The organism is Coriobacteriia bacterium, assembly GCA_013336165.1.
Taxonomy (GTDB): Bacteria; Actinomycetota; Coriobacteriia; order Anaerosomatales; family JAAXUF01; genus JAAXUF01.
The window spans coordinates 1-57,671 of sequence record JAAXUF010000005.1; the positions used below are offsets into that span (position 1 = coordinate 1).

General features: G+C 62.3%; 57 protein-coding genes and 1 tRNA gene (1 of these 58 running past the window's edge). 2 read left to right on the forward strand and 56 right to left on the reverse strand.

Annotated features, from left to right (window positions below; genetic code table 11):
- From HGA39_04965 to HGA39_05030, 14 genes are all read right to left on the reverse strand, one after another.
- Nucleotides 1-836: hypothetical protein (locus HGA39_04965; GenBank protein ID NTW28697.1), on the reverse strand; the 836-nt coding region annotated here is incomplete at its 3' end.
- Nucleotides 824-1,948: a DNA polymerase III subunit delta' gene (gene holB / locus HGA39_04970; GenBank protein NTW28698.1), complete on the reverse strand. Its 1,125-nt coding sequence runs from the start codon at nucleotides 1,946-1,948 to the stop codon at nucleotides 824-826. The genes holB and HGA39_04965, both read right to left, overlap by 13 nt.
- The gene (locus tag HGA39_04975; protein NTW28699.1) at nucleotides 1,948-2,604 is read right to left on the reverse strand and encodes a dTMP kinase; all 657 of its coding nucleotides are present in this window, start codon (nucleotides 2,602-2,604) and stop codon (nucleotides 1,948-1,950) included. The genes holB and HGA39_04975 overlap by 1 nt, the downstream gene beginning before the upstream one ends.
- Complete coding sequence (locus HGA39_04980; GenBank protein NTW28700.1) at nucleotides 2,601-3,173, reverse strand: TRZ/ATZ family protein; 573 nt, start codon at nucleotides 3,171-3,173, stop codon at nucleotides 2,601-2,603. The genes HGA39_04975 and HGA39_04980 overlap by 4 nt, the downstream gene beginning before the upstream one ends.
- Complete coding sequence (locus HGA39_04985) at nucleotides 3,166-4,656, reverse strand: MFS transporter (protein NTW28701.1); 1,491 nt, start codon at nucleotides 4,654-4,656, stop codon at nucleotides 3,166-3,168. The genes HGA39_04980 and HGA39_04985 overlap by 8 nt, the downstream gene beginning before the upstream one ends.
- Nucleotides 4,653-5,615 (reverse strand): fumarate hydratase, encoded by a 963-nt coding sequence (locus HGA39_04990; GenBank protein ID NTW28702.1) that lies wholly within the window; start codon nucleotides 5,613-5,615, stop codon nucleotides 4,653-4,655. The genes HGA39_04985 and HGA39_04990 overlap by 4 nt, the downstream gene beginning before the upstream one ends.
- Nucleotides 5,503-6,438, reverse strand: coding sequence for a malate dehydrogenase (gene mdh / locus HGA39_04995; GenBank protein NTW28703.1), 936 nt, complete (start codon nucleotides 6,436-6,438; stop codon nucleotides 5,503-5,505). The genes HGA39_04990 and mdh overlap by 113 nt, the downstream gene beginning before the upstream one ends.
- A 62-nt stretch (nucleotides 6,439-6,500) precedes the next feature.
- Complete coding sequence (locus tag HGA39_05000; protein NTW28704.1) at nucleotides 6,501-8,987, reverse strand: DNA topoisomerase I; 2,487 nt, start codon at nucleotides 8,985-8,987, stop codon at nucleotides 6,501-6,503.
- Between the two features lie 91 nt (nucleotides 8,988-9,078).
- Nucleotides 9,079-9,636 (reverse strand): HDIG domain-containing protein, encoded by a 558-nt coding sequence (locus HGA39_05005; GenBank protein NTW28705.1) that lies wholly within the window; start codon nucleotides 9,634-9,636, stop codon nucleotides 9,079-9,081.
- Nucleotides 9,636-10,298 (reverse strand): hydrogenase nickel incorporation protein HypB, encoded by a 663-nt coding sequence (gene hypB, locus HGA39_05010; protein NTW28706.1) that lies wholly within the window; start codon nucleotides 10,296-10,298, stop codon nucleotides 9,636-9,638. Before hypB ends, HGA39_05005 begins: the two co-directional genes overlap by 1 nt.
- 2 nt (nucleotides 10,299-10,300) lie before the next feature.
- Complete coding sequence (gene hypA, locus HGA39_05015) at nucleotides 10,301-10,663, reverse strand: hydrogenase maturation nickel metallochaperone HypA (GenBank protein NTW28707.1); 363 nt, start codon at nucleotides 10,661-10,663, stop codon at nucleotides 10,301-10,303.
- 5 nt (nucleotides 10,664-10,668) lie between these two features.
- Complete coding sequence (locus tag HGA39_05020; protein NTW28708.1) at nucleotides 10,669-11,475, reverse strand: preprotein translocase subunit TatC; 807 nt, start codon at nucleotides 11,473-11,475, stop codon at nucleotides 10,669-10,671.
- Nucleotides 11,476-11,535: 60 nt separating this feature from the next.
- Nucleotides 11,536-11,961, reverse strand: coding sequence for a twin-arginine translocase TatA/TatE family subunit (locus tag HGA39_05025; protein ID NTW28709.1), 426 nt, complete (start codon nucleotides 11,959-11,961; stop codon nucleotides 11,536-11,538).
- Between the two features lie 79 nt (nucleotides 11,962-12,040).
- Complete coding sequence (locus HGA39_05030) at nucleotides 12,041-12,376, reverse strand: STAS domain-containing protein (protein NTW28710.1); 336 nt, start codon at nucleotides 12,374-12,376, stop codon at nucleotides 12,041-12,043.
- A gap of 127 nt (nucleotides 12,377-12,503) precedes the next feature.
- Between HGA39_05030 and HGA39_05035 the strand changes: the two genes are divergently transcribed.
- On the forward strand, nucleotides 12,504-12,854 hold the full coding sequence (locus HGA39_05035) for an STAS domain-containing protein (protein NTW28711.1): 351 nt from the start codon (nucleotides 12,504-12,506) through the stop codon (nucleotides 12,852-12,854).
- A gap of 14 nt (nucleotides 12,855-12,868) precedes the next feature.
- Here HGA39_05035 and HGA39_05040 read toward each other — a convergent pair whose 3' ends face one another.
- The 20 genes from HGA39_05040 to gmd all read right to left on the reverse strand — a co-directional run bounded on the left by HGA39_05040 (nucleotide 12,869) and on the right by gmd (nucleotide 35,014).
- Complete coding sequence (locus HGA39_05040; protein NTW28712.1) at nucleotides 12,869-13,534, reverse strand: hypothetical protein; 666 nt, start codon at nucleotides 13,532-13,534, stop codon at nucleotides 12,869-12,871.
- 11 nt (nucleotides 13,535-13,545) lie between these two features.
- Entirely contained in the window at nucleotides 13,546-13,857 is a 312-nt protein-coding gene (locus HGA39_05045) for a hypothetical protein (GenBank protein NTW28713.1), read from the reverse strand.
- Nucleotides 13,858-13,958: 101 nt separating this feature from the next.
- The gene (locus HGA39_05050; protein ID NTW28714.1) at nucleotides 13,959-15,305 is read right to left on the reverse strand and encodes an amidohydrolase family protein; all 1,347 of its coding nucleotides are present in this window, start codon (nucleotides 15,303-15,305) and stop codon (nucleotides 13,959-13,961) included.
- Nucleotides 15,306-15,378: 73 nt separating this feature from the next.
- Nucleotides 15,379-16,101, reverse strand: coding sequence for a bifunctional demethylmenaquinone methyltransferase/2-methoxy-6-polyprenyl-1,4-benzoquinol methylase UbiE (gene ubiE / locus HGA39_05055; GenBank protein NTW28715.1), 723 nt, complete (start codon nucleotides 16,099-16,101; stop codon nucleotides 15,379-15,381).
- A gap of 24 nt (nucleotides 16,102-16,125) precedes the next feature.
- A complete protein-coding gene (locus HGA39_05060) occupies nucleotides 16,126-18,318 on the reverse strand; it encodes a tetratricopeptide repeat protein (protein NTW28716.1) in 2,193 nt (730 codons plus the stop codon).
- Nucleotides 18,319-18,332: 14 nt separating this feature from the next.
- Complete coding sequence (locus tag HGA39_05065) at nucleotides 18,333-19,706, reverse strand: sugar transferase (protein ID NTW28717.1); 1,374 nt, start codon at nucleotides 19,704-19,706, stop codon at nucleotides 18,333-18,335.
- Nucleotides 19,707-20,891 carry a glycosyltransferase gene (locus HGA39_05070; protein ID NTW28718.1) on the reverse strand — a complete coding sequence of 395 codons (1,185 nt, stop codon included), beginning with the start codon at nucleotides 20,889-20,891 and terminating at the stop codon, nucleotides 19,707-19,709.
- Between the two features lie 18 nt (nucleotides 20,892-20,909).
- A complete protein-coding gene (locus HGA39_05075) occupies nucleotides 20,910-22,298 on the reverse strand; it encodes a phosphoglucosamine mutase (protein NTW28719.1) in 1,389 nt (462 codons plus the stop codon).
- An 81-nt stretch (nucleotides 22,299-22,379) separates the two neighbouring features.
- Nucleotides 22,380-23,477, reverse strand: coding sequence for a glycosyltransferase family 4 protein (locus HGA39_05080; protein ID NTW28720.1), 1,098 nt, complete (start codon nucleotides 23,475-23,477; stop codon nucleotides 22,380-22,382).
- A gap of 2 nt (nucleotides 23,478-23,479) precedes the next feature.
- Nucleotides 23,480-24,646 (reverse strand): glycosyltransferase family 4 protein, encoded by a 1,167-nt coding sequence (locus tag HGA39_05085; GenBank protein ID NTW28721.1) that lies wholly within the window; start codon nucleotides 24,644-24,646, stop codon nucleotides 23,480-23,482.
- Between the two features lie 10 nt (nucleotides 24,647-24,656).
- Nucleotides 24,657-25,559, reverse strand: a complete 903-nt coding sequence (gene rfbD / locus HGA39_05090) for a dTDP-4-dehydrorhamnose reductase (protein NTW28722.1) — start codon at nucleotides 25,557-25,559, stop codon at nucleotides 24,657-24,659.
- Nucleotides 25,543-26,559, reverse strand: coding sequence for a dTDP-glucose 4,6-dehydratase (gene rfbB, locus HGA39_05095; GenBank protein NTW28723.1), 1,017 nt, complete (start codon nucleotides 26,557-26,559; stop codon nucleotides 25,543-25,545). The genes rfbD and rfbB overlap by 17 nt, the downstream gene beginning before the upstream one ends.
- A complete protein-coding gene (locus HGA39_05100) occupies nucleotides 26,556-27,011 on the reverse strand; it encodes a dTDP-4-dehydrorhamnose 3,5-epimerase (GenBank protein NTW28724.1) in 456 nt (151 codons plus the stop codon). The genes rfbB and HGA39_05100 overlap by 4 nt, the downstream gene beginning before the upstream one ends.
- A 14-nt stretch (nucleotides 27,012-27,025) precedes the next feature.
- The gene (locus HGA39_05105) at nucleotides 27,026-28,093 is read right to left on the reverse strand and encodes a glucose-1-phosphate thymidylyltransferase (GenBank protein ID NTW28725.1); all 1,068 of its coding nucleotides are present in this window, start codon (nucleotides 28,091-28,093) and stop codon (nucleotides 27,026-27,028) included.
- Nucleotides 28,094-28,168: 75 nt separating this feature from the next.
- Nucleotides 28,169-29,140: a glycosyltransferase gene (locus tag HGA39_05110; protein NTW28726.1), complete on the reverse strand. Its 972-nt coding sequence runs from the start codon at nucleotides 29,138-29,140 to the stop codon at nucleotides 28,169-28,171.
- Between the two features lies 1 nt (nucleotide 29,141).
- Nucleotides 29,142-30,080 carry a glycosyltransferase family 2 protein gene (locus HGA39_05115; protein NTW28727.1) on the reverse strand — a complete coding sequence of 313 codons (939 nt, stop codon included), beginning with the start codon at nucleotides 30,078-30,080 and terminating at the stop codon, nucleotides 29,142-29,144.
- A 12-nt stretch (nucleotides 30,081-30,092) separates the two neighbouring features.
- Nucleotides 30,093-31,070, reverse strand: coding sequence for a glycosyltransferase family 2 protein (locus tag HGA39_05120; protein NTW28728.1), 978 nt, complete (start codon nucleotides 31,068-31,070; stop codon nucleotides 30,093-30,095).
- A gap of 19 nt (nucleotides 31,071-31,089) precedes the next feature.
- Entirely contained in the window at nucleotides 31,090-32,943 is a 1,854-nt protein-coding gene (locus HGA39_05125) for an ABC transporter ATP-binding protein (GenBank protein NTW28729.1), read from the reverse strand.
- Between the two features lie 91 nt (nucleotides 32,944-33,034).
- Nucleotides 33,035-34,021 (reverse strand): GDP-mannose 4,6-dehydratase, encoded by a 987-nt coding sequence (locus tag HGA39_05130; GenBank protein NTW28730.1) that lies wholly within the window; start codon nucleotides 34,019-34,021, stop codon nucleotides 33,035-33,037.
- A 6-nt stretch (nucleotides 34,022-34,027) separates the two neighbouring features.
- Complete coding sequence (gene gmd, locus HGA39_05135) at nucleotides 34,028-35,014, reverse strand: GDP-mannose 4,6-dehydratase (protein NTW28731.1); 987 nt, start codon at nucleotides 35,012-35,014, stop codon at nucleotides 34,028-34,030.
- Between the two features lie 188 nt (nucleotides 35,015-35,202).
- On the opposite strand from gmd, the gene HGA39_05140 reads away from it, so the two are divergent.
- Nucleotides 35,203-36,600, forward strand: coding sequence for a glycosyltransferase family 4 protein (locus tag HGA39_05140; GenBank protein ID NTW28732.1), 1,398 nt, complete (start codon nucleotides 35,203-35,205; stop codon nucleotides 36,598-36,600).
- Between the two features lie 19 nt (nucleotides 36,601-36,619).
- Here HGA39_05140 and HGA39_05145 read toward each other — a convergent pair whose 3' ends face one another.
- The 22 genes from HGA39_05145 to HGA39_05250 all read right to left on the reverse strand — a co-directional run.
- A complete protein-coding gene (locus HGA39_05145; GenBank protein NTW28733.1) occupies nucleotides 36,620-37,429 on the reverse strand; it encodes a class I SAM-dependent methyltransferase in 810 nt (269 codons plus the stop codon).
- A 41-nt stretch (nucleotides 37,430-37,470) separates the two neighbouring features.
- Nucleotides 37,471-39,120, reverse strand: coding sequence for a hypothetical protein (locus HGA39_05150; protein ID NTW28734.1), 1,650 nt, complete (start codon nucleotides 39,118-39,120; stop codon nucleotides 37,471-37,473).
- Nucleotides 39,121-39,251: 131 nt separating this feature from the next.
- Nucleotides 39,252-40,238, reverse strand: a complete 987-nt coding sequence (locus HGA39_05155) for a glycosyltransferase family 2 protein (GenBank protein NTW28735.1) — start codon at nucleotides 40,236-40,238, stop codon at nucleotides 39,252-39,254.
- On the reverse strand, nucleotides 40,207-41,181 hold the full coding sequence (locus HGA39_05160) for an NAD(P)-dependent oxidoreductase (protein ID NTW28736.1): 975 nt from the start codon (nucleotides 41,179-41,181) through the stop codon (nucleotides 40,207-40,209). Before HGA39_05160 ends, HGA39_05155 begins: the two co-directional genes overlap by 32 nt.
- Nucleotides 41,154-42,215, reverse strand: coding sequence for an NAD-dependent epimerase/dehydratase family protein (locus HGA39_05165; protein ID NTW28737.1), 1,062 nt, complete (start codon nucleotides 42,213-42,215; stop codon nucleotides 41,154-41,156). Before HGA39_05165 ends, HGA39_05160 begins: the two co-directional genes overlap by 28 nt.
- Nucleotides 42,208-43,230, reverse strand: a complete 1,023-nt coding sequence (dmpG, locus tag HGA39_05170; GenBank protein NTW28738.1) for a 4-hydroxy-2-oxovalerate aldolase — start codon at nucleotides 43,228-43,230, stop codon at nucleotides 42,208-42,210. The genes HGA39_05165 and dmpG overlap by 8 nt, the downstream gene beginning before the upstream one ends.
- Nucleotides 43,227-44,156 carry an acetaldehyde dehydrogenase (acetylating) gene (locus tag HGA39_05175; protein NTW28739.1) on the reverse strand — a complete coding sequence of 310 codons (930 nt, stop codon included), beginning with the start codon at nucleotides 44,154-44,156 and terminating at the stop codon, nucleotides 43,227-43,229. The genes dmpG and HGA39_05175 overlap by 4 nt, the downstream gene beginning before the upstream one ends.
- Nucleotides 44,149-45,930, reverse strand: a complete 1,782-nt coding sequence (locus HGA39_05180) for a thiamine pyrophosphate-binding protein (protein NTW28740.1) — start codon at nucleotides 45,928-45,930, stop codon at nucleotides 44,149-44,151. Before HGA39_05180 ends, HGA39_05175 begins: the two co-directional genes overlap by 8 nt.
- On the reverse strand, nucleotides 45,927-47,252 hold the full coding sequence (rfbH, locus tag HGA39_05185) for a lipopolysaccharide biosynthesis protein RfbH (GenBank protein ID NTW28741.1): 1,326 nt from the start codon (nucleotides 47,250-47,252) through the stop codon (nucleotides 45,927-45,929). The genes HGA39_05180 and rfbH overlap by 4 nt, the downstream gene beginning before the upstream one ends.
- 8 nt (nucleotides 47,253-47,260) lie before the next feature.
- A complete protein-coding gene (gene rfbG, locus HGA39_05190; protein ID NTW28742.1) occupies nucleotides 47,261-48,415 on the reverse strand; it encodes a CDP-glucose 4,6-dehydratase in 1,155 nt (384 codons plus the stop codon).
- Nucleotides 48,400-49,167, reverse strand: coding sequence for a glucose-1-phosphate cytidylyltransferase (gene rfbF, locus HGA39_05195; protein ID NTW28743.1), 768 nt, complete (start codon nucleotides 49,165-49,167; stop codon nucleotides 48,400-48,402). Before rfbF ends, rfbG begins: the two co-directional genes overlap by 16 nt.
- A gap of 15 nt (nucleotides 49,168-49,182) precedes the next feature.
- Nucleotides 49,183-50,667, reverse strand: a complete 1,485-nt coding sequence (locus HGA39_05200) for a mannose-1-phosphate guanylyltransferase/mannose-6-phosphate isomerase (protein ID NTW28744.1) — start codon at nucleotides 50,665-50,667, stop codon at nucleotides 49,183-49,185.
- Nucleotides 50,668-50,761: 94 nt separating this feature from the next.
- Nucleotides 50,762-51,238: a GtrA family protein gene (locus HGA39_05205; GenBank protein ID NTW28745.1), complete on the reverse strand. Its 477-nt coding sequence runs from the start codon at nucleotides 51,236-51,238 to the stop codon at nucleotides 50,762-50,764.
- Between the two features lie 11 nt (nucleotides 51,239-51,249).
- Complete coding sequence (gene galU, locus HGA39_05210; GenBank protein ID NTW28746.1) at nucleotides 51,250-52,113, reverse strand: UTP--glucose-1-phosphate uridylyltransferase GalU; 864 nt, start codon at nucleotides 52,111-52,113, stop codon at nucleotides 51,250-51,252.
- A gap of 15 nt (nucleotides 52,114-52,128) precedes the next feature.
- The gene (gene hemL, locus HGA39_05215; protein NTW28747.1) at nucleotides 52,129-53,412 is read right to left on the reverse strand and encodes a glutamate-1-semialdehyde 2,1-aminomutase; all 1,284 of its coding nucleotides are present in this window, start codon (nucleotides 53,410-53,412) and stop codon (nucleotides 52,129-52,131) included.
- Nucleotides 53,413-53,465: 53 nt separating this feature from the next.
- Nucleotides 53,466-54,641 (reverse strand): radical SAM protein, encoded by a 1,176-nt coding sequence (locus tag HGA39_05220; GenBank protein ID NTW28748.1) that lies wholly within the window; start codon nucleotides 54,639-54,641, stop codon nucleotides 53,466-53,468.
- A 104-nt stretch (nucleotides 54,642-54,745) separates the two neighbouring features.
- Nucleotides 54,746-55,045 (reverse strand): hypothetical protein, encoded by a 300-nt coding sequence (locus HGA39_05225; protein NTW28749.1) that lies wholly within the window; start codon nucleotides 55,043-55,045, stop codon nucleotides 54,746-54,748.
- A 292-nt stretch (nucleotides 55,046-55,337) separates the two neighbouring features.
- Nucleotides 55,338-55,667 (reverse strand): YbjQ family protein, encoded by a 330-nt coding sequence (locus HGA39_05230; protein NTW28750.1) that lies wholly within the window; start codon nucleotides 55,665-55,667, stop codon nucleotides 55,338-55,340.
- Nucleotides 55,668-55,704: 37 nt separating this feature from the next.
- Nucleotides 55,705-56,685, reverse strand: a complete 981-nt coding sequence (gene hemB, locus HGA39_05235; protein ID NTW28751.1) for a porphobilinogen synthase — start codon at nucleotides 56,683-56,685, stop codon at nucleotides 55,705-55,707.
- 10 nt (nucleotides 56,686-56,695) lie between these two features.
- On the reverse strand, nucleotides 56,696-56,905 hold the full coding sequence (locus HGA39_05240) for a hypothetical protein (protein NTW28752.1): 210 nt from the start codon (nucleotides 56,903-56,905) through the stop codon (nucleotides 56,696-56,698).
- Between the two features lie 119 nt (nucleotides 56,906-57,024).
- A tRNA-Ala gene (locus HGA39_05245) sits at nucleotides 57,025-57,100 on the reverse strand.
- Between the two features lie 80 nt (nucleotides 57,101-57,180).
- A protein-coding gene (locus HGA39_05250; protein ID NTW28753.1) for a uroporphyrinogen-III synthase crosses the window boundary here: on the reverse strand, nucleotides 57,181-57,671 show its 3' portion. 343 nt of this gene lie beyond the right edge of the window; 491 of the gene's 834 nt are visible here — the last part of the coding sequence; the start codon falls outside the window, past its right edge; its stop codon occupies nucleotides 57,181-57,183.

The window sequence follows — 57,671 nt, forward strand, 5'->3', positions numbered from 1 at the left end:
AGAGCTTCTCGGCTCACGGAGCAGGGGCAGGTGCCTCCCTTGCAGCAATTCATGTCGGCGAGCGCCACCGTGAGGCGCTTGCCGTCTTCGAGGCGCATGTCCACGGTCTCCCGGGGAGTGTCGTAGTCCGCGACTTTCGCGAGCCCGAGCGGCGTCTCGATGATTGCGCCTCGCCTGGGCGCACGGGACTTGAAGTCCTTGTACGCCTCGAACTCATAGCGCAAACAGCACATGAGTCTGCCGCAGAGTCCGCTGATTTTCAAGGGGTTTAGCGGCAGATCCTGTTCTTTTGCCATACGAATCGACACCGGCTGGAAATCGCCGCCAAATCGCGAGCAGCACAGTTGCTGTCCGCAGTGGCCGATTCCGCCCACCATACGTGCCTCGTCGCGCACGCCGACCTGGCGCATGTCGATGCGCGCGTGGAACCGGCTGGCGAGTTCCTTGACCAGGTCACGGAAGTCGACGCGCTCCTCGGCGACAAAGTAGATGACGACCTTGTCCCCGCCAAAGAGATACTCGACGTCGACCGGCTTCATGTCGAGCGCATGATCGGCGATCATGCGGCGGATGACCGGCATCGCTTCGTGCTCAAGACCCTCGAGCTCGTCGGCACGGGCGTTGTCGGCCGCATCGGCGATCCTTAAGATCGGCTTCAAGGGAGCGGGCAACTCGGCCTCTTCCACCTCATGGGCGGTCTGGACGACGATGCCCAGCTCAGTCCCACGCTCGGTGGTGACGATGACGGTCTCGCCCTCGGCAGGATCGCTGCCAAACGCGTCGAACCACAGTGCTTTGGGGGAATATCGGAGCTTGACTCCCACTACCGTGGGCATCGCAACACCTCTCGAATATCGAAGAGCATGGCCTCGATGGCCAGCTGAAGGTTCACATTATACGAAATACGGCGCCGTGCCACGTTGACGGCACCGAGCGCTGCCGTCAAGGCTCCCGATGTGGTGTCGGCGCAAACCTCGCGAATCGCGTCGATCGCATCGGTGTTCACCACCAGTTCCTCGGCACCTTCCACCACCACCAAGCAATCCCGAAGCCAGCTCTCGGCGATATTGAGGATCTCTCCCACGCCTTCGCGCTCCCGCGCCGTCAACTCGCGCTTGTTCTTGTCCTCAGACGCCTTGGTCGCACCCTTGCCGAGGAAATCGGCACGCTCGGCCAAAGCCGCCGCCTGCGAGGTCTTCACGTCCTCGAGCGGGGCGCGCACGGCCGTCAACAGATCGCGCGCCGCACCCAGCACATCGAGCCCGTCGGCGACACACAGGTTGCCGAGGATGCGCAGGATTGAGGCGCGGGCTTCTCGGCGAAGCGGGCTTGCGAGGAAATCGCGGGCGCGGGCGACCACTCCCCCGGCTGCAGCCAGGGCCGAGGCAGCCTCATCGGCATCGGCACCGGTGCGCGCCACGAGGATCGCGGCCGCTTCCCGCGGCGGAATGCGGCGGAACCGCACCACCTGGCAGCGCGAGACGATAGTGGGCATCACAGCGTCGAAGCTGTGCGCCATCAGGATGATCACGACGTCGTCGGGCGGCTCCTCCAGCGTCTTCAAGAACGCATTGGCCGAGGAGTCGTTGAAGAGGTCCGCCGAGGAGACGATGTAGACCTTGCGCGGCCCGTCGATCGGCGAGAGGTTCACGTCGCGGATGATGTCGCGGACCTGCTCGGCGAGGTAGCCTGCCGCACCTTCGGGCGCGACCTCGTGCACGTCGGGGTGCACGCCGCGCCGCACGCGAGCGCACGCCTCGCACGCACCGCAGCCGTCGTCGGCGCACAGAAGCGCGCACGCGAGCGAACGGGCGGCCGTGGCCTTGCCCGAGCCCGCAGGGCCGACGAACAGGTACGCGTGGCTGACATGGTCGCCTTCGACGGCGGTGCGCAAGAACTGCGCGACCCGCTCCTGGCCCACGAGGTCGTCGAACACGCAGCGTGCCATCAGGCCGCGCCGCCAAGCGCGGCGGCGAGCGCCGGAAGATCCGCAAGCGCCTCGGCAACGCGCACGGCGACGGTCGAGGGGTCACCGGAAGCGTCAACGACGCGCACGCGGTCCGGCTCCGCGACAGCAACGCGCAGGAAGCCCTCGCGGACTCGGCGGTGGAACGCGAGGTCCTCGCCTTCGAGCCTGTCCGCGCCCAGGGCAGTCGCGCGCGCCAGGCCGATCTCGGGGTCGATGTCGAGCAGCACGGTGCGGTCGGGAACCAGGCCGTCGGTTGCGATGGCGTTGAGCGACGCGATGTGATCGAGAGAAAGACCTCGGCCGAAGCCCTGATAGGCAGTGGTCGAGTCGCAGAAGCGGTCGCACAGCACGATCTCGCCGGCCGCCAGCGCCGTCTCGATGACTTCACAGACAAGCTGGGCGCGGCTGGCTTCGTAGAGCATGAGCTCGGCGAGTCCGTCGAGGCCGGAAGAGTCCGGGTCAAGCAGGATGCCGCGCACCGCTTCGCCCACTGCGGTTCCGCCGGGTTCGCGCACCACACGCACGGCGAGGCCGGCGTTCACGAGCCGAGATGCGATCCGGCGCAGTTGCGTGGACTTGCCGCTGCCTTCGCCGCCCTCAAACGTGATGAACGCTCCACGCACCTGTTCGTTCATCGGCTCTCCCCTGCCTGTGCGCGCCAAGCGCCCAGCGCGCTCTCGTAGAGATCGCTTCCCAGCACGTCGATAGCGACGAAGGCCGGGAAGTCCGAAAGCTCCATGCGGACGAGCGCTTCCGTGCCCAGATCATCCCAAGCGACAGGCTCGGCGGCGACCACATGCCGGGCGAGCAGTGCCGCAGCTCCACCCACGGCCGCGAAGTAGACGCTGCCGGTCTCGACGCACGCCTCGCGCACATCCGCCGAGCGCGTCCCTTTGCCGATGGTGGCGACGATCCCGGCGCGCAGCAGCGCAGGCGTGGCGCCGTCCATGCGCTTGGCGGTCGTCGGCCCGACGGCGCCGGTCACGCGCCCGGCAGCGGACGGCGTAGGACCCGCGTAGAAGAGCGTCTGCCCCGCAAGACCGCAGGGCAGTTCGCCGGCGCTCGCGAGGGCCTCCAGGATCCGCTCATGCGTCGCATCGCGCGCGGTGTACACCGGTCCGGTGAGCCGGACCTCATCTCCCGCGCGCAGGCGCGAAAGCTCCTCGCGAGAAGCAGGAAGTGCGATGCGGATAGGTTCAGACATGGGGGTCGACCTTCTCGGCATGCCGCCATTGGAGTGAGACGAACGCGTAGACCGCAGCGGCCAGCACGATGATTGAAGCGAACTGCAGCGTGATGCGAGAGCCGGTCATCGTGGTACTCTGCGAGACAAGCCCGATCTGCAGCAGAAGATCATGCGCCGATGCGCCGATCAGGTCAGCCAGCGGGGCCATCACAACCATCGACAGCAGCAGGGCGACGCGGATAACGGATTCCATTGCGGTAAACACCCTGCCGCGCAGTTCGTCGGCGGTGGTCCGAACGATATAGGAGTTCCCGGCGACGGTGACAATCGCAATGCACGCGCCGGCAAGGGCGGCGAAGACGCCGGCAAGCCAATACTGATTCACGCTTGCGAAGCCCATGAGCGACAGCCCGAAAGCTGCAACGCTCCCTGCGAACAACGGCTGGAGACGTATCCGGTGCTCCAGGCGCGGTACGACAAGCGCCCCGGCGACCATGCCGAGTGCCATGAACACGAGCATGAACGTCTGCGGGCTTGCCGTCAGCTGCTGCAGCACTTGGATCTTGTCGGCGAAGGGAAGACCTCCCACCAGGTTCTTGGTGACGTAGGTCGAGCCGACCGGCACGATCGCGCCGCCCCCGAGGATCGCGAGGAAGATGGTGATGAGCAGCCCGCGCAGTTCCTTGTGACTCCCCAGGAATTTGAAGGAATCGATGACGTCCTTGCCCAACAGCCTCAAGGCATGCCCGGGGCCGGTCGACGCCACAGCGTCCATGCGGGCCGTCTGTGAAGCACGAGCCACTACGTGGATGCTGGTGATCATCGCCGCCGAGAACAGGAACGTGAAGATGTCGAGAATGACGCCGGCGCGAGGGCCGAGAAGGGCCGGCGCGAGTCCGCTGAAGATCTGGGACACAATCGGCAGATTCGAGGCCATAGCCGCGCGCACAAGGGCCTCAAGACCCGCGAGGATACCGGCTGCGGCGGTGAGTCCGATCAGCATGCTCGCCTGCTGCGTCGTATAGGCAAGCCCGTTGGCCGATACGATGTCGTCTTCTTCAACCAGATATGGGATCAGTGAGTTCCGCGCCGGCCAGAAGAAGAGCGACGCTGTCTCCATGAGCAGCACCACGAGGTAGATGAGCCAGACTGAGTTGGTGAACACGAGCACGATGGTGAGGGCCGCGCGCACGATATCGGCCGTGATCATGACCTTGCGACGGTCGAACCTGTCAACCAGCACGCCCGTGAGCGATGACAGGACCAGCGCCGGGATGATCTTGGCTATCAGGATACCGGCGACAGCAAATGACGAGCCGCCGGATAGCGTCGTGACGAGCGGCATGAGGAAGCCCAGCACAAGCCAGTCCCCGATCCCACTCACAAACTGCGCGTACCACATGCGCCGGAACTGGCGGTTCTTGAGCAGGCGCCGGTATGCCCCCTTGTTTGCGACGACTTCCTCGACTGCACCCACTTTCGGACCGCAAGAGTCGTTCACCCGCGCACCTCGATACTCGCCGAGCGAACGGCCGAGCACCCCATGTTAACGGCCACCGGCAGCGCCGCGATGTGGCACGGCGCCGTGGCGACGTGCACTGCGAGTGCGGTGGTGTCGCCGCCCAGCCCCGCAGGGCCGATGCCGGTCGCGTTGATCGCCGAGAGCAACTCCGCTTCCAGCGCGGCGGCGCGCGGGTCGGCGTTCACGCTCCCGATCTCGCGCAGCATCGCCTTCTTGGCGAGCGTGCCAACCTTGTCGAAGGTCGCGCCCACGCCCACGCCGATGAAGAGCGGCGGGCAGGCGCCGGTCGCCTTGGCCTCGACGGTCTCGAGCACGACGCGCTTCACGCCCTCGATCCCCGCCCCCGGCGGCAGCATCTCAACGCGGCTCGCGTTGTCGCTTCCGCCGCCTTTGAGCATCACGTGCACCATCGCGCCTGTGCCCGGGCGTGCGCCCGGCACGACCTCGACAAACGCGGGAGTGTTATCGGCGGTGTTGGTGCGATCGAAGAGCGCATCGCGCACGAGGCTCATGCGCAGCCGCGCGTCGCGATAGGCGGTCGCAACGGCGGCGTCGATGTCGCGCTGCAGGTCGCCGCACACGCACTCCTCGGCGCCGAGCTCGACGCGCACCCACACGGTGCCGGTGTCCTGACACAGCGGGACGCTGTCGGCGGCGGCGATGTCGGCGTTGGCGATGAGCTGCTCAAGGACCGCCTGCCCTCTCGGCGAGCGTTCGCACTGCGCGGCTGCGCGCAGCGCCGCAAGCGCGTCGGGGCGAAGCGACGTGGCGGCAACAGGTATGGCGACAGCGACGGCTTGAGCGATTTGGGAGGAGGAAAGCACCCTATCCCCGGAGTCCGAGGGAGTCGACCGCCTCGGCGACGGTCGCAGCCGACGCCTGCAGGTCGGCCATCTCGGCTTGGTCGAGCGGCAACTCCACGACCTCGGCGACGCCATCGCGGGTCAGGCGCGCCGGCACGCTCATGTAGACGTCGTTGATGCCGTACTCGCCCGACAGGTACGCGCACGTCGGCAGAACCTCGCCCGTGTCGCCCAGAATCGCGCGCACCATAGCGGCCACGCTGGCGGCGGGCGCGTAGAACGCCGAGCCGGTCTTGAGGAGCGCCACGACTTCCGCCCCGCCGAACGTCGTACGCTTCACGAGCGCTGCGACGTCCTCAGGCGAAAGCGTGTCGGTGATCGGTACGCCGGAGATGGTGGAGAAGCGCGGCATCGGCACCATGGCGTCGCCGTGGGCGCCCATCGCGAGCGCCGAGATGTCGGAGATCGAGGCGCCGGTCTTCTCAGCGATGGCGAAGGCGAATCGGGCCGAGTCGAGCACGCCGCCCATGCCGAAGATGCGGTTGGCGGGCAGGCCCGAGACCTTGCGGGCGAGGTAGGTCATGACGTCGAGCGGGTTGGTGACGCAGATCACGATGGCGTCGGGCGAGGTAGCGACCGCCTGGCCGATGACGCTCTCGACGATCCCGCGGTTGATCGCGAGCAGGTCGTCGCGCGTCATTCCCGGCTTGCGCGGCACGCCGGCGGTCACGACGACGATGTCGGACCCGGCGGTATCGGCGTAATCGTTGGTGCCGCTCACGGTGGGGCCGAACTTCTCGACGGAGCGCATGTGCATCATGTCGAGCGCCTTGCCCTGCGGGAGTCCTTCCGCGACATCGATTAGGACGACGTCAGCGGTCTCGTGCATAAGAAGCAGATGTGCCGTGGTCGCTCCGACCTGTCCGGCGCCGACAACGGTGACTTTGGGGTAGGTCATGGATCTCCCTTTACACTCGCTAACGTTTCTTAACGCCGATTCTAGCATCCGCGACTGCCGGATCAGCTCACCGTCGGCTTCGCGGCCTTGCGCGCACCGGCTTTCGCCTTCGCCGGCTTCTTCTCGGCGGCCTCGGCCTTTGCGGGACAGTTGGGGTCGATGCAGATGCGCCACGGGCCGCGTCCGCTGTTCACGATGACCACGGGTGCGCCGCACGCCTCGCAGAACTCGGCCGTCGGCGTTATGTCGCCACGCTGCGGAAGCGGGTAGCTCGTCTGGCACTCGTCGTAGTTGGTGCAGCGCACGAACCTCTTGAGCGTGCGGGAGGATCGGCGCACGGTGAGTTGACCGACGCGGCCGGCCTCGGCGCACGCCTTGCACTCGCCGATGCTCACTTCGGGCTCGAAGTTGGTCGTGCAGGCCGGGTCGAGACAGACCACTCGCGGCTTGGTGCGAAACTGGATGACCTTGACCTGCGGTGTCCCGCACACGGGGCACGCCTCGGGCACAGCCTCGATCTTGCCCTGCGGAAGCGGGTAGGTGACGTCGCACTCGGGCCACCCCGAGCAGCCGACAAACTGACCGCGCGTCTTGGCCGAGGACTTCACGAGCAGGTCGTGGCCGGACATGGGGCACACGCCCACCTTGGAGTCATCGGCACTGGCACCTTTCAGCATCTCGCCCAGCTCGGCCGCCTTGGGGATGAGCTCGTCCATCACGTTGGCGAGGAGTTGGCGCGAGTGGCCCACCACGTCTTGGCGCTTGACGCGCCCGTTCGCGATCGAGTCCATCTCGGCTTCGAGCTCCGATGTCATGTCCGGCGTCGTGATGCGCGGAGCGAACTTCATCAGGGCGTCGATGACCGCGCGCCCGAGGCATGTGGGCTCCAGCGGATCGTTCTGCGCGTAGCGCACCTCGATCAGGCGCTCGATGATGGCGTGCCGAGTGGCCTTGGTGCCCAGACCGCGCTTCTCCATCTCCTGGATCAGACGCCCCTGCGAATAGCGCGCAGGAGGCTCTGTGGCCTTCTGTGCCAGCTCCGCGCCGTTGAATGCGACAGTATCCCCCTGATTGAGCACCGGGAGCTGCTCGTCCTTCTTGAGGCCGTACGGGTAGATCGCCCGAAATCCCGGCGAGACGAGTATGTCGCCCTTGGCCACGAACGGCTCTCCGGCCACGTCGATCGTGACCTTGGTGCCCTCAATCGTTGCCGAACTCGAGAGAGTCGCTAAGAACCTGCGCGAGACGAGGTTGTAGAGTTTCCACTCCTCGGCCTTGAGCTTCTCCGGGTTTCCTGCGCCTGTCGGATGGATCGGCGGGTGGTCGGTGGTCTCCTTGGCGCCGCGTGTGGCGGAAAGCTTGCCTTGAGCCAACAGCTTGTTGGCGTGCTCGCGGTAGAAGTCGACCTCGGAGAGCGACTTCAGGATCGCGCGCAGGTCGAGTGATGCCGGGTATACGGTGTTGTCGACGCGCGGATAGCTGATCAGGCCGTTCATGTAGAGCGACTCGGCGATGCGCATCGCACGCCCCGGAGAGATGCCTTCGGCGGCCGCGGCAGCCTGCAGTGCGGTGGTGTTGAACGGCGTGGGCGGGGCGACCTTGCGCTGCTTCTTCTCGGCGGCCGTCACCGTGCCGCTCTTCGCGCCGGCGACCGCGTCCATGACGCGCCCGGCCTCGGCCTCGCTCTTGAAGCGCTCAGTCGCATGCCCCGCGGAAAACTCCTCGGCGCTTGCTGCGAAAGCACCCTTCACCGTCCAGTAGATCTCGGGCACGAACGCCTCGCGCTCGCGCTCGCGCTCGACGATGAGCGCCAGCGTGGGCGTCTGCACGCGTCCGGCCGACTTCACGTTGCCGAACCCTGAGTACTTGGCCATCGTGAGGTACCGCGTGAGCACCGCGCCCCACACGAGGTCGATGTCTTGCCGCGACTCCCCCGCCTGCGCAAGGCAGTCGTCCACGGTCGCAAGTTCGCCGAATGCGCGCTCGATCTCGTCTTTCGTGATCGCCGAGAACCGCGCGCGGTGGATGATGGCCTTCTTATTGGCTTCGCGCACGATTCCGGCCGCATCGCTGCCGATGAGCTCTCCCTCGCGGTCGAAGTCCGTTGCGATCACAATCTCGTCGGCCTTCTTGGCGAGGTTCTTCAGTGTCCGGATGAGCTCCTTCTCGGCGGGCATCTTGCCGATGGGCGCCCACGCGAGATACGGCAGCGAGGCGAGCTTCCAGGTCTTCAAGTCGACGCCGTCGGCCGTGAACGGCTTCTTCTTGGGCCACGGGGGTGTGGGAAGCGTCGCGGGCACCTTCGTGGGCATCGGACGCGCGTCCTCTTCCCAGACGGCTTCCCACTTGCCGTTCGCGAAGGTCAGACTCAGCGGAAAGTCCACGCCGAGGATGTGACCCTTGAGCCCGACGGCGATCCACTCCTCGCCATCGCGATTGAAGGAATAGACCGGCGTGCTGTAGACCTTATCGGCCTTGGGCTTGCCCACAGCGAGGATCTCGGCGAGCTTTTTGGCGGCGATGTTCTTCTCGGTGACGATGAGTTTCACGCGCTCTCAGCCTTTCCAACGCGAGACGTTTTGCAGCCGAGTATACACAGGTGCGTCAAGTGGCCAACAACGAAGGCCGCAAATCGTGCTGCTACGAAGCGAACCCGATCTCGTCTCCGCGGGCCTTCATGGCGTCCAACGAGAGTGCCAGAAACTCGTCGCGCTCAAGGCCGAGAGCCGCACATCCGGCCATCTGCTCGCGGCTGGCCCCGCGGGCGAACGTACCCTCTTTCCAGCGCTTGGTGAGGCTTTTCAGCTGCACGCCGGCGAGGTCCTTCTCGGGCCGCACGAGCGCGGCGGCCGTGATGAAGCCGGTGGTCGGATCCGCGCACCACAGGGCGTGATCCATCGCCGACTCCCTCGGCGCCTTGTCCGCGTGCGCCAGAATCGCATGCAGCATCTCGTAGTCCACAACCCCGCCGAGCAGCTCTGCCGAGACGAGTCCGTGACGCGCGGGGTCCTCGGCGGTCTGAGCGTAGTCGAGGTCGTGCAGCAGGCCGGCAAGCGCCCACCGCTCGATATCGGCCGAGGAGAGGCCGAGGTGCTCGGCCAACGCGGCCATGATGATCTCGGTCGCGACGCTGTGGTTCACGAGGTTTGCCTGCGGGATGCGCTCGATAACGAGCGCGTAGGCCTCTGCGCGCGAGATCACGCGCGACCCTTGGCCATGTCGATGCGTGCCGCCAGCCACCCGGCCCACTCGGCGATACCCTCGCCTTTGGTCGCGGCAATGCGGAAGATGGGCGCGTTGGGGTTCAGTGAACGAACGACGCCGGTGAACTCCTCCTCGTCAAAGTCGAACACGGGCATGGTGTCGACCTTGTTCAGGATGACGGCCTCTGAAACTTGGAAGATGCCAGGGTACTTGTACGGCTTGTCGTGACCTTCGGGAACCGAGAGGATCATGACCTTGGCGTTCTCGCCGAGGTCGAAGTCGGTCGGGCAGACGAGGTTGCCCACGTTCTCGATGATGATGAGGTCGAGTTCCTCGAGCGGCAGCGCGTCGACCGCCCGCTTGATCATGTCGCTTTCGAGATGGCAAGCACCGCCGGTGTTGATCTGGACGGCGGGAATGCCGTGCGCCTTGACCTTCTCGGCATCGACCTTGGAGGCGATGTCGCCTTCGATGACGGCGATGCGGTAGCGGTCGCGAAGCGCGGCGATGGTGGCCAGGATGGTCGAGGTCTTGCCCGCTCCCGGCGAAGCCATCAGGTCGAGAACGAACACGCCTGCATCAGCGAACCGGGTGCGGTTCTCGGCGGCAAGACGGTCGTTGCGGTCGAGTATCGGTTTGGAGAGGTCGATCTGCACGCTTACTCCTCGGTAGGATCGTCGTCTTCTGTTTCGATGCTGTCGATTCTGAGTTCGCGTCCCTGGAGGAGCTCGGTGTGATAGTCCCCGCATTCGGGACATGCCATCTGGAACCGATCATGCTCGTACTCGGCACCGCACTTCAGGCACCTGGACCGCGCAGGCAGTTTGGTGATCGAGAGCGTCGCTCCTTCGGCCATCGTGTCGGGCGTGAGCGCCTCGAAAGCGAACTCCAGCGAAACCTCCTGGACCTCGGAAAGCTCGCCGATGGTGATCCGGATGTCGGTTATCTTCGTGGCGCCGGCATTCTTGGCAGCGTCGAAAGACGCTTGGAGGATACCGTTCATGACCCCGATCTCATGCACGCGGCTTAAGCCGACTCGGCAGCGTCGATCGCCTGCTGCTTGATCTTGGCCGCCAGAGCGTACTTCGCTATGAGCATGGTGGCTTCATAGAGAATGATCAGTGCGCCGATGAGCGTCCCGATGGTCACGGGGCTCCAGTCCGGCGTCGCGAGGGACCCGAAAGTGATGAGTCCCAGATACACGAATCTCCAGTTCTTGCGCATGGTGGCGTACTTCACCAGACCGACCGACATCAGGAAGAACAGCAGCACCGGCAGCTCAAACGTGATGCCGAACGCAACCATCAGCACGAGGACGCCGTTGAGGAACGGCGCTGCGCTGGGCAGTGTTGACAAAGAAGTTGTCGCCGCGTTGCTCGCTCCCGAGCCAATGTGGAACCACGTGTACAGAAGCTGGGAGACGTCCACACCCCCATTTGCTTGGCCGATAAGCCATGCGAACGACGGGCCTACCACGAAATAGTGGCAGAACAGGTTCCCACCGACAAAGAGAGCCACGATCGCGACAAACGAAGGGTAGAAGAACTTGCGTTCCTTCTCCTCCAGCGCCGGGAGGAAGAACGCGAGCACCTGCCACACCCATATCGGGCTCGTCAGTACGATGGCGGCATATGACGCCACCCTGAAACGAAACATAAATGCTTCGAATGGGCTCAGGACGACCAGGCTGTGATCCCCGGGCAGATAGGGGTACACCGGCGCGAACAGCCAGCCCAAGATATCGGGCGTGAACGAGTAGGCGATAACGGAGCCGAACGCGATCGTGACAGCGATGACAAGAAACCTGTGCCGCAACTCGCCGATGTGGCTCAAGAACGGCATTCTCTGGGGTCCGATTGGGGACATTGGCGTTGAGAGCGCAGCCTCGAAAGCTTACGCCCCTTCCTCCTCTTCCTTGTGATCGTCAACGGCAAGTGTCGGCGACTCCGCAGGCGACTCCGCCGCGGTTTCGGTTGACTCGTCCTGTGGGCTGTCTTGGGATTGCGCGGCCTCTTCACCGGAAACCGGGGACTCGGATTCATACAACGACGCCGCAACGGTGTCAGACGACGCCTCGGCGGCCGCTTCCGCCTCCAGCCCCTTGGTAACCTCGGCGAGAGTCTTCTTCGATTCTGCCGCAAGGCTCTCGAACTCGGCCATCTCGGCGCGCATGATCGCCGTCATATCGGACTGTGCACGCCGAAACATCGCAATGGCCTTGCCGATAGTGCGGCCGATCTCCGGCAGCTTCTCGGGGCCAATGAGCACGAGCGCGGCGACAATGATGATGAGCCACTTGAAACCACTGATGCCGAACACAGTCCCACCCTTTCAAGAGCGCGTCAGCACTGTGCGCTCGCAATCGCTATGCCATTCGCGAAGAATCTCGCCTATGGGACTAGAACTCGCATGCCTCCGACACGTTCGCGAAGATCGGAAACACCTTGTCCAACCCGGTTATACGGAAGATCTTGAGGATATTCTCACGCGTGCACACGATGCGTACTGAGCCATCCTTCTCGCGAGCCCTTCGCAGCGCGCTGACAAGAACGCCCAGACCCGAACTGTCGATGAAACCGACGCCCTCCAGGTCAACAACCACATTGGTGCAGCCACCCTCGATCGCGGCGATGATTCGCTCTCTGAGCTGAGGGGCAGTGTACACGTCGATCTCCCCATCAAGTACGAAAGAGCAGATCTCGCCATCCTGCTCGACGTGAATCTCAAGTTCCATGACACGGCCCTCGGCTTCCCCTATGAGTTCTGCGGGCAACGGAAGGAATTGTACCTCGCATTCAACGCTGCTCCAAGAGCGGCCTGGTTGGGTAGAAGGTTGTAGAGAGCACAAAGAGAGGACGGCCATGGCACTGAGCATCAATCTCGAACAGGGTCCGACCTGCTGGGTGTTAAGGCTTCATGGTGATCTGGACTACGGCGAATGCTCGTCGTTTCGGATGAATATCGACAGAATCATCAAGAGCGCACCTCCGGCGACAGTCATAGACCTCTCCGGCCTTGAGTACCTGGACAGTTCTGGCCTAGGCCTGCTGCTGTCGCTTTCGAGAGAGTACGGCGCCGGCGGCGGCAAGCTGGTGCTCGTGACAAACGCGACCGTCGACAACATCCTCTCGCTCACGCGGCTCAACGGTATCTTCGCGACCGCCTCAACGATGAACGAGGCTCTGCAGATCCTAGACCTAGCCGGAGCTTAAGTTGCGGCCCCGTGTCAGGGGGTGCCTGAAGTGATCGTACTCGCCTTGAGCGCGGTGATTCGCCCGTTGGCATAGGACACCCCGCTGCCGGTGGGATCGAGCTTCAGGTACTGCTGATAGGCTGCTATTGCCTTGGCGTTCTGCCCGAGGTCCTCGGCGAAGATGCCGAGATTCAGCCACGCCGGAGCGAACGATGGCGCGCTCACCGTAATCGCGCTCACGATCGCAACGGCCGCCGTAGTATCCCCGCTGTAATAGGTCGCTGCTGAACGGTCTGTTTCGACCGAGGGATCACCGGACTTGATCTTGGACGCGGCATCGTAGGCCGCCCTCGCGTTGGCCCACTGGATGGCCGCAGCCGTGGAGGCGTCGGCTGAAAGGGAACTCTGGCCCGTTGCCGGCGTCGACAGTTCCTGGGCGTAGTCGAAGTAGGTGTTGGCGAGGTTCACCGCAGCCGTGAAGCTCGTCGGGTTGCTCTCGAACGCCTTCTTCAGCGCCGTCACCTGCGGATCGTACGTGGCTGCCAGCTTCTGTACGGCACTCTGGGTCGACGCCGGCGTGTTCGACTTGAACAGATCGAACAGCCCAACGATACCGGTCGCCATGAACATACTCACGAACGCCACGATCAGAACGATTATGAGGCCCTTGGTCCAAGGAGACGTCCTAGCCTTGTTCATCGCCATGGTCTTTAAGCCCATTCACTCGTAATCGAGAACGATCCTGTCGTTGCAGCTGTCGTGGTCGCCGGACGGGCCGCGATATTCGCTCCGATGATGAGGCCGATGACCATGCCCAGGAGCAGAGAGACGATGGCTATCAGCACGACGACCGGCGTCGTAAACCTACCCGCACTCGACGGCTCCTTGGCGCCGGACACGGCCGCTGTGGTTCCGCCCGAGCCGCCCTTCTTGCCTGCCCCGCCTCCGGTTGCGGGTCTGACGGCCGTCTTCACGGCCGGTTTACTGTCGTCATCTTCGAAGAAGAAATCCTGATCGCTCACGTTGAAAAGTCCTTCCCTAGTGTCACAAGGCCGCTTGACCGGGCGGCCGACTATGCAGATTCGAGTGTATCACGCGCTCAGGCCAGCCTCGACGCGTGCTTTCAGTTGCGCAGCTTGACGCGCATCTCTTCCGCCCGGCCGAAGATGCGCTCGTGGTCGAGACGGCTCCAGCCATGGTCCTCGTACTGGAATTCGCCCGCCACCATCGTCGCCATCACGCTTTCCTGGTTCGCAGTGTGCACGAGCGTGCTGTACGGGTTGTGAGTGGGTATCTGGTGTGACTCGGAAAGATCGACGGCTATGATGTCGGCCTGCTTGCCCGGCTCCAGCGAGCCGACCTTGTCGGCGATCTGCAGCGCCCGCGCCGCGTCGAGCGTCGCCATCTTGATGAACTGCTTCGCGTTCATGAAGTGCACCTCGCCGAGAACTGCCCGCTGGACCAGAAGCCCGATCCGCATCTCCTCGAACACGTCCATGGAGTTCGACATCGCAGGCGAGTCGGTACCCAGGCCCAAGCGGATGCCTGCTTTGAGGAACTTCTCCACAGGTGCGATGCCCATGCCGAGCTTGGCCTCGCACCGGGGACACGAGGCGATTGAGACGTCGTGAGTCGCGAGTATCCGAATATCGTCGTCGTCGACCTGCGTGCAGTGGACTGCCATGAGATTCGGAACGTCGAAGAGTCCCCACTGGAGCACGTAACGCACCGGGCTGACGCCCGTCGGGAGCCACAGCGGCGCGTTAGCGTCGTAGATGTCGCGTACGTCGGTCGCAAGCATCGAGGAGCCGTACTTCACGAACTGGTACTCCTCGGCGCTTCCTGCAAGGTGTATCGACACCGGCGTGCCGTCCTGTGCGTACTCCGAAACCTTGCGAAAGAGCTCGGGGTGACACGAATACGGAGCATGGGGTGCGATGCCGATCGTCAGACGGTTCTGATCGGTGGTCGACCTCCACGCCTCGATGTCGCGAGTCGCGTGCTCCATGACCTCGGCGACGCGCGACTTCTCCATCGTGGCGACCTCGCGGTAGATGTTGCCGCGCAAGCCGGCAGCCTGCGCCGCATGCCCTGAAGCGCCCGTCCCGGTGATGTCGCAGACCGTCGTGATACCGGACTGAAGTGCCTCGAGCGCGCCGAGAAGGGCCGAGTCGTCCCAGTCTTGGCTCGAGAACAGCCGCTCCTTCTGCAGGAGCTGAAGCTTCCACTCGGAGTACGGGAGATCGTCGACAAGCCCGCGCATCGCCGTGTACTCCAGGTGCGTGTGCAGGTCGATGAATCCGGGCATGAGCACGGCAAGACCGAAGTCGCGAACTTCTTCCTCGGGGTGACGGGCCAACAGATGCTCGAAGTCCCCGATCTCTACGATTGAGTCTCCGCGAACGAGGATGGCGCCGTTCTCGATATGGGGGGTAGCAACGGGGAGCACGTAACGCGCGGTGAGCAGCATGAGTATCCTTCTTGACTAATGAACTTCCAAGGCGATTTTACCGCACAGTGCGCCCCCGAAACGCTTCCGAGCGCTATTTGACCGCCGTGTGCAGCGCGACGATCCCGCCAGTGAGGTTTTCCCACGTGACTGCCGAGAACCCGGCGTCGCGAAGTTCGACTGCCAGCGCCTCTTGGCGTGGAAACTGGCGGATGGAATCGTTGAGGTAGACAAAGCCCGCCCGGTCACCGGTGAGCAGCCAGCCGATGGTCGGGATCACGTACCGCAGATACACGTGGTACACGGCGCGCCACGGTGCGAATGTGGGCCGAGAGAACTCGAGGATCACATAACGTCCACCGGGCTTGAGGACGCGGAGGGCCTCAGCGAAGTTGCTCTCGCGGCGGGGAAGATTGCGCACACCGAACGCTACGGTGAGCACGTCGAAGGTCGCATCGGCGAACGGAAGCTTCTGCGCATCGGCGACCGAGAACACCACAGGGCACGGCAGGTCTCGGCGAGCCGCCTTCTCCTCGGCCACGGCGAGCATCTCGGGCACGAAATCGGTGGCCACCACCTCGCCGGGACGCCCCTGCTCGGCGAGGGCGAAGGCGACGTCCCCCGTGCCGGAGCACAGGTCAAGGACACGCGAAGTCGGCGTGAGCGCGGCTGCGCACACGAGCCGACGGCGCCACAGACGATCGATACCGAAACTCGCCATGATGTTGAACGCGTCATACCGGCCGGCTATGTTGGAGAAGATCGCGCTCACGCGCTCGGTTGTCGGGCGTCCGGGGACCGGGGTGTTATCGGGCATGAAGGTCCTTTGTGGCTCGGTGGCTTACGGTGTCGTGGTCACACTGGACTCAAGCGAGCTGATCTGGTCCGCAACGTCGGCCGTCGGGTTTGCGAGGCTCAAGGCCCTGAGAACCTTCAGCGCCTCGGCGAAGTTGCCTTGAGACTCGTAGACTTGGGCCAGAAGGGTGCTCGGCTCCGCATACGCGGGATCGAGCTGGATACAGTACTTCAGCTCCGTGATCGCCTCATCGGTCCTGCCCAGGCCAAGAAGAGCACGGGAGCGCTGCACGCGCACGGCCGGGCCGTACTTCTCGATGGCGATGCCCTTGTCGGCGATTTCGACGGCAGAGGTGTAGAAGCCATCGTCGCCGAAGACCTGCCCGCCGAGGACATAGAGGTTCGACAGGAAAACGTAGTTGTCGTACTCGTCCGGGAACATCGCGATGGTCTCTTTGAGCTTGGTCTCGGCCGAGGAAAACGCCGTGTTCGCCTTGCCGACCTGCGTCGTCACGGTGGCCGTATCGCCGGACTGCTGGGCGGTTATGGCCGCCTGAACAGAGGAGATGAACTCGTCGACGTAGGCCAGACCCACCTCGGCGCGATACATGTCGTTGGACGGGTTGAGATCGACGGCCTTCTGCGCGGCGGCCGTGCGTTCGACGGAACCCTTCGCGTAGTAAATGCGCGACATCATATAGGAGTGATCCGCCGACATGACCACGAACTGGTAGGACACCCCCATGATCGCCGCAACGCTGATGACAACGCCAAGTGCGATTCCCCAGTTGGGAGCCTTCACCTCGATAGTCGTGGCGGACGGCACTAGGACGATTGCGATCATCACCCAGAGCAGGAATGCGCTTCCCGTGACCGAGATGCCGAACATCAGCTGCACGAGGAAGGCGCCTGCGGCGGCCCAACACGCGCCGAGCAGGATGTGCCGCGGGTCGTCGCTGCGTTTGAACACCGTCTTCGCCGAGCGAACCGCCGCCCATGCGAAGATTCCGTAGAGCAGCAACACGCCGATGATCCCGATGCCGGCAGCGAGCTGCAGCGGATAGTTGTGAACGTTATCGGCGACCGAAAGATACCCGGCATCCTTGGTATAGGCCGCGGGCTTGAACTTGGGGAACACGAGACGAAACGTATCGGCTCCCCACCCGAAGATCGGGCGTGCCTTGATCGCGTCAAGCGCGGCACTCCAGATCTCGGTACGCGTCAGGCCGCTGCCTGTGTCCAGATTAAGGATCGACTTGAACCGCAGGGCGAAGTTCATGACCTCGTTGGTACTCCTCAGACTGACCGCGACAATTGCCCCGGCGATCGCTGTGACAATGCCCATCGGTACCCAGTCGACGGCTTTCAGCTTCGCCGAGTGGCGCCACGCGATGATGCCGACGATCACCAGACCGACAGCTCCGCCGATCCAGGCACCGCGCGTGAAAGCGGCAATCCAGCACACGACGTTTAGGCCAAAGCCCGCCCAGTACGCGAGACGCCACGCCAAGTCCTCCTCGGCAAGGGCGAGACCCAGCGCGACCGGAAGCGAGAACATCAGGAATCCGCCGAGCAGGTCGGGGTTGCCGAAAGTGGAAAACGCGCGGTTGGCTTCGAACGGGAGCGAGCCCCAGGAGATGGGATCGAGGCCCGCGTACTGAAGCACGCCATAACCGGCCACGATCACGCTCGAGAAGAACAGCGATTTGAGAAGCGTCTTGACCCGCGAGGGGCGGTCGGCGAACTGCAGCACCAAGAAGTAGATGACCGCATAGTTGATGAATGACAGGAGGCCTTCAAAGCGGCGGTACTTGCCGAAAAGGGCCGTCTGCGGGCTGATCGAGGTCACGGTGGTGATGGCGACCCATGCGAGGAACGCGAGGATCAGCCAGTCAACAGGCGTGCGCCGGATCTTTCCGCCCCGGGCGAGCAGGTCCCACGACCACGCGGCAAGCGCGACGATGCCCAGCACCCTTTGCACGAACACCTTAACGATGTCGAACTGGTCGTAGGTGATCGGCAGCTGCGCGGGCGTGAAGCCGAGCTTCGCGAGCCATGTGAAGTTGCCCATGGCCACGGGCACCAGAAACACCAAGGCGACCAACGACCACCAAGCGATTCTGTAGGCAACGCTCTCGCGCTGGACGGTTGCCGCTTTCCTGGCCACCGGCACCGGACGCCTTGCTTGCGCTGCTCGCGACGTGCGGACCGGGGGTTTGGCGTAGGGTTGCTTGGCCACTTGTGAGTTCTCCTCTATCTCGCTCCGCGCCCGGTGAGAACGACGCGCAGCGTTTCTGCCACGATACGGATGTCCATGGCCAGATCCTGATGATACATGTAGATGAGGTCATACTTGAGCTTGCGATCAGGCGTGGTGGCGTACCCGCCGCTGACCTGCGCAAGCCCGGTGGCGCCCGGCTTGACGTTGAACCTCTCACGATAGCCGGGTATGTCCCTGCAGAACTGCTCCACGAACACGGGCCGCTCGGGACGCGGGCCTATGAAGCTCATCTCGCCTTTCAGGATGTTGACGAGCTGCGGGAGTTCGTCGATACGCGAGAGGCGCAAGAATCGCCCGACTTGCGTGATGCGCGGGTCGTCTTCCCCGGCAAACACCGGCCCTGAGTGCTTCTCGGCATCCTTGACCATCGTGCGCAGCTTGAAGACTTCGAAAGGCTTGAGGTGCCTGCCGACGCGCTCCTGAGAGTAGGTAATGGGCAAGCCGTCGGTCACGACGATTGCGATTGCCGCCACAAGCAGCACGGGACTCAGGACGATCAGGAGAACGAGCGCACCGGCGATGTCGATGACCCGCTTGAGCGCAGCGTAATAGGGCGGCACCGTCGAGCGCGTGATCTCCATGAGCGGCACGTCTCCCACGATGGCGTCGACGGTGCCGATGAAGATCTCGTAGAGTTCCGGGACGACATCGACGCGCACGCTCACTTCGTCGGCGAGCACGAGAGACTCAACGAGTTCTCGCAGCGCCACGGGAGACACGACGATGACGCGGTTGGCTCGGCTGTCCCTAGCGATCGCAGCGACGTCGCGCACGCAGCCGAGCACGGGGATGCCTGCGAGCGTCGGGTGGGGCGGCTCGCAGCCCTCGATGCTGGGATCCACGAGGCCGACGACGTTCCAGCCCCATCGCGTGCGCAGCGACATCTCCTCGGCGAGCTCGATGGAGGTGGAGTTGGTGCCGACGATGAGCACGCGCTGCTCGGGCCAGCGGACGTTGCCGAACCTTAAGAACAGCAGGCGCCACCCGGTGATGAGCGCGAGTTCGAAGACGCTTGCGAGCAGAAGCGTCGAACGCGCGAAGGAGGCCGTGCGTGCACCGCCGAAGAACGCGATTGCCGCAGTGAGCAGCGTACCGATGACGGCAGCAGCGACGGCGCCGCGTCCCACCGCCCACGCAGTGTCGGCGCGTTCAGGCTCGTAGAGGCCATACGCCCAAGCGGCGCCCAAGTAGAACACGGTGATGAAGGGCGCGAGGACGAGATACGCACCGAAGTTGAAGGCCGGAAGCTGACCATTGAAACGCACGAGGAACGCAAGCACGTAGCCGAGGTTGACGATGATCGCATCGACCAGAAGCGAGAGGACTATGAAGCGGTTCCTCGACATCTACGACTTCGCCCTTCTTCTCGCCGCATGCAGGTCGATCGCCTCACGGTACACGCCGAGCGTCTGCTCGACCATGCGCGGGATCGTGAACTCCGTCAGTGCCCGCTCCTTGGCCTGCCGACCGAGCCTCTCGCGGAGCGCATCGTCGGCAAGAAGGCGGTTCAGAGCCGCAGCGAGCGCGAGCGCGTCGCCTACCGGCACAGTGAGGCCGGTGACGCCGTCGAGGTTGGCGTACGGAACGCCGGTGGTGAGGTTGGTGGAGACGACCGGCGTGCCGGCGGCATGCGCCTCGATCTGCACGAGGCCGAACGCTTCGCTCCTGGCCACGCTCGGCAGGCAGAACACGTCGGCAGCGTGGTACCAGGCAGAAAGCTCGTCATCGGTCTGCGGCCCGAGGAAGCTGATACGCCCTGAGATGCCGGCGGCGCTGGCGACTTCACGCAGCTCGCCCTCGAGCGGGCCCTTGCCGATGATGACGAGGTCGGCATCCACATCGGCCATCGCACGAACGAGAACATCGGCGCCCTTGTAGTAGATGAGCCTGCCGACAAACAGCACGATCTTGCGGCCCGGGTGCTGATCCTTGAGCGCCTCGGCGCGCGCCAGCGTCTCGGCGGTACCGGCAACGTTCTCGACGTGCAGCCCGAAGTTGACCACGCGGCACTTCTCGGCACGGGAGCTAAGGAACTCCGAGTGCTCGACCATGTTGGGCGAGCTGGCGATGATGAGATCGACGCGGTCGAGAAAGCTCTCCAGGAACGGCCGGTACGCGGCGAGCATACGCTTCTGGCGCACGATATCGCTGTGGTAGAGGACAACGCTGGGCACATTGGGGCGCGCGCCAAGGAACGAAAGCTCGCCCCACGGGTACGGGAAGTGGAAGTGCATGACATCGGGAGGTGTCGCGCGGCGCATCTCGGCACGCAGCGCAAACGGCATCGACAGCGCGATGGGCGCCGATGAGAGCGCGAACTGCCGCGGCAGCCTCACAACGTCGACTCCGCCGATGGTCTCTTCGATGCGCTCCCGCGACTCGTTGCACACGATGGCGCGCACATTCGCGCCGGCGTGCTCGACCAGCCCTTCCGAGATATCGCGCAGATGCGTCTCCACTCCGCCGAGATGCGGCGGGTAATAGAACTTGTTGACCATCGTCACCCTCAGCGGGCGCTCCGGAAGCGGCATGCGGCGCTCGTGTCCCCTCTAGCCTTCGACCAGCGCGCGGCCGGCTGCGAGCAGGTCGTCGACCACGCCCGCCGAGGGGGCCTCGGCGTAGATGCGCACGAGCGGCTCGGTGCCGGACGGACGCAGAAGCAGCCACGCGTCGTCGTCGAGCAGGAACTTCACGCCGTCAGCGCGCACGATGTCGTGAACGGCGATCCCCGCGATCTGCGCAGGGGCGATCTGCGGAGCACGAGCCAAGAACGCGTCTTTGACCTCGGGCGCGAGTTTGAGATCAACGCGGTTGTACTCCATGGGGCCGGTGAGCGCGAGCATGTCGGCGACCAGTTCGCCAAGGCCCTTGCCGCGCTGCGCCATCATCTCGGCGAGCATGAGCGACATGAGCAGGCCGTCGCGTTCGCGCACGTGGCTCGGGATGCCGATGCCGCCGCTCTCTTCCCCGCCGATGAGCACGTCGCCCTTCACCATCTCGCCGTAGATCCACTTGAAGCCGATGGGCGTGGTAGTGACTTCGAGGCCCAGGATACGGGCGAGGCGGTCGACAAGCACGGAGGTCGACAGCGTCTTCACGATGCGGCCGGTGAGGCCCTTGTCCTGCACGAGGTGCTGCGCAACCAGGCCGATGATGCGGTGCGGGCTGACGAACTCGCCGTTGCGGTCGACAGCGCCGATGCGGTCCGCGTCGCCGTCAGTCACGAAGGCGGCGTCGCGGCCTTCGGTACGCACGAGATCGCGTGTGGAGTCGATCCACGGCGGAATGGGCTCGGGATGTAGGCCGCCAAAGCCCGGATTTCGCTCGCCGTGCACCTCGAGCACGTCGACGCCGAGTGAACGCAGCGTCTCGGCGAGATACGTCTGGCCGGCGCCGTAGAGCGGGTCGACGACGACGCGCAGACCGGCCGAGCGGATCGCCTCGGCGTCCACCAATGACGCGAGCTGTTCGAGATATGGACCGACGTAGTCGACGGTCTCGTACGTGCCACGCGCTACGGGAGGCTCGGGCAGCAGCGCCGCCTCGACGCGATCGGTGAACTCGACGGGTGAAGCGCCGCCATCGGCCATGCGGAGTTTGAAGCCGAGGTACTCGGCGGGGTTGTGGCTCGCGGTGAGCATGACGCCGCCCACGGCGCTCTCGTCCTGTTTGACCGACCAGCACAACGCTGGTGTGGGCAGGTAGCGGTCGGAAACGCGCACGGTGAGTCCGTGGCCCGCGAGGACCTCGGCGGCGGCGGCGGCGAAGCTGCCGGCCTCGAAGCGCGTGTCGTAGCCGACGATCACCGTGCCGCCGGGGTTCTCGGCGGAGAAGATGCGACCGGCTGCGTCGGCGACGCGGCGAACGTTGTCGTAGGTGTAATCGGCGCCGATGACGGCACGCCAGCCGTCCGTGCCGAAGCGGATGTCGGTGGTCATGAGTACTCCAGTCGCCGAAATGTCAGATGTGATTGTCCCGCAAGCGCGGCGCTACGACCAGCCCACGCCGTGCGGCGTGTGTCATCGGTAACCTGCGACCTCGCGGTAGACGGCGGCGGTCGCTGCCGCAGCCCGCTCCCAGCTGAAGAGCGCGGCGCGCTCCAGGCTGCGCCGAGAGAGGTCATCGCGAAGGTCTGAGTCCTCCAGAACGCTGCGGATCGCCGCTTCGCACGCCTTCACGTCGCCCGGAGGGAACAGACATGCCGCCGTGCCGACGACCTCCGGCAGCGACGCGGCATCGGCAACGATCACCGGGGTGCCCATCGACATCGCTTCGAGCGGCGGTAGCCCGAAGCCTTCATAGCGCGACGGGAACACGAACGCCTCGGCGCCGCGCATGAGCGTGCGCAACTCCGGATCCTCCACGCGGCCGGTGAACACGATACGGTCGCGGATGGCCGGCGGTGCCGACGGCAGCATCGAATCGACGAAGGCGCGATCGTCGGTGCCAACGAGCAGCAGCCGGAGGTCGGTGCGCGTGCGCGCTACGCGCACGAACGCGCGCAGGAGCGTAGGCAGGTCCTTGTGCACGCGTGTGGAGCCCATCGACAGCAGGTAGGGCCAGTCGGTGAGTTCGGCCAGCACGGGGACGAGGAGGCCTTTCGGACCCTCGGCGAAGTCCTCGACGCCCAGCGGGATGGCCACGACACGGCTCGCTGCCGCCGGAAAAACGCGCTCGATCTCGCCGATGGTGAAGGTTGCATCCGTGATGATGCGGTCCGCGGACTTGACCGCCCGGTTGTTCCAGTAGCGGTAGACCGCGCGTTTGAACGGCGAGGGCATGACGCCTTTGAGGAGCAACGGCGTAAGGTCATGCATCGTCACGACGAGCGGATGCGGGACCGGCGTGGGTGTTGGGAAGTGCAGGCAGTGCGTCACATCAGGTGCGACAGAGGCGGCGATGCGTCCGAACTCCCGGGCGCCCGCAAGGCCAAACGGGTGCTTGGCCGCAATGACCGTGTGAGCGCCCTGGTACGCGGCCACAGGCGGCCGGACGTTGGGCGCGACGACCTGCGTGATCTCGATGTCGCCCCGTGCCGCGAGCGCTCTCACGAGGCCCATGGTGTAGCGGCCGACTCCGGTCCAGGTAGCCATGCGGCAGTCGAGCAAGACATGCATCTCTAGAGTGCTCCTGTCCGATTGTGTTGCAGCAGGGCATGTTCGAACGACGCGAGCATGCCCTCGGCCGTCTTGCGCCACGAAAACGCGGCGGCGCGTGCGGCGCCGGCGGCAGAAAGCTGTGCGCGAAGTTCCGCATCGGTGGTCAGCCTGCGAAGCGTGCCGGCGATCTCCTCGGCGCTGTCGGGATCAACGAGCAGGGCGGACGCGCCGGCGACCTCGGGAAGCGAGGAGCGATCCGACGTCACGACCGGGCACCCACAAGCCATAGCCTCGAGCACCGGCATACCGAAGCCTTCGTAGACGCTCGGGTAGACGAGTGCGAGCGCTCCTGAGTACAGCGCGACGAGATCCTCCTGACGCACGTCGTCGAGGATGCAGACGCTGTGCTGTAGACCGAGCTCCTCGGCAAGCGCGATGGGGTCGTCTTGGGTCGCCGTCTTGCGGCGTCTGCCGATACCGACCACCTCGAAACCTTCGCGCTCGCCGAGCGACATGAGCGCCACGGCCTTAAGCACCGCCGAGAAGTTCTTGCGCGGGTTGAAGACATCCAGCGACAGGACGTACGGCCGCTCGATCCCACAGTCGGCCAAGGTGGCGGATCTGGCCGCAGCCGGCATCGGATGAAACATCTCCGTGTCGACCCCTAGGTGCACGACGTCCACGCGCTCGCGCGGGATGCCATGGAACCTCACGACATCCTCGGCGGTGGCGTTCGAGATGGCGACGATGCGGTCGGCCCGCGCGATCACTCGCCGGAAGAGCTCGCGGTTCAGCGTGCGGTTGAGCCACGGCTGCTGCCCGGGGTAGTAGCGGTGCCAGAAGTCCTGAATGCTGGCGACCATCGCCATACGGCCGGCGCGCAGCGGCAGGAGGTGACGAGGGCTCCAGAAGAGGTCGACTCCGTCCTCGGCGAGCAGGCGGTTGACGCCAGTCTGCATCCACAGGATGTTGCTTCGCGTGGTCAGCCCCAAGCCCAGACGCAGTTCCCACGGCAGGTCCAGAGGCTCGTTGGTGAAGGGAATCATCGGCGGCTTCGCCGCGTACATGAGGAATCGGTGAGGCGTTTCGATCTCGGCCAGTGCCTGCATGATCCGATACTGGGACGTGCCGATCCCGCCGGAGGCCGAGGCCGAGAGCGCCGTCACGTCTATGCCGATGGTTGCCATGGTGACGATTCTACTCGGACGCGAGGTCGGCGCGCACAAACCTTGCCAGCGCGTCACACCACGGTGACATAGTCACGCCGAGCGCGGCGGCCTTGGCGCAGTCGAGCACGGAGTTTTGCGGGCGCGCCGCCTTCGTAGGGAACGCCTCGCTCGTGACCGGCACCACCCGCACCTCGCCGAGACCCGCGAGGCGCAGCGTTTCGCGCGCGAGCTCGAAGCGCGAGCAGGAGCCGGAGCCTGCGAGATGGAAGAGGCCGCGGGCATCGGCGTCGGCAAGCGCGAGGATGCCGGTTGCGAGGTCGATCGTGTATGTGGGCGAGCCGACCTCGTCGGTGACGACTTTCAGTGACGGGTTCTTGCAGGCGGCCGCGACGATCTTGACGGGGAAGTTCACGCCGGCAGGACCGAAGACCCACGCGGTGCGCACGGTGAGCGCCTCGGGGCACGCCGCGAAGACCGCGCGCTCCCCCGCCAGCTTGGAGGCTCCGTAGACCGAAAGCGGGTTGGGCTCGTCGGCCTCCGTGTAGGCGCCGTCCTTGCGGCCGTCGAACACGAAGTCAGTCGAAACGTGGACGAACGCCAGCCCATGCTCGCGCGTGACGCGCGCCAGCAGCCCCGCGCCGTACTCGTTCACACGGTAAGCGGCCTCCGAGTCCTCCTCGGCACGCTCGACGTTGGTGTAGGCGGCGGCGTTGATGAGCACACCGCGCTCCCCCGGATCGAGCGCCGCGGCGAAATCGCCGACGCAGCGCACGACAGCAAACTCGTCGGTGATATCGAACTCGCGCTCGGCGGGCACCGTGAAGCGCGCGCCACGCTCGGCGAGGACGCGCTGGAGAGCTGTGCCGAGCATGCCGCCCGCACCGGCGATGAGGTACGCGCGGCGCGCGCCAGCGCTAGGAGCGCTCGTCATACCAGCGGGCCTTCCAGTCGGCGAACTCCTCGGTGTGGTGCTTGATCTTGCTCCACCACCACTCGTTGTCGCGGTACCAGCGGATGGTGTCGCGCAGCCCCTGTTCGAAGTCGACCTTGGGCTCCCAGCCCAGCTCGGCCTTGGCACGGGCGCACGAGATCGAGTAGCGGCGGTCGTGGCCGGGGCGATCGGCGACCGCGAGCACGTGGTCGTCCCACGCCAAGCCCAGCTCGTCGAGGATGATCGTGGTGATCTCGCGGTTGGTACGCTCGTTGCCGCCGCCGATGTTGTAGACCTCGCCGGGCGTGCCCAAGAGCAGCGCCGCTTCGATGCCGTCCGCATGATCGTCGGCGTGCAGCCAATCGCGCACGTTCAGACCGTCGCCGTAGAGCGGCAGCTTGCCGCCCTCGAGCGCATTGGTCACGAACAGCGGGATAAGCTTCTCGGGATACTGGTAGGCGCCATACGTGTTCGACCCCCGCGTGATGAGCGCCGGGGTGCCGTACGTCGTGTGGTACGCGAGCACCTGCAGGTCGCCGCCGGCCTTGCTCGCCGAGTACGGGCTCGAAGGGTGGATGCGGTCGGTCTCACAGAACGAGCCCGCTTCAATCGAGCCGTACACCTCGTCGGTCGAGACCTGCACCATGCGCTCGATACCGTGCGAGCGCACAGCCTCAAGCAGCGTATGCGTGCCGAGAATGTCGGTGTGAAGGAACGCCTCCGGCTCGGCGATCGAGCGGTCGACGTGCGTCTCGGCGGCAAAGTTCACTATCGCGTCGACACCGGCTCCGATCGCGGCGTGGACGGCCTCGGCATCGCCGATGTCGCCGCGCATGAACGAGTAGCGGGGGTTATCGGCGCACTCGATCAGGTTGTCGAGGTTGCCGGCGTAGGTGAGCTTGTCGAAACAGACGATCTCCCAATCCGCATGCTTGCCGAGCATCCGGCGCACGAAATTCGAGCCGATGAACCCTGCTCCGCCGCAAACGAGCAGCCTCATCCGTTCTTCACGCTCCAGTCGTAGCCGATCGAAGCATCATCGAACGGCAGCCGGTACTCGTCGGGCTCAGCGTCGTTGTAGACCTCAGTGGGGATGTTGACGATGTAGGCCGGCTCGGCGCCCACGGCCGTGAACCCGTGGTAGACGCCGTTGGGGATGATGACCATTCGCTGGCGCTGCCAGCCGATGACGAACTCGTTGGTCTCGCCTTTGGTGGGAGAGCCTTCGCGCGTGTCGTGCAGCACAACCTTCGCCATGCCGCCGACACAGACGAAGTGGTCCGTCTGGATCTTGTGGTAGTGCCACGCCTTCACGACACCCGGGTAGACCATCGTGACGTACACCTGCCCGAACTTCTGGAAGTCCGGGTCGGTCGAACGCATCATCTCCATGAGCAGCCCGCGCTCATCAGGGATCACCTTGAGGTCTTTGACCTTCACGCCATCAATCATGGGGAACTCCTTAGTTATCCGAGGTCGACTTCAGAATTGTCGCCGATCATCACGCGCGCCGCCGAGACCAGGCCGGGGGCGCGCCTCACGACTGCGTTCACCCCCAGCAGCGAGTCGGCCAAGCGCGAGCCGATGTGCTCGACTCGCGAGCCGGCCAGCATGATCGAGTGCTCGATCTCGCTGCCCAGCACCTTGCAACCGTTGCCCACCGAGCTGTACGGCCCGATGTAGGCGTCGCGGATCTCGCACCCGTCGCCGATGATCGCGGGTCCGCGAACGACCGAGTTCACGATCGTCGTGCCCACGCCAACGCCCACGCGGCCGTGGAGCACCGCGCCCTCCCCCGGTCGCGAGAGTTGCTGCGGGTCGAGAGCGTCGAGCATGATGCGGTTGGCCTCGAGCATGTCATCAAGACGTCCGGTGTCCTTCCACCAACCGTCGATGATGTGTGGGCGCACGGTATGGCCGTTGTCGATGAGCCACTGGATCGCATCGGTGATCTCGAGCTCACCACGAGGCGAAGGTTCGATCGCATTGACGGCAGTGAAGACCTGCGGATCGAAGAGGTAGACGCCCACGAGCGCAAGATCGCTCGGCGGATTCGTCGGCTTCTCGATCAGGCGGATGATCTGACCTGCGGGACCCAACTCCGCCACGCCGAACTGGTTGGCGTTGGGTACATGCGCGAGCAGGATCTGAGCGGAGCATCCGCCCGCGCGGAACTGGTCGACAAACCGCGAGATCCCGTTGGCGATGAGGTTGTCGCCGAGGTACATCACGAACGGCTCGCCAGCCATGTACTCCTCGGCGATCTTCACGGCGTGCGCCAGACCCAGCGGCGCCTCCTGCGGGATGTAGGTGATCGAGACGCCCCACGCCGAGCCGTCGCCGAGGGCAGCCATTACCTCGGCGGCCGTGTCGCCGACGATGACGCCGATATCGGTGATCCCTGCATCGCGGATGGACTCGATGGCATAGAACAGGATAGGCTTGTTGGCGACCGGCACGAGTTGTTTGGCGCGCGTGAACGTGATGGGGCGCAGCCGTGTGCCTTTTCCACCTGCAAGTATGAGTGCCTTCATCAAAGCTCCTGTCGCCTGCCGTGCGAAAGCCCCCAACAAAACGCGCCTATCGCATGATATCAGGTGGCCGATGCGCTAGATCATGCGCCCGATCTTGATCCGGGCGTAAAGGCGCGGGCTTGCCGTGATGAGCACGAGTCCCAGCGCGTATTTCGCGAGATCCGGAAACGCCTGCCGGTAGCGCAGGTATGCTCGGCGGGCTCCCACATACTCGCCGCGCAGCAGCGCCTCTTCCAGATGCCGCCTGCCGAGCCGGGCTTGCGCGAAGACGATCGCCCTGTCGCACTCGGCGCGCTGCTCATCTGAGAGTTCCTGCATCTCCCGCGCGTCGGTCAAGATGCTCAGCAGACTCTCGGCCTCGGTCACGAGTGCGGTGGTCTTGCTGCCTTCTCGGCGGCGGTACAGCCACAGCGCCTCGGGATTAGATAGCTGCCGAGCGCCTAGGATCAGCGCGCGCAGCCAGAAGTCGTAGTCCTCGGAGTAGATGTCGCGGTAGCCGCCGGTGCGATCGAAGACGTCTCGGCGCATCAGGCTCACCTGCGCAATGCGGCTCTCCCACATCTGATCGACCGCCGAGACCGAATGGACGCTGTCCCATGGACGCCCCTCGTGAAGTGGCATCCTGCGCCCGTCGCGCAGGAGCATCGTCGTAGCCGGCGAGTAGATGTCGTACCCGGGATGCATCTCCCGAAACGCCGCCATGTGCTCGAGGAATTCCGGCAGCAGCAGGTCATCGGCGTCGAGCATGCACAGCCAGGATCCGCGGACCACATGCGCGCCGGCATTCCGGGCCGCCGCGGCTCCCGAGTTGCCCTGCTCCAAGACGCGGATCCGCGCGTCGGCAGCCGCGAAAGCCCTCGCGAGATCGCCGGTTGCGTCGGTGGAGCCATCGTCGACGATAATCAGCTCCCAGTTGGAGACGGTCTGCAAGAGCACAGATTCGACGGTCTCCCTCAGGGTGTCGAAGGCGTTGTATGCGGCGGTTATGATCGTAAACGTCGGCATTTCGCCAGAAACGACTTCCACCGGCTCCGACTGATCGATCACCTCACACCCCATTCCGCTGGTAGCTCACCGTCAGGCCAAGCCCAACTCGAACGAGAGACGCGTACAGATGCCGTTTGGCCCGGGCCCTCGCCGAGAAGACCCCCACCAGCACAGCCCCCAACCACAGGACTGCGTAGATGCTCGATACCCACACCCTGACCACGAGCGCGGCGAACGAGCCTTCACGGCGGCCAAGAAACCTGATGAGCCCCTCAGTGAACCATATCCGCTGCCGCTGGCTCGCTTGGCCAACGCTGGTTCCCTCAAAGTGAACAATCCGCGCCGCCGGAACCAGTATCACATCGCCACCGGCTTCGTGAACGCGGCTGCAAAGATCCGTCTCCTCAAAGTACATGAAATATCCCGAGTACAGACCACCCAGTGCATCCCACGCGGAACGCCGGACCAAAAACGCAGCGCCCGACACCCAGTCGACGCGCACGGGAGATGTCATCCCCTCGCCCGTACATCCGACACGACATTTCGTCTTGATGTGGATGCCCAGACGCAGCCAAGGAGCCGTATTCGCTACTGCCCACCCGACCGTCTGGAAGTCTCCCCACGCCGAGTTGAACCCACCCTCGGCGGTTAGCAGGCATGCACCCGCGACCCAGTGCCTCTCGTCCGCAAGCAATGCTTCGACGAGAGTATCCAGCGCCCCAGGAAGCACAATCGTGTCAGGATTCAGGAGCAGAAGCAGATCACCGCGGGCTTCACGGGCCGCAAGCATGTTACCGCCGGCAAAACCAAGGTTCTGAGTGTTGTCGATCGTCTGCAAGCACCAGAGACCACTCCTCAGCATGTTGAGAGTGTCGTCACTCGACCCGTTGTCACACACGATGATTTCGTAGTCACAAGAAGGCGGATTGGATCTGACCGACTCCAAACACGCCGGCAAAACATCTGAGCTGTTGTGCGTGACCATAAGTATGGAAAGCATGTGGCCGTTCATCTAGACTTTGCCGATCCCTTTGAGCAACCATCGGATGATTGTGCACGTGCCCGCCCGTTGCCGGGACCAGACCATCGGCCTCTTCTGCCAGCCTATCCTCCAACCCTCGCGCTCTGCCGCTACGCGTCTCGGCAGTTGGCTCATCAGAGAAGGGATCCGATTCCAGTGGGACGGGCGAAGAGGCAGAGTCCTGCGAAATTGGCGGTAGATCCAAAGCGCCGGGAAGAAACAGAGAATCGGCCACGGCATGTCCTTCGCGAACACGATCATTTCGTTGCGCTCCGACATACGCAGCGTCGTTTCCGCGGGCGCCGTGTCAATCGATGCGCGCAACTTGTGTAGGATCCTCGCCGTGGGCACATAGAGGCATCTCTTTCCTGCAATGAGCGCCCTCAGATTCAGGTCCGTATCCTCGCTGATCAAGAAGAAATCCTCATCGAACAGGCCGATGCCGTCGAATAGCGTCCGCCGATACAGGGCCGCGCCGGCGCACGCGCCCAATACTCGAGTTGGCTTAAGATACATCGCTGCGTCCTCGCGAAAGCCGCAGTTGAGTCCGGTCATGCCCCACAAACTGTACACATCGCCTGCGGAGTTCACCTTTTCGTCTTCGTAGTAGAGCAGCATCAGTGAAGCTGCCATGTCGTAATCCGAATGACCGGACAGAGCGCCAACCAGTTCGCCGAGCCAACCCGGCTCTGCCCGTGTGTCGTTGTTGAGAAGCGCTATCAACTCAGTATCGGATGTCATGATTCCGGCGTTGACCGCTGCGGCGAATCCCCTATTCTCGGCAAGTTCGAGTACTCGACATTCGGGGTGGTTCTCCCTCACCCACAAAACGCTGTCGTCCGAGGAGCCATTATCAACGAGAGTGACCTCGAAGTCGCGAAACGTCTGGTCGCGCAGCGCCTGAAGACACTCTTCAAGATGTCGCAACCCGTTCCAGTTTGGAATCACTACATTAACCAGCGGTGCCACGGTTCTTCTCTCTATCGTCCTACGCCAGTAACTGGCTCTCAAAGAGCTTCTGGTATGAACCCGCAGCGGCGATCAACTCGGCGTGGGTTCCGCGCTCAACAATTCGTCCATCGTCCATGACCAGAAGTTGGTCCGCCTGCATGACAGTCGCAAGGCGATGCGCTATGACGATGATCGTCTTGGTCCCATGCAACTTGCCCAGTGCCGCTTGGATACTTGCCTCGGATTCCGAATCCAGCGCACTGGTGGGCTCATCCAGAACTAGGATCGAGGTATCTTCGAGGAGCACCCGAGCCAAGGCAATTCGCTGACGTTCGCCCCCGGAGAATCGCACGCCGCGATCGCCCAGCTGGCTTTCCAGCCCACTCGGCAGATCGTAGATGAATGTCGCGTATGCGCTTTCAAGAGCCGCGCGTATCTGTGCCTCGGTGGGCTCGTACCCGAGGCCGTATGTCAGGTTCATGCGCACGGTGTCGCTGAACAGCATCGCGCTCTGCGTGAGATAACCCACTCCTTTTCGAAGCGAGGCCAATTCGATGTCCCTGACGTCGATGCCGTCATACATCACACTACCGCCTGATACGTCCCTCAAGCGCGGCAGGAGTTCCACGAGTGTCGACTTACCTGCACCTGAGCGACCCACAAGCGCTGTAAATGAACCCACTGGGATAGTGATGGACACATTTTTCAGGACTGGCTTGCCTCTGCTGATTAGCGCCCCGTTGGATGAAAAAGCGTCAGGATACTCAAACGCAACATTCGAGAGCACAATCTCACGCCGCAAACCCGCAAAGGGTATGGGTCCTGAGCATATCGTGTTGGATGCAATTGCGTCGTTCATGGACTCCCTGACCAGCAGCAAACCCGAGACGTTCATGGAGATCGCCTGACGCCCAGCGTTGAACTCCTTGACTTTCGCGTTGAGGCGCAGCAGGACAAAGAGCAACAGTCCCAGCTGCGACAGAGTCATACCAAGCACAGTTATGCCGAAGAACAGTGTCACGAAGACCGAGAGCATGAGAACAGGGTCGGCCGTGACCTCAACATTGGCACCTAAGCGAGCTTGCTTCACAGCGATAGCCCGCATGTCCTCGGAGAAACCCTCTATGTTCTTGGACTCGAGTCGCGTCTGATCGCGCAGTTTGATCAGCCGCATCATGCCGAGGCGCTCAACGATCTTGTGCATCATCTCTTGGCTGACTTGGGCGGACTCGACGCTGAAATCGCGAATCCGGCGAATACTGGGCCTTGCGACTACAGAAACGAGGAGCGCGAACACAACTGCGCTGAGCGTCAGCGGAGTTGAAACGGCAAGCAGGATTGCAACGTAGAGCGCGATCAAGAGCGCGATCGAAAGCTGTTTGACCACCGCGAGGATTGCATTCCCCGCCGCACTCGTCTGACCGATCACTATTCCAACAAGTTCTCCGACCGAATTGCGCTCGAAGAATTCGGGGTCTGCCTCAAAGATGGTGTCCAAAGCCTTCATCCGCATGCGGAGTCCAATGCGGCTGGCCACTACCGCGGAATACCATGCGTTGAAGTAGAACACCACTTGTCGCAGCAGGATGGGGACAAAGGCCATGACCAAGAGCACCGGCAACGTCACCGGCAGCCGAAGAACGTTCATGGCTGCGGAGAGTACGGTCCAGATTGCACCCGAACTCTCAACAATGGCAGTCTTCCCACCTTCCGCATACTGGAGTATCGGCAGGAGGAGGGAGAGTCCGAGACCCTCGAAGATGGCAAAAATGACTGCAAAGCCGACGAGTCCGGTGACTTCGCGTGCTTCAACATCGACGATCGCCATCATGCGCCGTATGGCGTTAATACGCAGGTATTCGTTCAGGAATTCCGATATCCGCTTATGCACAGCGCTCGTCCTAGCGTCGGGGGCCAACTTATCCGCATAGCATGATAGCGAAGCCCGTGTGTCCTACACGAAGGCTCGTTCTCCCATCGAGCTAAGATTCGGGTTCGACCTCTTGGCCTCGCAATCGCTCCAAGTCGGCATCCACCATCATCTCAACGAGGTCGCAGAAGCCCACTCGTGGCTCCCACTCCAGCTGCCGGCGTGCCTTGGTTGCATCGCCCAAGAGCACCTCGACATCTGTGGGCCGCATGTATTGCTCATCGACCCTGACGTGTTCGCGATAGTCCAAACCGACTCTCCCAAACGCGATCTCGCAGAACTCACGCACCGAGTGAGCCTCTCCCGTTGCGATGACGTAGTCTTCCGGGACATCCTGTTGCAAAATCCGCCACATAGCGTCAACGTAGTCGCCCGCGAAGCCCCAATCGCGTCGTGAATCGAGATTGCCCATTCTGAGTTCGCGCGCCAGCCCGAGCGATATGCGCGCTGCGCCATCGGTAATCTTCCGCGTCACGAAGTTCACACCCCGCCGCGGCGATTCATGATTGAACAACACGGCATTCGAGCCAAAGACCCCGTGCGCGTCGCGGTAGTTCTCTGTGATGAAGAACGCATAGGCCTTGGCAGCGCCGTAGGGCGTCCGTGGGTGCAAGGGGGTGGCTTCATTCTGTGCGACGCCATGAGCTCGTCCGAACACCTCACCCGAGACTGCCTGCAAGAACCGTGCTTCCGGGCACTCTCGACGCAGCGTCTCCAGCATGCGCAGAGCGCCCAGGGCATTCACATCGGTTGTCGTCAGCGCCTGCTCCCATGAATCGCCGACAAACGACATCGCCGCAAGGTTGTATATCTCGTCCGGTCGAGAAGCTGAGGCAACGTCAAGCAGGGAATCCATGTCCGTGAGATCGCCTTCGAGCAGGTGCAGGCGAGTCCCGCCCTTCTGAATCACCCCGTCGAGCAAGCCGCCGCGCACCGGACCGACCATGCCGTACACATCGTAATCCTTGTCGAGAAGTAACTCGGCCAAGTACGACCCGTCTTGGCCAGCAACACCCGTGATGAGCGCCCGTTTCGCCATCGTTGGCTAGCCGACCAGTCCGCTTGCGTTTGAACTCGAGAGCCTCGACATGTCCGCGTCGACCATCATCTCGACCAGACTCCGGAAGCTCACTGTTGGCTCCCACCCGAGAACGCGCTTGGCCTTGGTCGGATCGCCGAGTAGGAGTTCCACTTCCGCGGGACGCACGAACCGCTCGTCGGACTTGATATATTCTTGGTAATCGAGGCCGACACGAGAAAACGCTATCTCACAGAACTCCCTCACCGTGTGCGTCTCACCAGTAGCCGCCACAAAGTCATCGGGAGAGTCCTGTTGCAGCATGCGCCACATCATCTCGACATAGTCGCCGGCAAAGCCCCAGTCCCGCTTGGATTCCAGATTGCCGAGACGCAGTTCTGATGCTTGTCCGAGTTTGATCTTGGCGACCTGATTGGTGATCTTGCGAGTCACGAACTCTAGCCCTCGGCGAGGTGATTCGTGGTTGAACAGAATGCCGTTGGACGCGTGCATACCATAGGACTCCCGATAGTTCATCGTGATGAAGAAGCCGTAGACCTTGGCCACGCCGTACGGCGAACGCGGATGAAATGGTGTGGTCTCTCGTTGAGGGACTTCGTGAACCTTCCCGTACATCTCCGATGTAGCGGCCTGGTAGAACCGCGCCTCGGGCTTCACGTGACGGACAGCCTCAAGCATGCGCGCAACGCCGAGCCCATCCACATCGCCTGTAGATATGGGTACTGTCCACGAGTCGCCAACGAAGGACTGGGCAGCGAGATTGTAGACCTCGTCAGCCTGCGACTCCTCCATTGCGTGGATGAGCGATGTCTGGTCAGTCATTTCGCCCACGACCAGAGTCACTTCGTCGAGAATGTGGCTGATCCTTTCCGTGGATGGCGTGGCGGTTCGCCTCACCAAGCCGAATACGTCGTAGCCCTTCGAAAGCAGCAGCTCGGCCAGGTACGATCCATCCTGGCCAGTAATGCCGGTTATCAATGCTCGTCTGGTCACAGTGACTCCTTACGGTCTCTATATAGCAGCGGTGACATTATGGCGCAATCGACGTCCTTGTGTGTCGACGTAGGTTACTATCTCCCTGGTGGCTCAATCAGCAATCAGACCAACTAGATCCTCTAGCATAGCCATCGGCTACAATGACACATCGCAAACCTACCAAGGATGAAAGAGCCTGCTTCTCCATGAATAATCCAATCCCGCGTTTCCCTCTACTTCGTGGCTTCAGAGTTCCCCGTCAGCTAGGCTTCAACTTGGTTGGTTATGTGACCGCCAACTTGGGATTGGGTGTAGCGGCTCGAAACACCCTCGCTCGGCTAGTAGAGGCAAACGAGCCGTTGCGGGTGATCAGTATCGATCCCGGCTCGGGACATGTCGGCAAAGATGCCACGCACGAGCACATGGTTGCACGGACAACGCATGTTCCCTACTCGGTTAACCTCTTCCACATCAACCCGCCCGAAGTCATTGGCCATGCGGGAAAGTGGAGGAACCAACTCGATCTAAGATCCTCAATCAATGTGTGCGTGCCGTTCTGGGAACTCCCCCATCTGCCACCCTTGTGGAGCCGAATACTCGGATGCATGGACTATGTCTTGGCGCCCACGCGATTCATTGAACAAGCCTGCCTCGAAGAACTACCCCGGGAACGAGTCTTGTACTACCCGCAGACGATCGAGGTTCCTCGTCAGGTGAGTGGCAATCGCGACCACTGGTCTATTCCGAACGACGTAGTCGCGTTCCTCGTCACTCTCGACATCAATAGCGACGTCGAAAGAAAGAACCCTTGGGCGGCAATCGAAGCCTTCGCCATGGCATTTCCTGAGCGTTCCGACGTTCGCCTTGTTGTTCGGCTCAACGGAATACCAACGACCCCCATCACGATCGCCCAAGTCACGGCGCTGCGCTCAAGGGCGGCAAGTGACCACCGAGTCCGACTCATCGAAGGCTCTCTCTCTTATCAACAGATCCTCTCGCTGTATGCCAGCTGTGATGTTCTCTTGTCGCTCCATCGATCTGAAGGACTCGGGCTACCACTGATGGAAGCCATGTCCTTGGGTAAGCCCGTGGTGGCCACAGCGTGGTCCGGAAACATGGATTTCATGGACAAGTATTCGGCATGTCTAGTTCCCTTTGACCTCGTGCCCGTGGAAGCCACCCAACCCGCATATGCGGCAGACGTGATCGGCCCGGAACAAGTTTGGGCGCAACCACGTGTGGCGGCTGCGGCTGACCACATGATTCACCTAGCCGACGACAATGAGTTTCGACGCCAAATCGGCGAACAGGCCAAGGTCCGAATTGCCGAGCATCAAGAGATGGCGCGTAAGGAGAGTCCCTTGGGACAACTAATAGCTGTGAGTGCTTTGCCTTCTCACATCTCGGCATCATCACGAGCACGGGCCAAGCAGTTCGAGCGCCTTATCGGCCCTCCGCTGGTGAGGGTCGTCACGAACTCAGTCAAACACGCAATAGTTGTCGCGCTTCGCGCCCTACGCCTGTACCCGCCAGCACCTGAACATGAGCGTACGCGACAGTCACGTCCGGAAGGCGAGAATGACCAGGCGCCTACCCAAGAATGAGTCAGCGGCCAGCCTCGGATCACCGTTGGGCGATGATCGCACAGTCTAGGTAATTGCGTTCGGGGCTCAATCCTCGCAACAAGGAGGTACAGGGGCTTGAGAACGCAGCTTCAAACTCGGTGAAACCCGCGTCCTCCAAGTAGAACTGAAGGGTCTCGCGGGGGTAGGGGCGCACATGACTGAGATCCAAGTAGAAGGTGCTGTGCACTTCCGGACACAAGATGTTGGGTGTCTCGAGAATCACAAGTCCGGGAGTCCCGACTTTGACTCCAAGCAGCTTGACGAATTCCACAAAATACTCAGGAGACATGTGTTCAACCACCTGAAGAGCCGTAACGACACTGAGCGAACGATCTGAACATTGGCGGAGAAACGCATTTGCATCTCCCTGAAACACCGCCATGCCGCGAGCTCTGAGTGCAGTGCACTCAGTGGGGTTCATTTCGACGCCTTCCCCGCGTAGTCCCTCTTGCATGAGAGCTTCGAGGAACTCGCCACGGCCACAGCCCACGTCGACGACCTTCGCACATGTCCTCATCGAACCGAGAAATTCCTCGATACAAGCAATGTACTTCAGGATTCTCTGTCCCTCTTGCTCGGGCGCGCGAAACCGATTCTCAAACTCGACGTACAGAGCGCCATCATCCCCGCCGCATCCCGCGCCGGGATCGCTTTGCGTTGATGACGCAAGCACCAGCATCTCGGGAGTGTTGATCGGCACCACCCCAGAAGCAGCCTCAACTCGTTCCAGACGACCAATGTAGGTGCGATAGGCTACGCTCAGGTTGAGTATTCTGCTCTTCCAACCCTGGCCTTCCCGCATCATCACGTCGCCCCCTTCTCGCGTCAATCGAGCGGATCCTGTCCCCTTTACGGCTGCAGTGCGAAGAACGCAATCGTCCGGTCGGCATTGTACTGCGGAGCCACATGCAGAGTGCTTTCAAGTTCGGCAATCTTGTCCACGCCACCACCCTCGTACCCTGTGGTGTTCAGCCAAATGCCTTTGAACCCCGCCTCACGTATCACGCTGATGAAGTCCTCGGTCGGCATGGAAGAAACCTGCTCTTGCCAAGCATCGGTGTCTCTTCCCTTGATGGCGCCGTAGCTCCATCTTAAGGTCTTCGAGTGCAGGTAAGGACGAAAGTGTTCGTAGTCGCCCATTGCACCTACGGGAGGATTCTCGGGAAATGGAACGTACGGAAGTTGGAAGATCATCGCGCCTTCAGGGAGTTCGGATTCCAACGTCTTCACGAAGACATCATCCGCATTATAGGCAGCCCGAACAGCCGGATTGTCGACTGAGAATCCAGGGGTGGTTTGGTCGTACACGCCCAAGAGCAGAGTCCCGGCGCACAGAACCGACACAAGCAAGACCGCCAGCAATCGCGGCTGAATTCGTGCTTGGAGCCTCGTGAGAACCAACGCGACAAGAGCTGCCGAACAAAACGCAATGAAGACCGAGATCCTGTTGTACCCCCGGATCTGCGGCACAAGAAAAGCGAAAAGAAGCCCAAACCCCGCCGTGGTCGCAAGAAGCACCGACGCCAAATTGAGAAGTGCAAGTGACCCAATGGTTGAGCCCCTCGTACGGTCATTGCCAAGAACCGCAATCCCGACCAAACCGACGAATCCCAGGGCGAGGACTATGCCCAATGATGAACTGTCACTCTCATTTATGGATCCTCCGACCGCCAGCACTGCCGCGTTATATGCATCCTTGATGCGTTGAAAGCGTATGAAGCGATCACCGCTCAGCGGCAGGATCAGTTGAGAGATTCTAAGTCCGTAGACCTCGGCACTGATCGGCGCCCTGATCACTGCCGCCGCGTTCTGCCCATTCTCGAACCAGTAGCGAATGCTCCCGGAAATGCCCGCGATCATGGATGCAGAAATGACCGCGATGAGAACCACTGACGCGATGAATCTGCGCAGACTCCGCTTGCGAAGTGCCACCGTGACACCTGCAACAAGGAGAAGGAAACAGGTAAAGAAGGCGTAGTAGATTCCACTCTGCCCAACCATGAGCGCGACTGTCAGCGCTCCCCAAACCCGGGCATTACGCCAATGCGGAGCCCAACTCCCAGTCTCCGCGAATAGAATCTGCTGGCCTTGCACCAGCCAGACACAGAGTAGAACCGCGAGGGGGACGATCCAGTACTGGGAAAGAAAGAAGTGGGCTTCCCCTCGCATGAAGTGGAAGGGAAGCACCGAGTATAGAATGGCCGCTGTCATAGCCGGCAACCGTGAAGCCTTCATCAGCCGTAGTGCGACATACGCCGTGAGAGCAGCGAGCGGGAATCCAAGCAAGTAATAGAGGTTCATCGTCACGGCATAATCGCGAGTCAGGAGCCCGATCAACCGGAGCAAGAGAACATGTATGCCGTCAGATGAAGGATAGTCATACATGTAAGTGCCGCCGGGCATGCCGGTAGCTGAGTTTGACATGAAGCTGCCGCCCTCAATGAGCCCTTTGATCAGCGCTCCCGTGAAGACGGCATCGCCACCATAGGCGAAGGGCACCCGAAGGTTCTCCAAAGTAACGTGCAATACACGGAGGGCTACTGCGAGACTACCGGCCGCCACAACTAGACCAGAAGCGATATCGGAGAGCCGACCCCGCCACGCAAACGTCCGCGAGCAGCTGTCATCCACTAGGGCAACCCGACTTCCTCGCTGACCACGAAGTTCGGACGTTGTTTGACCTCTTCGTAGATGAGGCCGATATACTCGGCGACTACACCGAGCATCATGATCACAACTCCGAACATGAGGAGCATTACACCCATGATCGATCCGTATCCGGCAAATGGCACGCCCCAGAACAACGCGCGAATGACGATACCAGCTAGGAATACAAATGATAGGACCGATACGATCGCGCCCGCATAGGTAATGAGTCGGAGCGGAACATACGAGTAAGACAGGATACCCTTGACTGCAAGCTGGAAGACCGTGCGTGTTGTGGCCTTCGTGCGGCCGGCAAAACGCGGCGCCCGGGCATGCTCGATTCCGCACGACTTGAACCCGGCCCAGTAGAACATCCCGCGCATGAATCGATTGTGCTCATGCATCGCATTGATCGTTTCGTAGACCCGTCGATCCACGAGTCTGAAATCGGACACGTTCCGTGGAAAGAGGCCACCCGTCATAGCGTTGATCAGCCAGTAGAATACCTGAGAGTTGATGCGGCGCAGAATCCCCGTGCCCTCCCGCTTGGTAACAATCTGATAGACGTTCTCATAGCCGTTCTCCCACGCAGCGATAAACTCGGTGATCAGCTCCGGCGGGTCCTGCAGGTCAGCACACATGATCACCGCGGCGTCGCCGCTTGCGCGCGCAAGTCCCGCCGATACCCCTCCGTCGGCTCCGAAGTTGCGAGATAGGCGCACGATCTTGAAGCGTTGGTCCTGTGAATGCACGTCCAGGAGCCGAGCGAATGTATCGTCCGAGGAGCCATTCTCGACAGCAATCACTTCGAAGTCATATCTCGCATTCTCTGCAAAGACAGCCTGGAGACGACTGGCAAGGGTCGCAATGTTGCCCTCTTCGTTGTATGCGGGTGTGACCACGCTGATGAGCATGCGGTTCTCGGACTCTGGCACTTGGCTATCTCCGTTCCTGCCGCTTGAGTACGGCATCCATCTCGTGCCGCAGCGCTTCGAGCGAGGTGTACTGCGGAGTATAGCCGAGTTGCGCAGCGCGCCGATTGGTCGAGTAGTAGTTGAATTTCGCGCCGGTCGCAGACGAAACATCGAGGTCTGCATCGATGCAGTAACTGAGGGAATAGCGCTGCGCGAAGTCCTCCAGTATTTCGAACTTCGACACTGGGGAGGCACTGTAGACGTCAAACACATCGTTGCGGGGGTCCGCCTCCAGTACCGACGCAACGAGATCGGCCAAATCTGACGGGGCCACGTAGTCGCGGACGATGTTCGATTCTCCTGAGCGGAGCAACCTATCGCCGCTGATGGCGGCGGCAACATCATTCATGAAGTATCGCCGAGACAGATCGATATGGCGCGAGAAGAAGCCGAAAAGGCGCAAGTCGACGATTGCATGGTCGGAAGCGGAGCGATGCCTCGCTTCCGAGGCGAACTTGGCCACCCCGTACGCATCCGAAGCCTGGATGCGATTCACGGCAAACCCCGACATGCTGTCCTCTGTAGCCGGCCGAGCGAAGCCACCCCCGTACGCTGCACCGCTGCTGAAACAGACACAACGCGCATCCCGATGGGTGTCAAGATAGCGCATGACGAGTGCGTCGAAGCTCTGGGTCAGTTCGAAAACCCGTCCGGCGTTCCTCGTCAAGACAGCGGGACTTCCCTCCCCAACACAGTTCACTATCGCGTCGTAGTCGCCATCCTCAAGGCCATCGAAAGTACACCATTCTCGAGTCCCGGCATTGGGCAGAGAAGCCAGGTACGTCTCGAGTTTGGAGGAATCCCGAGCGACTGCTACGACATCGTACCGAGCGTCGGCCGACATGGACTCGACGAGGCACTTCCCCACATGCCCTGTCGCACCCAGAATCGCCACACGCTTTTTGTGCACCGTCATGCCCTTGCGCGCGCGGAGTGCCATGCGATGCTGCGGGCGAGCGCATCCTCCAACCCCACGGTCAGCTCGAGGCCAAGGTCCTTCGCCCGCGAGATGTCGGGGACGAACCGAGACGGCCGCTGATCGCCGACTGCCCGAAACACAACCTCAGGCGGAGATGAGAACCTTGCGGCAATCGTGTCCGCAAGCCTCCCCAACGTCACTCCGTTCGGACTCCCCACGTTATACGCGGTGCCCGGCACTCCGTTCACCAAGATCGCGAGCAACCAGACAGCCATATCCGAAGGGTACATGTAGCTGCGAACGGTCTCGCTGTTGCCGAGAATCCGGATCGGCCCGCCATGGATTGCGTCTCGTATGAAGTTGTTCACGGCCCACGGCTTGTCGAGGAGTTGGTACGGGCCGATGAAGGCGAATGGCCTCGCGGTGACGATGGGCAACTTGTATTGACTGCAATACGCCGCGCTCGCCGTCTCCGCGAACCGCTTTGACTCTGCGTAGACTGACGCGATGGTATTGCACTCGGGACCGCCGCGATAGGACTCGGACACTGCGGCCACTTCAAGCGGCTGCCCACCGTACACGAGGCCGGAACTGACCATGAGCACCGACTTCACGTTGGACTGCTCGATCACCGCATCGAGCAGCGCCCTGGTCCCGTCGGCGATCACACTCATGGTGCGCAAGGGGTCGCTCGCATGAACTCGGCTATCGGGGTTTCCCGCCGCATGAATGACGTAGTGCACGTCGGCGGGGAGAGCAGTGATATCGCACACGTCGCGCTCGATGAACGTAATGTCGGCTCTTCCCGCGAGTTCAGGGATGCGCGTCTTGAACTCACGTGCGTGTGGCGAAAGCAGCATCAGATCGATGCCAAAATCATAGTCGTCGTTCAACACCGATATCATCCAAGCCAGCCAAGCACCCATGAATCCAGTACCGCCGGTGACAAGCACCCTCTCACCTGCCAGTGGCCTTAGCTGACGTGCATAGGTAGCGAGGGCAGCCCGACAATCCTCACGCACTGATGCAGCCCCCCCGTAAGACAGGTCAGACATCACGTCCACCTCTCTGTTGAGCCAAAGCTTGGGCAACCTCAAGGATGAGATCTTCCTGGCCGGCAACGACACCGCGCCGGCCGAGTTCAAAGAACACATCGCGTGGGTCTACGCCGTACTCGGCGGCGATGCGATTGACCGGCTTCAAGAAGCCGGAGAACACACCAGACAGTCCCGACATGATCGACGTCGATGTCGTGGTCGGCATCACTGCAAGAAGTCCTTCCTGCGCTCTGTCTCCGGCATCGAGGATTCCGTAGAGGTCGATTCCTGTCTCGTACCCTGCTTTCTCCATGACCGCCACCAACGCCTCCAGTTGCGCATTGCCAGCCCCGGCGCCGAATCCCCGGATCGCCCCATCAAGGATGTATGCCCCCGACTCCGCCGCTACCAGTGAATTGCCAATCGCCAGCCCAAGGTTGTTGTGTGCGTGGAATCCCACGGGAATGGAAAGCCCGGTACACAGGTGGCGAACCTTGTCGCGAACATCGACAGGGAGATATGCACCGGCAGAATCCATCAGCACCACACCTTCGGCGCCATACGCTTCCATCTTGAGCGCCTCTTCGAGCAGGACCTCTTTTGAGGCCATATGGCTCATCATCAGGACGCCATAGACCTCCTTGCCCTGCTCGCGGGCGAAGGTAATGTGGCGCTCGGTGATATCGGCCTCCGTGCAATGCGCCGCGACGCGAATAATGTCCACGCCGACATCGATCGCTGCGCGCAGATCCCGTCCAATGGTTGCAAACCCCGGAATCACGTGGATGCTCATACGCGCCGTGGTCAGCTGCTCGCGCACGACTCGAAGCATGTCCAGGTCGCCGAGCAAGCTCTCACCGAGCTGCAAGGATGATGCGCCGAGACCGTTGCCGTGACCCACCTCTACGACGGGAACGTGTGCCGCCTCGACGGCAGCAGCGTGGTCCGCAAGCTGCTTCGCGGTCAACTGATGGGCTACCGCATGAGAGCCATCTCTGAGCGACACATCGGTGATCAGCAGCCGCTTCTTCATGTGGTACCACCCCCTTCGCGCAATCCTGGAGCCATCGGCATGGCCGAATCGCCAAGCAGCCGAGCGTGACCTTCGGCGACGGCGATCGCAGCACAATTGATGATATCAAGGTTGCCGGCATAGGCCGGGAGATAGTCGCCGCGACCTCGGACGCCAACCATCATGAACAATCGGCCATTCTCCAGCATCGGCGGAACGATCAGGGCGTAGCCGGGAACGTAGGTTTGAATCCGCTTCACTATCGCGTCGATCTCCGCCCCCAGACGCTCGAGGTTTGGCTCGCGGACGAGCGCCAGCACGCTCACCTGCATATTGACTGGCGGATTGGCAGGATTGAGGTTGAGGATCGCTTTGGTGCGCAGACAGTCACTGAACTGCCGGATGCCCCTCTCCGTGGTGCCAATGTACTCGTCGATATTGACCCGCGTCGCTGGGCCGGCGCTGCGGGATGCGATCTGCGAAACGACTTCTATGTACTCCACGCCTCCGCAGACGTTTCCGATCACCCGGGCGAGAGGTATGGATCCCTGCCCGCCACACGTCACCATGTTCACGTTCTGCTCGGCGAGGCACTCCTCGAGATTCACCGCCGGAATGCACATCCGACCGATGTTGGACGGCGTCAAGTCGATGACCGCCATTCCGATCTGTTCAAGGATGGCCGCGTGCTGCGTGTGGCTCAGAGCAGAGGTGGCGTCAAACACGAGGTCACAAACCCCCGGGTTTCGCACCAGCGCATCAATGCTCTGATCGGAAACGGGAACCCCGAGCGACGCCGCACGAACCATGCCCTTCGAAGCGAAGTTGCGGCCGATGAAGAGTGTGCATTCCAGTAGATCGGAGCGCATGACCTTGCTCAGCAGATCGGAACCGATGTTTCCGCTGCCGAGGATCGCAACTCTCAGCTTCCGAGATCCATCAGTCACGAGCCTGATTCTCCTCATACTCGTCTCGATCCAAGAAAGGAAACATGTCGTCGTACAGCATCGATATCATCGTCCCATCTTCAAGTTGCTTGGAAGCCACACGAGGTATCAGAAGCTGCCGTGAAGGCGTCATGACCTCGCATATGATGGGGCCTTCTGACGCCACTAGTTGGGCGATACCCGCCTCAAGGCCGGACTCACTGTCGATACGCATGTATCGCATCCCGTAGGTCGACGCGACGTCCTCAAATGCCGGGAAGCTCACGCCTGTTTCGGGCCCTTCGCCGATCAGACGTCCATCCATGAAGTTTCCCTGCGTGTGGCGAATCAACAAGTAGCCATTGTTGTTGAACACCACCAGTTTCACCGGAAAATTGTTGTGCCGGATGGTCTGCAACTCCTGCAGGTTCATTTGGATGGAACCGTCCCCGGTAACGCAGTACACTTCGTGGCCATCTGCCGCAGAAGCGGCACCCATCACGGCCGGCATGTATCCCATTGTCGAAAGCCCACCTGTAATGATATGGCGTTGCCCCTCCTTGACTCGAAAAGCTTGAGCCCACACATGAAAGCAGGAACCGGTATCAAGGACACAGATTGCATCGGGCCCAAGTTGATCGGAAAGCATCCGGGTGAAATGGTAGGAGTTGACTCCCTCGGTCTCAGTTTTGTACTCGGGTAAATCCACCGGATAGCGTTTCTTCCACTTCTGAGTTCGAGTTACCCAAGCGTGGTTCTCGAGACTCCAGTCACCCAGCGATGACCTCAAGAAGCGCAAGAACTCCGCGGCGTCAGCATGAATTGGGATATCCGGTACAACCGACGGCTTGTCGAGCTCCAGTTCGTCGACATCGACCATGATCTTGAGCGCATTCGGTGCGAATGACTCGAAGTCGTAGCCAACAAGTCCGAGAGCCATGCGGCACCCGATAGTGAGCAGGAGATCGCAGTTCTGTACCGCGAAGTTGGCCGGACGATCTCCGTATGTGCCGGGACGACCAACAAAAAGCGGATCCTCGAACCCGATCAGATCCATGCCCAAACGCGAAGTCACCACCGGAATTCCAACTCTGTGCACCAAGCCGAGCAGGTCATCGACTGCACCCGCTGCGCGTACGCCCGCACCCGCCAGTATGAGCGGACGTTGGCTTGACTTGAGTGCCTCGGCAACCCGTGCCACCGCCGCCGCCAACTCGGACTGCGTCGCCAACTCCGAATCAGGGGGAACGAACCCTGGATACTCCTCTGGATCGAACATCGTCCCCTGCAGGTCAACGGGACACTCGATCCAAGCGGGGCCTACCCTCCCGTGGGTGGCTTCCCAGATGGCGTGCTCTACGCTTGAACGAACCGTCGCCACATCGTCAAGCATCACAGCGTACTTCGTCACCTGCTCCATAAGCGGCAACGTGTTGAACCCTTGAAGCGCAAACTGCCGCGGTCCGGTGATCTTCGCTTGGGATACCTTCGATTGGCCCGCTACGATGATCACGGGGGCCGTGTCGATGTAGGCTCCTACCACACCGGTCAGAGTGTTCAGTGCTCCCGGGCCGGCCGTTACGTAGGCGACACCCAGTTTGTTCGTGAGGCGCCCATAGGCATCCGCAGCCATGACCGCAGCTTGTTCGTGGTGGCACGAGATCCATTTCTGGGCGGGGTGCACCAACAGCGCGTCTGTCAGATGCATGATCATACCGCCCGTGACGAGAAAGATCGTCTCCCCGCCCGCTCGGTAGAGTGCATCGGTCAGGTAGTCCGCGACACGCATTCTCATAGCCCGATGCTCCTTATGATCGTATCCGCCATGTATCTCAGCATCTCATCCGTCATCCCCGGATACACTCCGATCCAGAACGCATCGTTCATGATGCGATCCGTGTTCGTGAGCTCACCGACGATGCGATAGCCGGTCCCGCTCGCTCGCATATGATCGAAGCAGGGCTGTCGGGTCATGTTGCCCGCAAACAGCATGCGCGTCTGCACGCGCGCCTTCTCCAGCGCGGCCACAAGCGCGTCGCGCGAAACACCGGAACCCTGGCGAACCGTCATGAGGTAGCCGAACCAGCTCGGCTCGGCGCCGGGCGTGGGTTGCGGCAGGATCAACGCATCTCGAACCGGTTGTAGGAGATCTGTAAGCGTATCGAAGTTTCGGCGACGCGCATCGATGAAGGCGGGCAGCTTCTTGAGCTGCTCCACTCCAACCGCAGCCTGCATGTCGGACACTTTCAGGTTATAGCCAAACTCGGAATAGACGTACTTGTGGTCATAGCCACGTGGAAGCGTCCCGAACTGCTGGTTGAATCGCTTTCCGCAACGGTTGTCCACGCCGGACGGGCAGATGCAGTCGCGCCCCCAGTCGCGCATCGCGAGCACGATCGCGGCAAGCTCGTCATCGTCGGTGTAGACGGCGCCGCCCTCACCCATAGTCATGTGATGCGGCGGATAGAAGCTCGACGTGCCGATATGCCCAAACGATCCTGTATAACGGTCACGATACTTCGACCCGAGCGAGTCGCAGTTGTCCTCGATGAGCCACAGGCCGTTCCGCTCACAAAAGGCGACAACAGCATCGATGTCGAACGTATTGCCGAGTGTATGAGCCAGCATCACTGCTTTCGTGCGCGACGATAGCGCCGCATCTAGCAGCGTGGCATCTACGTTGCCTGTCTCAAGCACCACGTCGACAAACACCGGCACAGCGCCGAACTGCACGATCGGAGCGACTGTGGTGGGGAATCCGGCTGCAACCGTGATGACCTCATCGCCGCGCTCGATTCTCCTTTCCTCGAGCCTCGGCGATGTCAGTGCCGAGAACGCCAGCAAGTTCGCCGATGAACCAGAGTTCACAAGGAAGCAGTGCTTCAGGCCGAGAAACGCAGCGAGATCTTCCTCGAATTGCTGGGAAAAGCGTCCATAGGTGAGCCAGAAATCCAACGAGGAGTCGACCAGGCTTACGATCTCGCGCTCATCGAACACGCGACCCGCATATGGCACGCGTGATGAACCGGGCTCGAAGGTGGCATCGGCGCCAAAAGCCTCGGTGTAGTACTCCGCCGCCTTGGCAAGAATCTCGCCACGCAACTGCTGCGCGCGCATCGTATCGCTCACTGTGCTAACTCGCTTTCCGAAATGTCTGAGTCCGAACGGGCCCACGCAGCGCCGGAACGCACGGCCTCATCGATGTATGAGGCTATATCTGCATCGGTGAGCGTGCTAACACTCGCACCGGTATGGCGTGCAGCGTACCACGAGCTTGTGACCCAAAAAGTCCGCTCGATGGCATAGAGAGGGTGCCAACCCAACAGCTTCTGCGCTTTCCCGATATCAAGCGCAAGGAGTTTTGCCTCATGCGGTTGACTACCCTTCGGCTCAGGGCTCAGCCACGACCCCGATCCCCAGCTGGCGATCATGGCATCCACCACACGCCACACCGGAACGGTACCCCGCTCCTCGGGTCCAAAGTTCCACGCACCATCGTACGCGCAGTCTCCGAACCACATCAGGCTCGCAAGGTGCAGATACCCCGAGAGTGGTTCCAAAACATGCTGCCACGGACGCACCGCATCCGGATTGCGCACCACAATCGGCTCGCCTGCCTGTAAAGCCAGCACGCAGTCGGGCACGATCCGATCGCATGCCCAGTCCCCGCCCCCGATGACGTTGCCCGCCCGAACCGTCGCCAACCTGACGTCCGAGTTCGGTCCGAAGAACGACTGCCGATAGGCTGCGACCACAAGTTCGGCACAGCCCTTTGAGGAGCTGTAGGGGTCGAAGCCGCCCATTGCGTCGTCCTCGCGATATGCCTGGCCGGTCTCACGATTCTCGTAGCACTTGTCGGAGGTGACGACGATCGCTACCCGAACACTCTCGCAGCCACGAATCGCCTCCAGCACATTGACAGTGCCCATGACGTTTGTCTCGTAGGTCGCAACCGGTTCCTCGTATGACAACCTCACCAGCGGCTGCGCCGCAAGATGGAATACGAACTCGGGACGCGTCGACTCGAGGACGCGCGCCAAGTGAGGCAGATCGCGAACATCACCGATGACGTGATTGATTCGCCCGGCAAGCCCAAGCTCATCGAACAAGCTGGGGTTTGTTGGCGGCTCCAGCGCATAGCCTGTCACATCGGCTCCCAAGCCGAGCAACCACTCCGTAAGCCACGAACCCTTGAACCCGGTATGACCGGTGATTAGAACGCGGCGACCGGAAAACACGCCTGCGAAGAGCGATGCCTCCACGCCTACCACACCTTCCATGGCGCTTCGCCGGACAACCACAGCTTCTCGAGCAGCATCTTATCTCGCAGGGTGTCCATGGGCTGCCAGAAGTCGGTGTGTCGAAACGCACCAAGCTGCCCATCACGCGCGAGCGACTGCAGCGGCTCTTGCTCGAAGACCGTCGAATCATCGGCGATGCGATCAAAAACACTCGGCTGAAGCACCATGAAACCCCCGTTGATCCAGTCCCCATCGCCAAGTGGTTTCTCACGGAACGCTTGGACTGTGTCATCTTCGACGTCAAGTGCACCAAACCTGCCGAGCGGCTGAACTGCGGTAAGGGTGGCCGCCCTCCCGGAAGCTGAGTGAAACCGCAGGAGCGCCGAGATGTCGACATCGGCGACGCCGTCACCGTATGTGAGCATGAACGTCTCACCGTCGACATAGGGCTGGATGCGCTTGACGCGTCCGCCCGTCATCGTCTCGGCACCGGTGTCTACCAGCGTGACTTTCCATGGCTCATTCACATTCTGATGAACCGACATTTCGTTCGTACGCATGTCGAACGTCACATCGCAGTTGTGTAGGAAGTAGTTGGAGAAGTACTCCTTGATGAGGTAGCCCTTGTAGCCCAGACACACGACGAACTCGTTGAAGCCGTAGTGGCTGTAGATCTTCATGATGTGCCAGAGCATCGGTTTCTCGCCGATCTCGGCCATCGGTTTGGGACGAAGATTGGTCTCTTCAGAGAGCCTCGTGCCCAGTCCACCCGCAAGAATGACGACCTTCATTGGTTGAGTCCTTCCCTAGCGCCCGTAGTCATCAGAGTAGCGAACTATGTCGTCCTCTCCTAGGTACTCTCCCACAGCGACCTCGATGACCTTGAGCGGCACGGTGCCGCAGTTCTCCATGCGATGGACGATTCCTACCGGAAGATACACCGATTCGTTCGCACGCAGCACGATGTCCGCGTCACCACGCAGGATCCGAGCTTCTCCGGCGATGACGATCCAGTGCTCCGCGCGACGTGTGTGGCTCTGGACAGAAAGCCGCTTGCCCGGCAACACGTCAATCGACTTGATCTGGAAGCCCTCGCACTTCATGAGCAGAGTCCAGCTCCCCCACGGGCGCAAGGACGAACGGGAAGTGGTGATTTCCTCGGCCCCAGCCGCCTTCAGCATGTCGACGATCAGGCGCACGTCCTGGACCCGGTCCTTTGAAGCGACCAGTGTGGCGTCGGCCGTGTCGACCACGATCGCGCCCTCAAGGCCGAGTGTGGCCACAAGACGATCGGCCGAGTACACCAGCGTGTCGTGGGAGTCCACATCATATGCGCGACCCACCAAGATGTTGCCACGACTGTCGGTCTCGCCTAGTTTCTCGATCGACAGCAGAGAGCCCACGTCCGACCAGTCCAGGGCAGTGGGCACCACCGCCACATTCGAAGACACCTCAAGTGCGGCCTTGTCGAATGGCACTGCGGGCAACGATCCGTAGAGCGCGCGTCCCGCGTCCGTCAGCCATTCAGTGGGCGACATCGCCGCCAACTGCCGAGCGACATCGGCGATCCTGCGTCCGTCAGCCGACTCATGAGTGCAAGCGGCATCCCCTGCCGCTTCGAGTTCGGCCAGTATCACCGCAGCTTTCGCGACCAGCATGCCTGAGTTCCAGAGATAGCCTCCGTCGGCGACGAATCCAACTGCGGAATTCCTGTCGGGTTTCTCGATGAATGCCAGAACCAAATGGCCGCACACCGCGCCGACTCTACTGTCGGCGAGCTCTTCGCCCGCATGGATATAGCCGTAGCCGGTTTCCGGTCTCGAAGGTTTGAGGCCGATCGTGACCATCCTACCCGTAGCCGCAAGGTTCGTTGCAGCTTCGATGGTGTTGCGCCACAGCTCACTGTCTTCGAGTAAGTGATCTGAAGGTAACATGATCATGATGGATTCGGGATCCCGCTCCACAAGCACCGCGGCAGCTAACGCAACCGCCGGTGCGGTATTGCGGGCGAGTGGCTCGACTAGGTAGTCGATCTCGAGATGGTCCAGTTCCGGCTGTGCTTTGAGGTGATTCCGAATCTCGTCGAAGAGCCTCTCTCCTGTCACGACGTGCACGGCGTCACACGCTGTGTACGGCATGATCCGCCGCACCGCGCGCGTCATGAGACTGACGCCGCCGAAGACGGACAGCATCTGCTTCGGGTTCATCTCGCGCGAAAGCGGCCAGAAACGAGAGCCACTACCCCCCGCAAGAATGACTGCGTGCAAAGCCTTGCTTCTTTCGTCTGTCAACTGATGCTCCTCGCAGATTCATGACCCGCGCATAGACCGCGGAGGTCATCGTACCGAAACAGACCGGTCAACAGCCTGTCGTCCGCTTCATTCATCATTCTTGAGTCTCGAATACTTCGCCGGCATCAAGAGCCTCGATCACATGACGATGCCGGAAAGTGAAGTACTTGTGTCCCAAGTAACTGAAGATAGTCACGATAGCAATCGTGGGCAGGTTTGCCCAGAACACGGAGAGATGGAACACCTGCGAGATAGCGAGAGTCACGACTGATTGGACCAAGAACGTAAGGCTGTACGTGACGTACATTCTCAGATATTCGCGAAGCCAGTGACCTTTCGTACGGAAGACGAGCAGTTTGAATGTGAAGAAGTTCTGGGTAACGGCGATCACCCAGCTGAGAAGGAGTACTGCTTCCTTCTGAAAGAGACTATGAGCATCATAGCTAATGAAGTGATCCAGCAGCCATAACACGCCGACAGAGAAGGCTGTGTTCCAGACACCGACAATCAGGAACCGTATCTGTTCACCGTTGCGCTCATACAGCCGCGTGACTCTCCGCAATAGGGACACAGTCACCTCAGCTACCGCCCCTGACTGCGCATCAGCATGAGGCTCGCCCTGAGCGCCGGACCGTACTCTTCATTCTTCAACGCGAGCGCGATATTGGCCTCCAGCCACGAAAGCACGTTGCCCGTGTCGTATCCCGCATCGGGCGCGACCACGACTGCGTGGATCGGCTCATGCTTGAGCAGTTCCACCAGCGCGTCAGTAAGCTGGATCTCTCCGCCACGGCCCGGTTTTATCGTCGGCAGGATCTTCATCAACGCCGGAGTGAGCAGGTAACGCCCGAAGATCGCAAGGTTGCTCGGCGCATCTTCGACGCAGGGCTTTTCAACGAGGCCGGTAACGCGCCACTCGCCGTCGGCGACCTGCTCGCCGGCAATGACGCCGTAGCTGCTGACCTTCTCCCGAGGCACCTCCATGACCGCAATCACGCTGCCGCCGGTGCGATCATAGACCTCGCGCAGCTTGGGCAGTATCGCCCCTTCAGGCACAAGCATGTCGCCGAGCAGGACGAAGAACGGCTCGTCGTCGGTCATCGGCGCGCCGCACATGACAGCGTGACCTAAGCCGCGCGGCTGTTTCTGCCGCACGTAGAAGACCTCGGCGAGTTCCGAGATCGCGCGCACCGTCGCCAACTCCTCGAACTTGCCTACGGCTTCGAGCTCGACTTCAAGCTCGACAGAGCGGTCGAAGTGGTCCTCAATCGCACGCTTGCCTCGGCCGGTCACGATCAGAATCTCGCTGGCACCGCCGCTGACGGCCTCTTCGATGACGTACTGGATGACCGGCTTGTCGACGACGGGCAGCATCTCTTTGGGCTGCGACTTTGTGACCGGCAGGAAGCGCGTGCCCAGGCCTGCGGCAGGAATGATCGCTTTCACTTTGAAACGTCCTCCTTAGATTGCCGCGAGCACTTCGCGCGCAGCCGAAATAAACCCGTCGATCTCTTCGTCAGTGTGAGCCAGCGAGACGAAACACGCTTCATACTGGCTGGGCGCGATCGTGTAGCCGCGATCCAGCATGCCGCGAAACCATGCAGCGTAGAGGCCGGTGTCGCTCGTGGATGCGCTCGCCCAGTCAACCACATTGGCGTCGGTGAAGAACATCGTCGACAACGAACCGACACGATTGCAGCACGCAGTCACGCCCGCAGCCTCAGCTGCGTGACAGAGTCCGCGTGCGAGGCGGGCGCCCTTGCGATCGAGCTCTTCATAGACACCCGGGCGCGAAAGCTCGGCGATCATGGCCAGGCCGGCCGCCATTGCGATTGGGTTACCCGAGAGCGTGCCTGCCTGGTAGACGTTGCCAAGCGGCGCGAGGTGACGCATAATCTCGGCCTTCCCGCCGAAGGCGCCCACGGGGAAACCTCCGCCAATGATCTTGCCGAGCGTGGTCAGATCCGGCGTCACGCCGTAGAGCTCCTGCGCCCCGCCGAGAGCCACGCGGAAGCCGCTGATGACCTCGTCGAAGATCAGCACAACGCCGTAGCGGTCGCACAGCCGGCGCAAGCCCTCGAGAAATCCTAGTGCGGGCGCCACGACTCCCATGTTGCCGGCAACGGGCTCCACGATGATCGCGGCGATCCGCTCGCCTTCGTCGGCAAGAGTCGCCTCAACCGGGCCGAGATCGTTGTACGGCAGCACGATCGTGTCCTTGGCCGCGCCGTGCGTGACGCCCGGCGTCGACGGGATCCCGAGCGTGACCAGGCCCGATCCCGCCGCGACAAGAAGCGCGTCGGAGTGGCCATGGTAGTTGCCGTCGAACTTGATGAACCTCTCCCGCCCCGTGAAGCCGCGCGCAAGGCGGATCGCGCTCATCGTAGCCTCGGTCCCCGAGGAGACCATTCGCACCATCTCGATGGACGGCACTACCTCCACGAGCCTCTCGGCCATTTCGACCTCGAGGGCACAGGGCGCTCCGAAGCTCGTTCCCTTGCCGAGCTGCGTGCGCACAGCGTCAAGCACCGCCTCGGGTGCGTGCCCCAGGATCATCGGCCCCCACGAGCCGACGAAGTCGACGTACTCGTTCCCATCGACGTCCCACACACGGCTGCCCTTGGCGTGGTCGTAGAAGACCGGCTCGGCATCGACTGAACGGAATGCGCGCACAGGCGAGTTCACACCGCCCGGAATGACATTCTGGGCGGTGGCGAAAAGCGTGGATGACTTGGTGTGGAGCATGATGCGGTCCTATCGGCAGGTTGGCGCATGCGTGCGCATTGCGTGCCGCCGCATTATACCGTTTCGCGCCAGCCCGGCGGTTCGTAGATGCAGTACGGCTCGGCGGCAAGGTAGTCGCCGGTCACTTCAAGCGCACGTGCCCGGCACCCGCCGCACACGGCCTTGTACTCACACGCGCCGCACTTGCCCTTTAGCAGCGAATAGTCGCGCAGCTCGGAGAAGACGCGAGACTCCGTCCAGATCCGCGAGTACGGCTGCTCCTTCACGTTGCCGAGCTGCATGTCGAAGTACCCGCACGGCTGCACGTCGCCCGTATGCGAGATGAAGCAGAATGTGATGCCGCCGAGACACCCGCGCGTCATCGCGTCGAGCCCGTACTCCTCCCGCGTGACTTGCTTGCCCTCGGCCTTGGCGAGCTGGCGGATGATGCGGTAGTAGTGAGGCGCGTCGGTGGGCTTGAAGTGCAAAGGCGAGGTCTTCTGGCGCTCGTAGGCCCAGCGCAGTACGCGCTCGTACTCCTCGGGCGGGAGCTCCTTGTCGAGCAGGTCGCTGCCGCGGCCGGTCGGCACCAGCATGAAGATGTGGAACGCGTCCACGCCGAGTGCCTCGGCGAGGTCGTGGACGGCCTCGACCTTGTCGGCGTTGAGGGTGGTGACGGTCATGTTGATCTGAACGCCCACGCCGGCGCGCTTCGCTCGGCGGATGCCCTCGATAGTGGCGTCGAAGCAGCCGGGTTCGCCGCGAAACGCGTCGTGCTCCTTCGCCGAGGGGAAGTCGACGGAGACCGAGATGCGCGGGATGCCGTGGGCGGCCATCTGGCCCGCGATCTCGTCGGTGATAAGGGTGGCGTTGGTGCCGATGACTGGCATCGCGCCGGCGGCCTGCGCATAGTCGACGATTTCCCAGATGTCGGGTCGCATGAGCGGCTCGCCGCCGGTCAGGATGATGATCGGGTTGGAGATCGTCACGATGTCGTCGATGGTCGCCTTGATCTCGTCGAGTGAAAGTTCGCCCGCATAGGCGCCGAACTCCGCCGACGCGCGACAGTGCGCGCAGGAAAGGTTGCACGAGCGGGTGATTTCCCACGCGATGATACGCGGGGCCTTGATGCCGGTGCGCGCCTCATACGCGAGCGCCGCCGCGCCGCCGCCTGGCCGGAAGCCGACCGAACGCGCCCCACCGTGGCGCTGGCGCGGCATGCCCGCAGGGTGGGCGCCGGGATCGCCCATCGGAATCCCGACCGCGGCCTGGCCGCAACCGGCCTCGGCATCGGCGAGTTCCTGCTCGAGATCGAGGTCCGGACGGGCATCGGCGTTGCCGACGTTGTCAGCCATCATGTTCGTGTCTCCTCACGGGCTATCGGCTCTTCCGCGAGCCATCTCGCCGACAGTCTCACAAATGCGCGTTCCCGCGACAGCTGCCGCCGGAAGCCCGAGCACACCACAGGGCCGTCAAGCCCCTCCGCACACATCTCACACGGTTTGCGCCACGGCCCGCGCCGCCAATGCATCCGCAGTCCGGCCACAACCAGCGCGCCGGTCACCAGCACGAGCCCGACGCCGATGAGATCGATCCTGCGCGCTCCTTGCGCCGCGGCAAACGCGAGCAGCGCCGCCGGCACGAAGCGTGTCACGATCTTCTCGGCGGCAACCGGCGAAGTGGCATCAGAGCGAACGCCGCGCCGAAAGCGATCGCTGCAGCCAAGGCAACCGGGGGCGGGGGGGCCAGAAGGAAACCCGCAACCAGCCCGACAACGCCACCCGCGATGCCCAACGTACATCCGCGGCAGAGCCGCATCCGGCGTCCCAGCCGGAAAACCTCGTGCTCGTAAGCCGCGCAGAGCGGATGATGCGCGAACCGGTGGAACGCATGCGCCCGGCGGGCAGCAGAAGCGATCCGCCGAGCGGTACGTTCCGGAATCCGGCTCACTGCGCGATCGGTCGGATCACCACAGCCGTGCCGTACGCGACGATCTCGTTGGCGCTCTGCATGATCTCGCTCGAGTCGAAGCGCATCGCGAGTACGCAGTTGGCGCCCATCTGCATGGCATGCGACTCAAGCCGGTTCATGGCCTCGTTGCGGCTTCCGTTCGCAAGCTCGGTGAACATGGTGATCTCGCCGCCAAAGAACGTCTGGCACCCGGCGAACGTCGTCCCCAGCACGCTGCGGCTGCGCACGGTGATCCCCCAGCACGGGCCGATGATGCGCTCGACCTCGTAACCCGGAGGCGGATCGAACGTCGTGACGATCGGCATCCGGTGAATGATGATGTCAGTTGCCATTGCTCTTTTTCTATCCCTTCGCCAGCCACCGCGCAGCGTCCTTGGCGTGGTAGGTGATGATGATGTCTGCACCAGCCCTCTTGAAACCCAGAAGCGTCTCCAAGACTACGCGTTCCTCGTCGATCCAGCCGTTGGCTGCAGCGGCCTTGACCATCGCATACTCACCCGAGACGTTGTAGGCCGCCGTCGGATAGCCAAACTCGTCCTTCACCCGACGGATGATGTCCATGTAGGCGAGCGCCGGCTTGACCATGACGATGTCGGCTCCCTCCTCGATATCCAGCGCGACCTCGCGCAGCGCCTCCTCGGCGTTGGCGGGATCCATCTGATACGCGCGGCGATCCCCAAACGATGGCGCCGAGTCTGCGGCATCGCGAAACGGGCCATAGTAGCCACTCGCGTACTTCGCCGAGTACGCCATGATCGGCACGTCTTGGAAGCCCTCGGAATCGAGCGCCGAGCGAATCGCGGCGACCCGGCCGTCCATCATGTCGCTGGGCGCGACCATGTCGGCGCCGGCCTCGGCATGGCTGACAGCCTCGCGGGCGAGCAGTTCCAGTGTGAGATCGTTGAGGACACAACCGGCTTCGTCAATTACTCCGCAGTGACCGTGACTCGTATACTCGCACAGGCATACGTCTGTGATCACGTAGAACGCCGGGTCGTACGCCTTGATCGCGCGGATCGCCTCCTGCACGATGCCGTGCTCGGCGTACGCTTCTGAGCCGACTTCGTCCTTCGCCGAGGGAAGCCCGAACAGGATCACAGCCGGAATGCCGAGCCCTTTGAGCTCGGCGATCTCGGCGGGGAGCTGATCGAGCGACAGCTGGAACACGCCGGGCATGGAGGAGACCTCGTCGCGCAAACTCTTGCCGGGCTTCACGAACAACGGATAGATGAGGTCGCTCGCGGACAGCGAGTTCTCCCGAACCATCGATCGGATGGTCTCGTTGGCACGCAGGCGGCGCGGGCGGTATTCTGGAAAGCGCACTGAAAGACTCCTAGTCGACGAACTGGTCCACGGAGACAGTGGTCGGAGCGGGGGCCTCTTCAACCGCGACCTGATCCGCACCCGTCATGAACTTGACATAGCGGTTGAACACGGCCACGGCCCAGAATGCGGCAGCTGCGATGAGGATCCAGAAGATGATCTGGACAAAGAACTGAATGTACGCCCCATACGTGCTGATCCAAAGCAAGAGATCGTCCATGTAGTGCCCCTCTCTCGCCGACCGTCACACGTCGTCGGCAACCAATAAGATGTCTCGCAATACTCTACGACAAACAACACCCCTTCGGGCCGTCGGCCGAAGGGGTGCTTGCGTATTTATGGTGGAGACGAGCGGATTCGAACCGCCGACCTCTGCCGTGCGAAGGCAGCGCTCTCCCAACTGAGCCACGTCCCCACATCGCCCCGAAAACCTAGCCAGAGCAGAGAGTAGTTTGGCGAGGCGCACACGCTTTGTCAATGTTCCCGCACTGTCTGTCACCCCCGCAGAACCCCGAGCCCTGCCACCACGGCGTCCACAAGCGACTCCACCGTTGCCTCCCTGGCCTCCGCGTCCACTTCGCAGCCGAGTTCGCGCAACGCGTCAGTCGTGACCGGGCCGATGGTCGCGACGAGCGTGTCACCGAGCACCGCCGCCACGTCGAAGCCCTCCTCGGCGAGCACGGAGACAAGTCGTCGCGCGATTGCGCCGCTCGTGAGCGTGACGGCGTCGACCGTCCCGCCCTGCAGTCGCGCGATGACCGCCGCATCCGGCGGCACCGGCACCGTCCGGTAGGTGGAGACGACGTCGACCTCGCAGCCCATCTCGCGCAAGGCCTCAGGCAGTACCTCGCGGGCCTCAAGCGCCCGGGCGACCAGTACGCGCATGCGAGCACCGGCACGCTCGGCCACCAGCGAGCAGAACGCCTCCACGAGGCCTTCGGCGCGAAAGTCGTCGGGCACCAGCGCGACTTCGAGTCCGTGCTCGC

Bases quoted from the DNA above. Each gene is read 5' to 3' on its own strand.
- rfbG (NTW28742.1), bottom strand. From the start codon at position 48,415: ATGGAAGGTGTGGTAGGCGTGGAGGCATCGCTCTTCGCAGGCGTGTTT.
- HGA39_05050 (NTW28714.1), bottom strand. From the start codon at position 15,305: ATGCTGCTCACCGCGCGTTACGTGCTCCCCGTTGCTACCCCCCATATC.
- HGA39_05105 (NTW28725.1), bottom strand. From the start codon at position 28,093: ATGAAGGCACTCATACTTGCAGGTGGAAAAGGCACACGGCTGCGCCCC.
- HGA39_05165 (NTW28737.1), bottom strand. From the start codon at position 42,215: ATGTCTGACCTGTCTTACGGGGGGGCTGCATCAGTGCGTGAGGATTGT.
- HGA39_05035 (NTW28711.1), top strand. From the start codon at position 12,504: ATGGCACTGAGCATCAATCTCGAACAGGGTCCGACCTGCTGGGTGTTA.
- rfbH (NTW28741.1), bottom strand. From the start codon at position 47,252: ATGCGCGCGCAGCAGTTGCGTGGCGAGATTCTTGCCAAGGCGGCGGAG.
- HGA39_05220 (NTW28748.1), bottom strand. From the start codon at position 54,641: ATGGGCGATCCCGGCGCCCACCCTGCGGGCATGCCGCGCCAGCGCCAC.
- HGA39_05100 (NTW28724.1), bottom strand. From the start codon at position 27,011: ATGATTGATGGCGTGAAGGTCAAAGACCTCAAGGTGATCCCTGATGAG.
- dmpG (NTW28738.1), bottom strand. From the start codon at position 43,230: ATGAAGAAGCGGCTGCTGATCACCGATGTGTCGCTCAGAGATGGCTCT.
- holB (NTW28698.1), bottom strand. From the start codon at position 1,948: ATGGCACGCTGCGTGTTCGACGACCTCGTGGGCCAGGAGCGGGTCGCG.
- HGA39_04975 (NTW28699.1), bottom strand. From the start codon at position 2,604: ATGAACGAACAGGTGCGTGGAGCGTTCATCACGTTTGAGGGCGGCGAA.
- HGA39_05140 (NTW28732.1), top strand. From the start codon at position 35,203: ATGAATAATCCAATCCCGCGTTTCCCTCTACTTCGTGGCTTCAGAGTT.
- rfbD (NTW28722.1), bottom strand. From the start codon at position 25,559: ATGACGAGCGCTCCTAGCGCTGGCGCGCGCCGCGCGTACCTCATCGCC.
- rfbB (NTW28723.1), bottom strand. From the start codon at position 26,559: ATGAGGCTGCTCGTTTGCGGCGGAGCAGGGTTCATCGGCTCGAATTTC.
- HGA39_05230 (NTW28750.1), bottom strand. From the start codon at position 55,667: ATGCCGATCGTCACGACGTTCGATCCGCCTCCGGGTTACGAGGTCGAG.
- HGA39_05080 (NTW28720.1), bottom strand. From the start codon at position 23,477: ATGCATGTCTTGCTCGACTGCCGCATGGCTACCTGGACCGGAGTCGGC.
- mdh (NTW28703.1), bottom strand. From the start codon at position 6,438: ATGACCTACCCCAAAGTCACCGTTGTCGGCGCCGGACAGGTCGGAGCG.
- HGA39_05180 (NTW28740.1), bottom strand. From the start codon at position 45,930: ATGAGAATGCGTGTCGCGGACTACCTGACCGATGCACTCTACCGAGCG.
- ubiE (NTW28715.1), bottom strand. From the start codon at position 16,101: ATGCCCGATAACACCCCGGTCCCCGGACGCCCGACAACCGAGCGCGTG.
- HGA39_04980 (NTW28700.1), bottom strand. From the start codon at position 3,173: ATGTCTGAACCTATCCGCATCGCACTTCCTGCTTCTCGCGAGGAGCTT.
- HGA39_05130 (NTW28730.1), bottom strand. From the start codon at position 34,021: ATGGCGAAACGGGCGCTCATCACGGGTGTTGCTGGCCAAGACGGGTCG.
- HGA39_05075 (NTW28719.1), bottom strand. From the start codon at position 22,298: ATGACCACCGACATCCGCTTCGGCACGGACGGCTGGCGTGCCGTCATC.
- HGA39_05040 (NTW28712.1), bottom strand. From the start codon at position 13,534: ATGAACAAGGCTAGGACGTCTCCTTGGACCAAGGGCCTCATAATCGTT.
- HGA39_05070 (NTW28718.1), bottom strand. From the start codon at position 20,891: ATGCCGCTTCCGGAGCGCCCGCTGAGGGTGACGATGGTCAACAAGTTC.
- HGA39_05240 (NTW28752.1), bottom strand. From the start codon at position 56,905: ATGGACGATCTCTTGCTTTGGATCAGCACGTATGGGGCGTACATTCAG.
- HGA39_05065 (NTW28717.1), bottom strand. From the start codon at position 19,706: ATGTCGAGGAACCGCTTCATAGTCCTCTCGCTTCTGGTCGATGCGATC.
- HGA39_05160 (NTW28736.1), bottom strand. From the start codon at position 41,181: ATGGCACTCCGCGCGCGCAAGGGCATGACGGTGCACAAAAAGCGTGTG.
- HGA39_05030 (NTW28710.1), bottom strand. From the start codon at position 12,376: ATGGAACTTGAGATTCACGTCGAGCAGGATGGCGAGATCTGCTCTTTC.
- hemL (NTW28747.1), bottom strand. From the start codon at position 53,412: ATGCTCCACACCAAGTCATCCACGCTTTTCGCCACCGCCCAGAATGTC.
- HGA39_05155 (NTW28735.1), bottom strand. From the start codon at position 40,238: ATGCCGTACTCAAGCGGCAGGAACGGAGATAGCCAAGTGCCAGAGTCC.
- HGA39_04990 (NTW28702.1), bottom strand. From the start codon at position 5,615: ATGGCGTCGCCGAGGTCGTGGAGTTGCCGCTCGACCAAGCCGAGATGG.
- HGA39_05115 (NTW28727.1), bottom strand. From the start codon at position 30,080: ATGCTTTCCATACTTATGGTCACGCACAACAGCTCAGATGTTTTGCCG.
- rfbF (NTW28743.1), bottom strand. From the start codon at position 49,167: ATGAAGGTCGTCATTCTTGCGGGTGGACTGGGCACGAGGCTCTCTGAA.
- HGA39_05085 (NTW28721.1), bottom strand. From the start codon at position 24,646: ATGGCAACCATCGGCATAGACGTGACGGCGCTCTCGGCCTCGGCCTCC.